General features: G+C 56.7%; 47 protein-coding genes, 1 tRNA gene and 8 pseudogenes (2 of these 56 only partly in view). 29 read left to right on the top strand and 27 right to left on the bottom strand.

What is annotated here, in order from left to right:
* The 3 genes and pseudogenes from FE851_RS14700 to pepN (FE851_RS14690) form a co-directional block, all read left to right on the top strand.
* Positions 1-730 carry the 3' portion of a ParB/RepB/Spo0J family partition protein gene (locus FE851_RS14700; RefSeq protein WP_145203540.1) on the top strand. 194 nt of this gene lie to the left of the window's left edge, so only the last 730 of its 924 coding nucleotides appear in the window; the start codon falls outside the window, past its left edge; the stop codon is at positions 728-730.
* A 118-nt stretch (positions 731-848) separates the two neighbouring features.
* Positions 849-1,604, top strand: a pseudogene (pepN, locus tag FE851_RS14695) (aminopeptidase N); the annotation flags it as partial.
* Positions 1,605-1,638: 34 nt separating this feature from the next.
* On the top strand, positions 1,639-3,600 hold the full coding sequence (pepN, locus tag FE851_RS14690; protein ID WP_409994490.1) for an aminopeptidase N: 1,962 nt from the start codon (positions 1,639-1,641) through the stop codon (positions 3,598-3,600).
* Between the two features lie 13 nt (positions 3,601-3,613).
* Here pepN (FE851_RS14690) and FE851_RS14685 read toward each other — a convergent pair whose 3' ends face one another.
* Positions 3,614-4,129: an outer membrane protein assembly factor BamE gene (locus FE851_RS14685; RefSeq protein WP_026002401.1), complete on the bottom strand. Its 516-nt coding sequence runs from the start codon at positions 4,127-4,129 to the stop codon at positions 3,614-3,616.
* Between the two features lie 165 nt (positions 4,130-4,294).
* Here FE851_RS14685 and FE851_RS14680 point away from each other — a divergent pair, with 165 nt between their 5' ends.
* From FE851_RS14680 to dinB, 3 genes are read left to right on the top strand one after another with little or no spacing between them, the layout of a single operon-like run.
* Positions 4,295-4,822 carry a ubiquinol-cytochrome C chaperone family protein gene (locus FE851_RS14680; protein WP_017183208.1) on the top strand — a complete coding sequence of 176 codons (528 nt, stop codon included), beginning with the start codon at positions 4,295-4,297 and terminating at the stop codon, positions 4,820-4,822.
* Complete coding sequence (locus FE851_RS14675) at positions 4,819-5,349, top strand: DUF177 domain-containing protein (RefSeq protein WP_017183209.1); 531 nt, start codon at positions 4,819-4,821, stop codon at positions 5,347-5,349. The genes FE851_RS14680 and FE851_RS14675 overlap by 4 nt, the downstream gene beginning before the upstream one ends.
* Before the next feature lie 58 nt (positions 5,350-5,407).
* Positions 5,408-6,496, top strand: a complete 1,089-nt coding sequence (dinB, locus tag FE851_RS14670; RefSeq protein ID WP_145203537.1) for a DNA polymerase IV — start codon at positions 5,408-5,410, stop codon at positions 6,494-6,496.
* Between the two features lie 36 nt (positions 6,497-6,532).
* On the opposite strand, the gene FE851_RS14665 is transcribed toward dinB, so the two are convergent.
* Positions 6,533-7,315 (bottom strand): DUF1134 domain-containing protein, encoded by a 783-nt coding sequence (locus FE851_RS14665; protein ID WP_145203534.1) that lies wholly within the window; start codon positions 7,313-7,315, stop codon positions 6,533-6,535.
* A gap of 234 nt (positions 7,316-7,549) precedes the next feature.
* On the opposite strand from FE851_RS14665, the gene FE851_RS14660 reads away from it, so the two are divergent.
* Positions 7,550-7,641, top strand: a tRNA-Ser gene (locus FE851_RS14660).
* A 143-nt stretch (positions 7,642-7,784) separates the two neighbouring features.
* Positions 7,785-8,933, top strand: coding sequence for a tyrosine-type recombinase/integrase (locus tag FE851_RS14655; protein WP_145203531.1), 1,149 nt, complete (start codon positions 7,785-7,787; stop codon positions 8,931-8,933).
* 560 nt (positions 8,934-9,493) lie between these two features.
* On the opposite strand, the pseudogene FE851_RS14650 reads toward FE851_RS14655, so the two are convergent.
* The 5 genes and pseudogenes from FE851_RS14650 to FE851_RS14625 all read right to left on the bottom strand — a co-directional run bounded on the left by FE851_RS14650 (position 9,494) and on the right by FE851_RS14625 (position 15,504).
* Positions 9,494-10,686: pseudogene (locus FE851_RS14650) on the bottom strand (IS256 family transposase).
* A gap of 159 nt (positions 10,687-10,845) precedes the next feature.
* Complete coding sequence (locus FE851_RS14645; RefSeq protein WP_145203528.1) at positions 10,846-11,778, bottom strand: phytanoyl-CoA dioxygenase family protein; 933 nt, start codon at positions 11,776-11,778, stop codon at positions 10,846-10,848.
* Between the two features lie 40 nt (positions 11,779-11,818).
* A complete protein-coding gene (locus tag FE851_RS14640) occupies positions 11,819-12,583 on the bottom strand; it encodes a DUF5672 family protein (RefSeq protein ID WP_145203525.1) in 765 nt (254 codons plus the stop codon).
* On the bottom strand, positions 12,580-14,145 hold the full coding sequence (locus FE851_RS14635; RefSeq protein WP_315850618.1) for a glycosyltransferase family 2 protein: 1,566 nt from the start codon (positions 14,143-14,145) through the stop codon (positions 12,580-12,582). Before FE851_RS14635 ends, FE851_RS14640 begins: the two co-directional genes overlap by 4 nt.
* Positions 14,146-14,906: 761 nt before the next feature.
* Positions 14,907-15,504: pseudogene (locus FE851_RS14625) on the bottom strand (transposase).
* Positions 15,505-15,585: 81 nt separating this feature from the next.
* Between FE851_RS14625 and FE851_RS14620 the strand changes: the two are divergent.
* From FE851_RS14620 to FE851_RS14610, 3 genes are read left to right on the top strand one after another with little or no spacing between them, the layout of a single operon-like run.
* A complete protein-coding gene (locus FE851_RS14620; RefSeq protein ID WP_145203519.1) occupies positions 15,586-17,316 on the top strand; it encodes a hypothetical protein in 1,731 nt (576 codons plus the stop codon).
* Entirely contained in the window at positions 17,313-18,065 is a 753-nt protein-coding gene (locus FE851_RS14615) for a glycosyltransferase family 2 protein (protein ID WP_145203517.1), read from the top strand. The genes FE851_RS14620 and FE851_RS14615 overlap by 4 nt, the downstream gene beginning before the upstream one ends.
* Before the next feature lie 58 nt (positions 18,066-18,123).
* Positions 18,124-19,029 (top strand): class I SAM-dependent methyltransferase, encoded by a 906-nt coding sequence (locus FE851_RS14610; protein ID WP_145203515.1) that lies wholly within the window; start codon positions 18,124-18,126, stop codon positions 19,027-19,029.
* A 223-nt stretch (positions 19,030-19,252) separates the two neighbouring features.
* Here FE851_RS14610 and FE851_RS26510 read toward each other — a convergent pair whose 3' ends face one another.
* The 4 genes from FE851_RS26510 to FE851_RS14585 form a co-directional block, all read right to left on the bottom strand.
* A complete protein-coding gene (locus FE851_RS26510) occupies positions 19,253-20,407 on the bottom strand; it encodes a transposase (RefSeq protein WP_222422946.1) in 1,155 nt (384 codons plus the stop codon).
* A 150-nt stretch (positions 20,408-20,557) separates the two neighbouring features.
* Positions 20,558-21,403 (bottom strand): IS21-like element helper ATPase IstB, encoded by an 846-nt coding sequence (gene istB / locus FE851_RS14595; protein WP_145203513.1) that lies wholly within the window; start codon positions 21,401-21,403, stop codon positions 20,558-20,560.
* A complete protein-coding gene (istA, locus tag FE851_RS14590) occupies positions 21,400-22,902 on the bottom strand; it encodes an IS21 family transposase (protein WP_145203511.1) in 1,503 nt (500 codons plus the stop codon). Before istA ends, istB begins: the two co-directional genes overlap by 4 nt.
* A 165-nt stretch (positions 22,903-23,067) precedes the next feature.
* Positions 23,068-23,226 (bottom strand): hypothetical protein, encoded by a 159-nt coding sequence (locus tag FE851_RS14585; protein WP_222422945.1) that lies wholly within the window; start codon positions 23,224-23,226, stop codon positions 23,068-23,070.
* A gap of 72 nt (positions 23,227-23,298) precedes the next feature.
* On the opposite strand from FE851_RS14585, the pseudogene FE851_RS14580 reads away from it, so the two are divergent.
* Positions 23,299-23,951, top strand: a pseudogene (locus FE851_RS14580) (IS630 family transposase); the annotation flags it as partial.
* Between the two features lie 53 nt (positions 23,952-24,004).
* Positions 24,005-24,610 (top strand): annotated as a pseudogene (locus FE851_RS14575) (IS630 family transposase); the annotation flags it as partial.
* Between the two features lie 46 nt (positions 24,611-24,656).
* On the opposite strand, the gene FE851_RS14570 reads toward FE851_RS14575, so the two are convergent.
* The 3 genes from FE851_RS14570 to FE851_RS14560 form a co-directional block, all read right to left on the bottom strand.
* The gene (locus FE851_RS14570) at positions 24,657-25,124 is read right to left on the bottom strand and encodes a hypothetical protein (RefSeq protein WP_145203506.1); all 468 of its coding nucleotides are present in this window, start codon (positions 25,122-25,124) and stop codon (positions 24,657-24,659) included.
* Positions 25,125-25,256: 132 nt separating this feature from the next.
* Complete coding sequence (locus tag FE851_RS14565; RefSeq protein WP_145203503.1) at positions 25,257-25,946, bottom strand: CmcI family methyltransferase; 690 nt, start codon at positions 25,944-25,946, stop codon at positions 25,257-25,259.
* Positions 25,943-30,844, bottom strand: a complete 4,902-nt coding sequence (locus FE851_RS14560) for a glycosyltransferase (protein ID WP_145203500.1) — start codon at positions 30,842-30,844, stop codon at positions 25,943-25,945. Before FE851_RS14560 ends, FE851_RS14565 begins: the two co-directional genes overlap by 4 nt.
* 172 nt (positions 30,845-31,016) lie before the next feature.
* Here FE851_RS14560 and FE851_RS14555 point away from each other — a divergent pair, with 172 nt between their 5' ends.
* The 5 genes from FE851_RS14555 (at position 31,017) to FE851_RS14530 (ending at position 35,077) form a co-directional block, all read left to right on the top strand.
* The gene (locus FE851_RS14555) at positions 31,017-31,562 is read left to right on the top strand and encodes a transposase (RefSeq protein WP_222422944.1); all 546 of its coding nucleotides are present in this window, start codon (positions 31,017-31,019) and stop codon (positions 31,560-31,562) included.
* A 2-nt stretch (positions 31,563-31,564) separates the two neighbouring features.
* Positions 31,565-31,879 carry a DUF3883 domain-containing protein gene (locus tag FE851_RS14550; protein WP_261370994.1) on the top strand — a complete coding sequence of 105 codons (315 nt, stop codon included), beginning with the start codon at positions 31,565-31,567 and terminating at the stop codon, positions 31,877-31,879.
* Positions 31,880-32,940: 1,061 nt separating this feature from the next.
* Positions 32,941-33,876 carry an ArdC family protein gene (locus FE851_RS14540; RefSeq protein WP_145203494.1) on the top strand — a complete coding sequence of 312 codons (936 nt, stop codon included), beginning with the start codon at positions 32,941-32,943 and terminating at the stop codon, positions 33,874-33,876.
* A gap of 67 nt (positions 33,877-33,943) precedes the next feature.
* Complete coding sequence (locus FE851_RS27310; RefSeq protein ID WP_409994489.1) at positions 33,944-34,066, top strand: hypothetical protein; 123 nt, start codon at positions 33,944-33,946, stop codon at positions 34,064-34,066.
* 72 nt (positions 34,067-34,138) lie between these two features.
* Positions 34,139-35,077, top strand: coding sequence for a HEPN domain-containing protein (locus FE851_RS14530; protein WP_145203487.1), 939 nt, complete (start codon positions 34,139-34,141; stop codon positions 35,075-35,077).
* Here FE851_RS14530 and FE851_RS14525 read toward each other — a convergent pair.
* A complete protein-coding gene (locus FE851_RS14525; protein ID WP_145203484.1) occupies positions 35,055-35,450 on the bottom strand; it encodes a polyketide cyclase in 396 nt (131 codons plus the stop codon). The two genes, FE851_RS14530 and FE851_RS14525, sit on opposite strands and share 23 nt — an antisense overlap.
* Positions 35,451-36,023: 573 nt before the next feature.
* Between FE851_RS14525 and FE851_RS14520 the strand changes: the two genes are divergently transcribed.
* The 3 genes from FE851_RS14520 to FE851_RS14510 are packed head-to-tail and all read left to right on the top strand — an operon-like array spanning position 36,024 to position 38,620.
* Entirely contained in the window at positions 36,024-36,371 is a 348-nt protein-coding gene (locus FE851_RS14520; protein ID WP_145203481.1) for a ribbon-helix-helix protein, CopG family, read from the top strand.
* The gene (locus FE851_RS14515) at positions 36,368-38,335 is read left to right on the top strand and encodes a type IV secretion system DNA-binding domain-containing protein (RefSeq protein WP_145203478.1); all 1,968 of its coding nucleotides are present in this window, start codon (positions 36,368-36,370) and stop codon (positions 38,333-38,335) included. The genes FE851_RS14520 and FE851_RS14515 overlap by 4 nt, the downstream gene beginning before the upstream one ends.
* Positions 38,336-38,371: 36 nt before the next feature.
* Positions 38,372-38,620 carry a helix-turn-helix domain-containing protein gene (locus FE851_RS14510; RefSeq protein ID WP_315850613.1) on the top strand — a complete coding sequence of 83 codons (249 nt, stop codon included), beginning with the start codon at positions 38,372-38,374 and terminating at the stop codon, positions 38,618-38,620.
* Positions 38,621-38,899: 279 nt separating this feature from the next.
* On the opposite strand, the pseudogene FE851_RS27305 reads toward FE851_RS14510, so the two are convergent.
* Positions 38,900-39,651: pseudogene (locus FE851_RS27305) on the bottom strand (IS5 family transposase).
* Between the two features lie 30 nt (positions 39,652-39,681).
* On the opposite strand from FE851_RS27305, the gene FE851_RS14500 reads away from it, so the two are divergent.
* Positions 39,682-40,755: an IS5 family transposase gene (locus FE851_RS14500; RefSeq protein ID WP_107125142.1), complete on the top strand. Its 1,074-nt coding sequence runs from the start codon at positions 39,682-39,684 to the stop codon at positions 40,753-40,755.
* 306 nt (positions 40,756-41,061) lie between these two features.
* Here the strand turns inward: FE851_RS14500 and rfbA are convergent, their stop codons facing one another.
* From rfbA to FE851_RS14470, 5 genes are read right to left on the bottom strand one after another with little or no spacing between them, the layout of a single operon-like run.
* Positions 41,062-41,931: a glucose-1-phosphate thymidylyltransferase RfbA gene (gene rfbA / locus FE851_RS14490; RefSeq protein ID WP_145203475.1), complete on the bottom strand. Its 870-nt coding sequence runs from the start codon at positions 41,929-41,931 to the stop codon at positions 41,062-41,064.
* 22 nt (positions 41,932-41,953) lie between these two features.
* Positions 41,954-42,844, bottom strand: coding sequence for a dTDP-4-dehydrorhamnose reductase (gene rfbD, locus FE851_RS14485; protein WP_145203472.1), 891 nt, complete (start codon positions 42,842-42,844; stop codon positions 41,954-41,956).
* A complete protein-coding gene (rfbB, locus tag FE851_RS14480) occupies positions 42,841-43,896 on the bottom strand; it encodes a dTDP-glucose 4,6-dehydratase (RefSeq protein WP_019054745.1) in 1,056 nt (351 codons plus the stop codon). The genes rfbD and rfbB overlap by 4 nt, the downstream gene beginning before the upstream one ends.
* Before the next feature lie 3 nt (positions 43,897-43,899).
* Entirely contained in the window at positions 43,900-44,466 is a 567-nt protein-coding gene (gene rfbC / locus FE851_RS14475; RefSeq protein ID WP_145203469.1) for a dTDP-4-dehydrorhamnose 3,5-epimerase, read from the bottom strand.
* 32 nt (positions 44,467-44,498) lie between these two features.
* Positions 44,499-45,611: a polysaccharide biosynthesis/export family protein gene (locus FE851_RS14470; protein WP_261370947.1), complete on the bottom strand. Its 1,113-nt coding sequence runs from the start codon at positions 45,609-45,611 to the stop codon at positions 44,499-44,501.
* 207 nt (positions 45,612-45,818) lie between these two features.
* On the opposite strand from FE851_RS14470, the gene FE851_RS14465 reads away from it, so the two are divergent.
* The 5 genes from FE851_RS14465 (at position 45,819) to FE851_RS14445 (ending at position 51,683) form a co-directional block, all read left to right on the top strand.
* On the top strand, positions 45,819-46,982 hold the full coding sequence (locus FE851_RS14465) for a capsule biosynthesis protein (RefSeq protein ID WP_145203466.1): 1,164 nt from the start codon (positions 45,819-45,821) through the stop codon (positions 46,980-46,982).
* A complete protein-coding gene (locus tag FE851_RS14460) occupies positions 46,982-47,779 on the top strand; it encodes an ABC transporter permease (protein ID WP_145204446.1) in 798 nt (265 codons plus the stop codon). Before FE851_RS14465 ends, FE851_RS14460 begins: the two co-directional genes overlap by 1 nt.
* A complete protein-coding gene (locus FE851_RS14455; RefSeq protein WP_145203463.1) occupies positions 47,776-48,423 on the top strand; it encodes an ABC transporter ATP-binding protein in 648 nt (215 codons plus the stop codon). Before FE851_RS14460 ends, FE851_RS14455 begins: the two co-directional genes overlap by 4 nt.
* Before the next feature lie 124 nt (positions 48,424-48,547).
* On the top strand, positions 48,548-50,743 hold the full coding sequence (locus FE851_RS14450; protein WP_145203460.1) for a glycoside hydrolase family 99-like domain-containing protein: 2,196 nt from the start codon (positions 48,548-48,550) through the stop codon (positions 50,741-50,743).
* 4 nt (positions 50,744-50,747) lie between these two features.
* Complete coding sequence (locus FE851_RS14445) at positions 50,748-51,683, top strand: glycosyltransferase family 2 protein (protein WP_145203457.1); 936 nt, start codon at positions 50,748-50,750, stop codon at positions 51,681-51,683.
* Between the two features lie 853 nt (positions 51,684-52,536).
* Here FE851_RS14445 and FE851_RS14440 read toward each other — a convergent pair.
* Complete coding sequence (locus tag FE851_RS14440) at positions 52,537-52,806, bottom strand: transposase (protein WP_222422943.1); 270 nt, start codon at positions 52,804-52,806, stop codon at positions 52,537-52,539.
* A 177-nt stretch (positions 52,807-52,983) separates the two neighbouring features.
* Here FE851_RS14440 and FE851_RS14435 point away from each other — a divergent pair, with 177 nt between their 5' ends.
* The gene (locus FE851_RS14435; protein ID WP_145203454.1) at positions 52,984-53,187 is read left to right on the top strand and encodes a hypothetical protein; all 204 of its coding nucleotides are present in this window, start codon (positions 52,984-52,986) and stop codon (positions 53,185-53,187) included.
* Between the two features lie 329 nt (positions 53,188-53,516).
* On the opposite strand, the gene FE851_RS14425 is transcribed toward FE851_RS14435, so the two are convergent.
* From FE851_RS14425 to FE851_RS26825, 4 genes and pseudogenes are all read right to left on the bottom strand, one after another.
* Complete coding sequence (locus FE851_RS14425; protein WP_145203451.1) at positions 53,517-54,149, bottom strand: transposase; 633 nt, start codon at positions 54,147-54,149, stop codon at positions 53,517-53,519.
* A 173-nt stretch (positions 54,150-54,322) separates the two neighbouring features.
* Positions 54,323-55,396: an IS5 family transposase gene (locus FE851_RS14420; RefSeq protein WP_107125142.1), complete on the bottom strand. Its 1,074-nt coding sequence runs from the start codon at positions 55,394-55,396 to the stop codon at positions 54,323-54,325.
* Positions 55,397-55,415: 19 nt separating this feature from the next.
* Positions 55,416-55,823, bottom strand: coding sequence for a transposase (locus tag FE851_RS14415; protein WP_145203449.1), 408 nt, complete (start codon positions 55,821-55,823; stop codon positions 55,416-55,418).
* A gap of 60 nt (positions 55,824-55,883) precedes the next feature.
* Positions 55,884-56,623 (bottom strand): annotated as a pseudogene (locus FE851_RS26825) (IS3 family transposase); the annotation flags it as partial.
* Between the two features lie 60 nt (positions 56,624-56,683).
* On the opposite strand from FE851_RS26825, the pseudogene FE851_RS14400 reads away from it, so the two are divergent.
* Positions 56,684-57,542: pseudogene (locus tag FE851_RS14400) on the top strand (IS5 family transposase).
* A 74-nt stretch (positions 57,543-57,616) separates the two neighbouring features.
* On the opposite strand, the gene FE851_RS14395 reads toward FE851_RS14400, so the two are convergent.
* A protein-coding gene (locus tag FE851_RS14395) for a phosphomannomutase (RefSeq protein ID WP_145203440.1) crosses the window boundary here: on the bottom strand, positions 57,617-57,671 show its final stretch. Its footprint extends 1,439 nt past the window's final position; the window shows 55 of its 1,494 coding nt (coding positions 1,440-1,494); its start codon lies off the right edge, out of view; its stop codon occupies positions 57,617-57,619.

The raw sequence follows: 57,671 nt of genomic DNA, 5'->3' as shown, positions 1-57,671 counted from the left end.
TTTCGACGAAGGCGCGTTGCAGGAACTGGCCGATAGCATCGGCAAACGCGGCGTGATCCAGCCGATCATCGTCCGGCCCCATGGTGGTGGCTTCCAGATCGTTGCGGGCGAACGCCGCTGGCGCGCGGCCCAGCGCGCCCATCTGCACCGCATCCCCGCGATCGTGCGCGATTTCGATGAGGCCGAAACGCTCGAAATCGCGCTGATCGAGAATATCCAGCGTGAGGATCTCAACCCGATCGAAGAGGCGGAAGCCTATCGCAAGCTGATCGCCGAATTCAGCCATAGCCAGGAAGCGCTTGGCCGCCTGGTCGGCAAATCGCGCAGCCATGTCGCCAATCTCATGCGCCTGCTCGATCTGCCAGCAACGGTGCAGCAGCAGGTGGTCGAACAGAAAATCAGCATGGGCCATGCCCGCGCGCTGATCGGCGCGCCCGATTGCGAGGCGCTGGCGCGGCAGGTCGAACAGAAGGGGCTGTCCGTCCGTGATACCGAACAGCTGGTTCGCCGGGTCAAGAAGGGCGAGGACGCACCCGCCGCACGGCGCGGCGGCGGTTCGGGCGACAAGGATGCGGATATTGCCGCGCTGGAGCAGCATCTGGCCGACATATTGGGGCTGAAGGTCGATATCGATCATGCCAGCGGCGCGGGCGGCACGCTGTCGCTGCGCTATTCGACGCTCGACCAGCTCGATATGCTGTGCCAGCGTCTGTCGGGCGAACGCATTTAAGCGACCATGGGGTAGCGCGCTGCCGACCGTGAATCGCCATATGCGACATGGGCGAAGTTTGAAGAGTTTGAACCAAAGCAGACTGGTCTTTTACCCACCCGCTCCCTAGGTTGCGGGCATGGCCGACATGCAAAGCTCCACCGCCGCTCCCACGATCATCCGCCGCTCGGATTATCGCCCGCCCGACTGGCTGGTCCCCGCCATCGCGCTGGATTTCGATCTCGACCCGGCGCTGACGATCGTTCGCGCAACGCTGTCGGTCACGCGCAATGGCGATCATGACAGGCCGCTGCGCCTCGACGGCGACGGGTTGGTGCCGCTGGAGGTAAAGGTCGATGGTACGGCGCTGGCTGCGGATGACTGGCATATGGAGGCCGGGTCGCTGATCATCGCGTTGTCCGGCGCGGCGCACAGCATCGAAACGCTCGTTGAACTGGCCCCGGAAAGCAACAGCAAGCTGATGGGCCTCTATGCCAGCGGCGGCCTGCTCTGCACCCAGTGCGAGGCGGAAGGGTTCCGGCGCATCACCTTCTTCCCCGATCGGCCCGATGTCCTGTCGCGCTACAGTGTCCGGCTGACCGCCGACAAGGCGCGCTATCCCATCTTGCTGGCCAATGGCGATCCGGTCGACCAGGGCGTGCTGGATGATGATCGCCATTGGGCGCTCTGGAATGATCCCTTTCCCAAGCCCTGTTATCTGTTCGCGCTGGTTGCCGGCGACCTGGCCTGCAACGCCGATCGCTTCGTGACGATGAGCGGACGGGAGGTGCAGTTGGGCATATGGGTGCGCGAAGCCGATCTGCCCCGCACCGCGCACGCCATGCAGGCGCTCAAGAACAGCATGGCGTGGGACGAGCGCGTCTATGGCCGGGAATATGATCTGGACGCTGTCTCTTATACACATCTAGATGTGTATAAGAGACAGGTTGGGCATATGGGTGCGCGAAGCCGATCGGCCCCGCACCGCGCACGCCATGCAGGCGCGCAAGAACAGCATGGCGTGGGACGCGCGCGACTATGGCCGGGTATATGATCTGGACGTGTTCAACGTCGTCGCCGTGGCCGATTTCAATCTTGGCGCGATGGAGAATAAGGGCCTCAACATCTTCAATTCGCGCTACATATTGGCCGATCCCGAAACCGCGACCGACATTGATTATGACGGGGTCGAAGGCGTCGTCGCGCACGAATATTTCCACAACTGGTCGGGCAATCGCGTCACCTGCCGCGATTGGTTCCAGTTGAGCCTGAAGGAAGGATTCACGGTCTTTCGCGACCAGAATTTTTCCGCCGACATGGGTAGTCACGCGGTCAAGCGCATCGAGGATGTCCGCATCTTGCGCGCCGCCCAGTTCCAGGAGGATAGCGGCCCGCTCGCGCATCCGATTCGTCCTGAATCCTATATGGAAATCAGTAACTTCTACACCGCGACCATCTATAATAAGGGGGCGGAGATCATCCGCATGATGGCGCTGATGCTGGGTGCTGAACGCTTCCGCGTCGGCAGCGATCTCTATTTCGACCGGCATGACGGGCAGGCCGCGACCTGCGAGGATTTTGTGGTCGCGATGGAAGAAGGCGGAGGCATAGACCTGACCCAATTCCGCCGCTGGTATGAGCAGGCGGGTACACCGCATGTCCGCGCGCTGCTGCGCCATGACGCGGCGACCGGCACGGTTGACCTTGATCTGCAACAGAGCATATCGCCAACCCCCGGCCAGCCCGACAAGCAGCCCATGGCAATTCCGCTGCGGGTCGCCTTGTTCGATCCCGCTACCGGCACGCATCATGGCGATGAATTGCTGATGCTGACGGAGGCGCAGCAAAATGTTCGTTTCGAAGGTTTCGCCGCCGCGCCGATCCTGTCGATCAACCGCGGCTTTTCCGCCCCGGTGATCGTGGAAACCAACCGCAGCCAGGATGATCTTGCCTTTCTGTCGGCGCGCGATGACGATCCTTTCGCGCGCTATGAAGCGATGCAGCAGCTGATGGTCAACGTTCTGGTCGGCGCGATCGCGGGGCAGCCAGTCGATGACGCCGCCGTCGTCGCAGCGGTGCGCAATGCGATCAACGATCCGCTGCTGGACCCCGCCTTCGTCGCCGAAGCCATCCGTCTGCCCAGCGAAGCCTATCTGGGCGACCAGATGGCGGTGGTCGACCCCGATGCCATCCATGCAGCGCGGGAATCGCTGCAACGGCGGATCGGCGCGGATCTGGCGCCGCTATGGCGCGACATGCACAGCCGCACCAAGGCGAACGGCTTTTCGCTGTCACCGGCGGCCAAAGGCGCGCGCAAGCTGCGCAACGCAGCGCTGCATTATCTGGTGGCGTCGGGCGCGGAGGATGGCCCCGCCATTGCCTTCGCCCAGTTTCACGAGGCGGACAATATGACCGAGCGGCAGGCAGCGCTCGCCACGCTGGCCAATGGAACCAGCATGGAACGCGACGCGGCGATCGACATATTCTACAACCGCTATGGCCATGACGCGCTGACGCTCGACAAATGGTTCCAGACCCAGGCGTTCGCGCTGCATCCCGATACGGTCGATCAGGTCGAGGAACTGGGGCGGCACAAGGCCTTCACTCTGTCCAATCCAAACCGGGTGCGGTCCCTCTATGGCGCATTTTCGGGCAACCAATGGGCGTTCCACCATCGGTCGGGCAAAGGGTATCAACTGGTGGCCGACTGCATCATCGCGCTCGACAAGCGCAATCCGCAGACCGCGGCACGGCTGGTCCCGCCCCTGGGGCGTTGGAAGCGTTTCGACGCTGATCGGGCTGCGCTGATGCGCGCGCAATTGTCACGCATCCTGGCGCAGCCGGGCCTGTCGAAGGATGTCACCGAACAGGCCAGCAAAAGCCTGGAGTGAGGGGCAGGCTGGCTTAGCTGCCGTTCGGGCCGCCGCCCGGACCGCTGCCGCCGGCATTGCCGCCCATGCCGCCAGCGCCGACCGCACCGATATTGCCGAAGATCTCGTCAAACAGGCTGCGATTGCGACCCAGCGTCGGCGTCTTGTCGCCCATGGGCGAAATATGGGCGACCTGTTCCAGCCCCATGCGGTCCACCGCTGCGACATTGCCCGCCGCGTCGAAATGGACGCGCAGCACCGTCTGGGCGACGGGCTTGGGGTTGGAGAAGGCCAGCGCGCGCATGTCGCGCGACACATAATACCAGTCCTGCTCGCCAAATTGCGAGACGAAGCTGGGACGACCCAGCGTGCCTTCCACCGATGCGCGATTGTCGATGCCCGGCTGAACCGAATCGACCAGCAGCTTGTCGACCTGATAGCCCTGATGGGTGCGGATGCGGGTGCAGCCCGATGCTCCCAGCACCAGCGCGCCCAGGCCAAGAGCCAACAGGACACGCCCGCGTGTGGAATGACGGCTGAACTGACGCATGGACTTCTCCTGGCGGAACGCTCCCGCGAACCCAATAAACATGACGCCGCCATTGCATTGGGCAGCGGCTCGATCAATATGGAAATGCGTCGCTCCCGGCAAGGGGCGACACTTGGCAAGACGGTGCTCCGTCGAACGATCCATCTTAAAAAAAGCATAGCCCCCATGTCCACAGCCTCCCCTTCCTTCCTCCAGCGCCTGTTTGGCCGCACCGATCCCAAAGATGGACTGCTGCCGCTCTATAATGTCATCGTCGCGCAGGGGCGGCAGCCGCACTGGTATATCGACGGTGCGGTGCCCGACACGCTGGACGGACGATTCGACATGATCGTCGCGGTCCTGGCGCAGGTGCTGATGCGGCTGGAGCAGCAGGGGGCAACGCAGGAAAGCGTCTGGCTGACCGAATTGTTCGTCGATGACATGGACGGCCAGTTGCGCCAGGAAGGCATAGGCGATGTCGTAGTCGGCAAGCATATCGGCCGGATGGTGAGCGCGCTGGGTGGCCGGATCAGTGCTTATCGTGCCGCGCTGGCCGGGGAAGCCGACATGGCCGACGCGCTGCGCCGCAACCTCTATCGCGGCGCACCGGTGAGCGACGCCGCGCTGGCCCATGTCGAAGGCGCGTTGCGGGAACGCTGGACGCGGCTGGGCTGCCTGACCCGCGATGCGATGCTGGCGGGGGACTTGGGATGAGCGCGCTGCCGACGCCCGAATTTTCGCGCCCCGTCCGGCTGGACCAGATCGGCCATATCAGCGGCAGCACCAGCATCGTCGCCGACGCGGCCGAGCGGGAAGCGCTGATGCGCCGGTTCGGCCTGCTGGCGCTCGATGCGCTGGAGGCGGACTATCGAATCAGTGAGGAGAATGGCAGCATCTTCGCGCGCGGTCGGGTGCGGGCCAGCCTGGCGCAGGCCTGTGTCGCAACTGGCCAGCCGGTGGCAGAAACCATCGACACAGAATTCCTGCTCCGTTTCGTTCCTGACGATGAGGATGTCGTCGAAGGCGCCGAAATGGAGCTGGACGCCGAAGATTGCGACACGATCGGCTATAGCGGCAACAGCATCGACATGGGCGAAGCCGTCGCCGAGACAGTGGCGCTGGCGATGGCGCCCTATCCCCGCGCGCCCGATGCCGACGCCATTTTGCGCGAAGCAGGCGTGTTGCAGGAGGATCAGGCCGGTCCCTTTGCCGCTTTGCTGGCACTCAAGGGCAAGGAATAAGTCGCGGTCGCGGCTACGCTGTTTCCCTTTCGTTCCTGTCATGGCATAAGATCGGGCCATGGACGCCCCGCCGCCATCGCCGCGCAAGATCATCCATATCGACATGGACGCTTTCTATGCGTCGGTGGAACAGCGGGACAATCCCGCGCTGCGCGGCCAGCCGATCGCGGTCGGCGGGGGCGGCCCCCGCGGGGTGGTCGCCACGGCCAGCTATGAGGCGCGGGCGTTCGGGGTGAAGTCCGCCATGCCCGGCGCACGGGCGCGGCGGCTCTGCCCCGACCTCATCTTCGTGCCGCCGCGATTCGACGCCTATCGCGCGGTGTCGGGGCAGATCCGGGCGATCTTCGCGCGCTTTACCGACATGATCCAGCCGCTCTCGCTCGACGAAGCCTATCTGGACGTCACCGTGAACAAGCCGGGCATCGCGTCCGCGACGCAGGTGGCGGCGGAGATTCGCGCGCTGATTCGCGCGGAAACCGGGCTCACCGCCTCGGCCGGCGTGTCCTATAACAAGCTGATTGCCAAGCTGGCGTCGGACCAGAACAAGCCCGACGGAATATGTGTCGTGCGGCCAAGCGAAGGCCCGGCCTTTATCGCCGCCATGCCGGTGCGGCGCATTCATGGCGTGGGGCCAGTGACGGCGGCGCGGATGCACGCGCTGGGGATCGAGACGGGGGCAGACCTGCGCGCGCGCGACCTGCCCTTCCTTCAGGCGCATTTCGGCAACGCCGCCCAATATTATTACCGGGCCGCCCGCGGGCAGGACGACCGGCCAGTGCGCGAACGCGAGCAGCGCAAGTCGGTGAGCGTCGAGGATACATTTTTCGACGACCTGACCGATCGGGATCGGCTGGTGGCGGAGATAGAGCGAATCGCCGCCAGTCTGTGGGGCCGGATCGAAAAGGCGCAGGCCTGGGGCCGGACGGTGACGCTCAAGATCAAATTCGCCGACTTTCGTATCATCACCCGCTCACGCAGCTTTGCTACGCCGGTGCGTTCGCCCGACTTGCTGGCGCAAGCGGCGCGGGACTTGCTGCTGGCCCAGCTACCGCTGCGCATGGGCGCGCGGTTGTTGGGACTGGGGGTGCATAATCTGGAAGTGGAGGAAGAAGCGGGGCAGGGCGATCAACTGGCGCTGGGGTTATAAGCCCCAGCCGTCAGTCCGCCCGCCGATGATCGCCCCTTAAAATGGCAGCCAGGTCCGCTTTTCGCTGAACTTCATGTAACCGGCATTGACGCCCAGCCGATAGCCGACGCCAAGACGGATCGGGATCAGCACGACATTGCCCCAGCGCAGATAGCTGGCGGTGAAGCCGCCGACCAGATAGGCGGTGCCTTCGGCCGCCGGGAAGCGGTGATAGAGATCCTGCGTGTCGTAGAGATTGTAGACCAGCACGAAGGTGTTGGCCGCGTTGCCGCCGACATCGAAGCCGATCGATGGCCCTGTCCAATAGACTTCGCGCTTGCCCTCGACCTTGTGATTGAGCGTGCCGGACCCATAGCGCAGGCCGACAACGAAGGCGCCCGACGCCTCACGCCCGGCGATATAGGCGTTGGGGCGACCCTGATCCTTCAATATTTTTTCGATGAGGCCCGCCAGCCCTTCCGCGCCCTTGCCGAACACGCCTTCCGCCGCGCCGATCAGATCGTCCTGCTGATAGGAATCGCTGGGCGCGATGGCGGCAGGCGGGGATGATTCCGTAACGGGCGCGCCGGTTGCTGTGGTGTCGGACGTGACGGCGCTGTTGGCCGGGCTGTTATTATAGACGCTGGGATCGACGCCGGGTTCTGTAGGGGCGGGGCGCGCGGGTGGCGGCGGCGCGAGATCGGCGTCGATCGCGGTGTTGGGATCGATGGTGCGCACCTGGGCAGACGCCAACGGGCTGAGCGCCAGCCCCGCCAGCGCCACGACCAGCGCGCCTGCGCGTGCCAGGCGGGCGCCTTTCCGTCCCATAATCCCGATCATGCCCGATGCTCCCCGCACATTTCCATTTTAACCATCCCCCAGACTATCGGCTTTCAACCTGAAACGACAATGAACGAACGTCCACCTGAGTCGATTCCGGGCCGGAACGATTTACAAGCATGACATTAGCGCAAAAAATCCCCGAACAGGACCGTTGCCATGCGCCAAAGCCGTCGCTATAGGACACGTCGCCTAGCCGCAGCCCCGCCCCAAGCGGGCGTTCAGGCCATGTTTGGAGACGTGGGTGAGTGGCTGAAACCAACGGTTTGCTAAACCGTCGTAGGGATAACTCCTTACCGAGGGTTCGAATCCCTCCGTCTCCGCCAATAGCTTGTTTTCCTACATCCCTAGCGAACCGAAAAAGCCCTGCGTTTCCGGGCGTTTCGGACTGATTCGCGTCCCACCTCATCCCCTCGCGTCCGTCGGTGACCGATTTGGCGTGTGGTAAAAAGCGTGGGAGAATAACTGCATGGGAAAGTTATCCGTAACAGGTGTAAAGGCAGCAAAGCGACCAGGCCGCTTCGGTGATGGCGATGGCCTGTTTCTCGTGGTCGGCGCGACCGGCTCCAAAAGCTGGGTGTGCCGCGTCCAGAAGCATGGACGCAGGCGCGACATAGGATTGGGTAGCGCGTCGAAGGTAACATTGTCCGTCGCCCGCGATCGAGCCCGCGAGGTGCGGACTTGGGTAGAGCTTGGCCTCGACCCGGTGTTCGAGAAGCGCAAGGCGGGCGGCATCCCCACATTTAGGGAGGCGACGGCCAAGGTCTATGCGGCGAACCGCAAGACCTGGCGCAACGAGAAGCATGAGGGGCAATGGCTGCGAACGCTGGAAGCCTTCGCCTTCCCCATCATTGGCGATATCCGGGTATCCGAGATCACTGGCCCGATGATCCGCAATGTCCTGGCAGAAATCTGGCTGACCAAGCCTGAGACGGCGCGCCGGGTGCGCCAGCGGATAGGCGCTGTCCTAGATTGGGCCTTTGCGTCGGGCTACCGCGAAACCGAAGCGCCGATGCGCTCGATCACCAAGGGGCTTCCGCGCCAGCCCAAGAAGGATGGGCATTTTGCGGCCATGCCCTATGCCGATGTGGCGGCCTTCATGGCCCGGCTGCGCGAACGGGAGTCGTTCAGCCGCCTTGCCTTGCAGTTCGCCATCCTGACTGCTGCACGATCCGGGGAGGTGCGCGGCGCGGCATGGACCGAGATCGACGTCGAGAACGCGCTGTGGACCATTCCTAAGGAGCGCATGAAGGCACAACGCGAGCATGTCGTCCCACTGTCGAAACCGGCAATCCGCATCATCGAGCGTTGCCGTGAGCTTCGGACTCGCGATTGCCCTTTGATCTTCCCCGGCATGAAAGGGGACAAGCCCCTGTCCGATATGACCCTGACGAAGCTCCTGCGCGAAATGAAGCAGCATTATACCGCCCACGGCTTCCGTTCCGCCTTTCGCGATTGGGCCAGCGAAGAGACGGACGTGCAGGGCGAGGTCGCAGAGGCAGCGCTGGCGCATATGGTCAGGGACAAGACCGAAGCTGCCTATCGCCGTGGCAGCCTGCTGGAGAAGCGCCGCAAGCTGATGGACGATTGGTCCATCTACTGCACCACGATCAAGTGAGGGCGCTGCCATGGGCAACACCATCAGGCAGGTAGAAGGCGTCTGCGCCGGCCAATCCTATCCCGCACGATCGGCACATTTCCATGTCTTTTATCCCTTCAGAAAAGAAAAAAGACAGGGGTTGGACTTGGCCTATCGGAAACCGAAAATCGGCTTAACATCCTGAATTTCGGTTACGAATCTGGCCCTTAAGAATGCCAACAGTAGAATCCTTAGGCTTCTTGCTAACCCGGCGCGGAGGGATCGAGGCTGATTCCGGCTTTTTGGATCAGCACCGCCTCCGCGATCCGGGTGACCTTTCTAAGAATCTTCTCTGATGGGCTCCTTTGGGTCAAGCTGCTTCCTCACTTACGTGATTGTTCCCATGAATCACTCGCTTCTCTCCGCGGTGAGCGCAAGGCCGCTGCGTAACGGAGGGCACGGAGAGCAAGGCGTCTCAATGTGTTTCGCGACATTCAGCTGGCTGAGATTCCAGACTCTAAGCTCGACTTTGTAGGTAGAGGGGCGTGTCCCACGGGGTGGTGTAGGAACCGTCGATCCACGGCAGGATCGGGTTCGGGTCAGGCGGCCAGAGCTGGCAGGCTGACGATTGGGTTATGGCTCACCGAGCCGATTGTTTCCAGCGTCATGTAGCGGCGCGATACTGCGCACTCATCATTCTGCTCCAGCATCAGCGCGCCGACGAGGCGTATGACTGCGGGGTCATTCGGGAAGATGCCGATGACATCGGCCCTTCGCTTGATTTCGTTCACCCTTTCCAGCGGGTTGGTAGACGCGATCTGCGCCCAGTGGGCCTTCGGGAACGCCATGTAGGCGAGAACATCCTCGCGCGATGCGTCCATCATGTCGGCCAGCTTCGGGAACTTCTCGCGCAGGGCATCGGCGACCTGCTCCTACTGCTGATGTGCCGCTTCGGTCGTCTCCTGCGCGAAGATCGTCTTGATCATGGCGATCACGGCGGGCCTCTGTTTGGGCGCGGCATGGGTCAGCGCATTGCGCATCCAGTGCACCCGGCAGCGTTGCTGGCTCGCGGCGAACACCTTGCTGGCGGCGGCGCGCAGTCCCTTGTGATCGTCGGCGATGACCAGCTTCACCCCGCGAAGGCCCCGATCCGCCAGCGAGCGCAGGAAAGCTTTCCAGAAGGTCTCCGCCTCCGAAGGGCCAGTGGCGACGCCCAGCACTTCGCGGCGGCCATCGGTGTTGACGCCAACGGCGATTATCGCCGCCGTCGAGACGATCCGCCCGCCCTCGCGGACTTTGAGATAGGTGGCGTCGATCCACAGGTAAGGCCACTCGCCCTCGATCGGCCGCGCCAGAAAGGCATTCACCCGCTCGTCGATCTCGGCAACCAGACGGCTGACCTGGCTCTTCGATACGCCGCTGGCGCCCATCGCCTTGACCAGATCGTCGACTGAACGGGTCGAGACACCGTGCACATAGGCCTCCTGAATCACCGCAGCCAAGGCCTTCTCGGCGGTACGGCGCGGCTCTAGGAAGCTCGGGAAGTAGCTGCCTTTGCGCAGCTTGGGGATCGCCCGATCGATCCGGCCAGCGCGGGTGTCCCAACCATGCTCGCGATAGCCGTTACGGTGGTTAGCCGCGCCGCGCCGCGAGAGCCAGACGGAGCACCAGTCCTGGCCTCGATCTCCAGATCCATCATGCGCTCGGCGGCGAACGCCAGCATATCGCGCACCAAATCGCTGTCAGCCCCTTGCTCAATCAGCTCAACAAGGGCCATTCTGTCGTCGGTCATCGTCTTCTTCTCCAGGTTCGAGTTCGCATCCGAATCCTACCAGAAGATCGACGGTGGCCGCCCTTTTCAGGAAAACCTTGCTACACCACCCCGTGGGACACGACCTCGAAAGTCTAAATCACATCTCAAAAAAATGGGAATCTTAAATCCCTACAGCCGCTAAAATAAATATCTTATTCTATTAATTATACTTTTTTCTTTCTTCTTATGAGTAGAGAGCATCTCTCCCAAATAACTGTTGGCCCGATTATTTCCATCAGTAATCGCTATCACATTCCGCACATCAAGCCTACCTAGCGCTTCGTCTGAAAAAGCAGGGGTGTAATAGATGCAGTCATCGAAATAATAATGTGTCACTTGTGACCACCTGGTCAACGTTGGATTATTCTGGCGGCTACCCCCGTGCAGCAGGTTTGCGCACCAAATCAACGCCTGCCCCTTACGGGGTAAAAACCGCTCTTCCTGCGCCCCATGCATCTCGCGCAGGGCTTGCCAAGCCGGGCCATAGGGATCCTGCGCCGATCCAAGGTTGCTGCCGTAACCACGACGGCCGATCAGCGCGTTTGTCATGATGGGCCAACTATGCGAGCCAGGATAATAAAAGAGCGGACCGGCATCAGGCCCTACATCCTCCATTGCCAGCCAGACGCCGCACATGAAGCGTTCGGGGAGACTGGAAAAATGGACGGTATCTGAATGCGCATCCTGTTGCGTACCAACTGGAAAATTAAGAGTCTGGAAGGGAAAAGCTTTGCGGCCATAAAGTTTGCTGAGGAGATCGATGACAGCTTGGTTGGCGGCAATGGCGCGCACATCCTCATCGAACTGCCAGGCGTCCTGCACGCGCCGTTCCCCGCTAGTTTTGTCGCTCTGCGGATCGGCGAAATCAATGCCGTAGCGCGGCCCAAGGTGCTGTTGAATACGGTCAATGCGGCTGCTGAGGTCGCTATCCGGAAAGTCGAACACGGCATAACCTTTCCGATGCAGGTCGTCGGCGATTCGCTCTTCTTCCGTGCTTAACCCCCATTCTGCTTTCAATGAGGGAAATAGCGGAGATTCAATCAAAGGCAGGCCAGGAAAGATATTGGTCAAGGGAGTCGGTTCCTTGCAAGGCATATCGCAAATAGTGGAATTACCGCCTGGCCTGATCGAGAATCAGACGCAAAGCGCGTATCCAGCCACCTCGTTCTTGCTTTATCTGCTTTAATATAGTGACAAAGTCATGCCGGATCGTTCCCCGATCGTCCAGTTCGCGGTATAGATTCCAGAATGGCGCTACCCCGATCGCGCGGGGCATCAGCCAAGCGCCGTGATAGCCGAAACTAGCGGATACATCCCCTGATCGCTCGGTCGAGAAAATGTCCGCAAGCGCACGTGAAGCAAAACGCATGCCCTTGGCCTCCAGCCAGTTGCGGTTGACGCGTCCGATCGCGATGTCTTCGGGATGATAAGCTTGGAAAGCGGGATCGCGGCACACCTCCATCAAGCGACGGCTGCGTAGGGAAAAGCCGCCATTGCCCACATCATGGCCATCAGAAAATTGGGGCCAACTGGCTCCGATATAGTCTTGCTCGAGAAATTCTGCGCGCCATCGCGCCGCGTTCAGTACATGCCCGTCCCATTGGACGATCAAGCAATGGGACGTCGCAACGTAATCGACCAATCTGGTAAGCAGGAAATCAGAATAGGCTCGCGACGACGTGATGCGGTCGATCGGCGCTACGATGATGCCTGGATGATCCGGCTTGATCGGACTGTCGGTAAGGAGCAAGGCTGCTGCGACATCTATCTGATCCAGGCAGCATTCCATAGCCCGGATTGTTGCAGGCACATTGACCGAACTGACCGCGCATAGCGTGACCTCCGGTAGGAAAAGCCGGGCAGGAGCGGTCGTCACAGCGCGACCGCAAACTGCTCGCTGTCACGGCTGAGTTGCGGGTGATGAAAAGGATCGTAAATCTCGTCAGTCTTCCAAAGACGCTTTAGCGCCGCCAATTCCGCAGCGAAGCGAGCCGCCCCCAAAGCATCGCGATCTAGCCCGCGCGATATCGATTCATGATGGATAAGGGTGGCGCGCGGTTCATAGAGCGATTGCCACCCTCGCTGATTTAATCGCAGGCATAGATCGACATCATTGAAAGCGACCGCAAAATCCCGCTCATTTAGGCCTCGGACGGCCAAGAATTTATCATGTTCTACCATAAGGCAGGCGGCAGTTACGGCACAAGTAAATTGCGGCAGGCTGTGGCGATGGAAATAGCCCTCTTCATCCGGCCGCAGGAAGCGATGGGCATGGCCCGCTGCATTGCCAACGCCAATCACCACGCCCGCATGCTGGATGCGGCCATCCGGGTAAAGCAGGCGCGCGCCGACGGCGCCGACTTCAGGCCGCAATGCTTGGGTCGCAAGGGTTGCAAGCCAGTGTGGCTCTATCATTTCTATGTCATTGTTGAGTAGGCAGAGCAGTCGCCCTCGGGCTTGGTCGACAGCCCGGTTATTGATCGCCGAATAGTTGAATACGCCACCGTGGCGCAGTACTCGATACCGTGTTGGATCGAGCGCAGCCAAATAAGCCAATGTCTCAGGATCGTCGCTGTCATTATCTACCACGATCGCTTCAATATCGGGATAATCGGCCGCCGCCACGCCCGCGAGGCAGGTACGCAGCAGATCCACCCGGTTCCGAGTCGGCACGATGACCGAGATGAGCGGCAGGTCTCGTGCGGGTTCGAGAGGTTGGGCCGGCAAATATTGTGTGGGGCGATGCTGGCGATGATGCAGCACGTCTCGGAGATGAAGCGGTCTACTAGTTTCGACTAGCTTGGCGACCAAGCGCGCCGCCCATTCTGAGGAATCGGCCACGGCCTCCATATCTGATCGGCTCGCGCGAACCATGCAGGCACCTGTAAGGTAATCCTGGTGCCGGAACAATTCGCTGTTCCAGTCAGGTTTGAAATAGGGCTTGCAGCGTTGGCCCCCAACCAACAGATCATCGTCGGCGTAGATGATGCGTAATGTCGGGCTGGCCATTGCGGCGAGATAGGCGGACACCGCGCCGGGCGCGATCCTGTCGCCCGCTTGGAGCGGGAACAGCCATGGTGAAACAGTCCAGTCGATGTTCTCAATGGCTGAGGCGACGTCGGGGGTGTCTACAGCGCCAATCAGCAGTGTAGTCAGGCCTTCCGCCTTCAGGCTTTTTAGTGTGATCGACAGAATTGTCGGATCATGTTTGCCCGTCAAATCAACCAAGGCAACGATCGGATAGACAAGATGGGGCGCAGGATGTATTTGCTCACGTTGCCGATGGCGTGAAAGCCACAGCTTGTAGGCTTTGGGCGATCGGCCAAGTAATAGCGCAAACTGACTACGGGATCGAACACGTTTGCGCTTGATCCACCATTTTGCGGCAATGAAATAGGCCCGTGGGTTTGACTGAAATGCATCGAAATGAACCTGCACGGTCAAACATGCGTCCGCAGCGCGTTTGAAAAGAGCAATTAGTGATTTTAGGGACATGGATTTCTAGCGATTAGTCGTTCTGACCGAGAAGAAAAAGGAATTCTCGCCACTGGCACATTGTTCTGATTTCGTAGCTGCTATCAGCATCGTTAGGGAGGTTGAGTACGCCCTTATCAAAAGCCAGATGGATCGATACGTCATTGAATTAAGGGGAGGCACCGGATCGCAATAGTATGTTTTACTGAGATTGAAAATCCTGTCTCAGATTATGCGTGTCTTGCCGCAAAGCGTCTATCATGAATCGCCAGACATTTGCAGCGTCGCTTTGGTAACCCAGATCACTCTCCTCAGAGCCTACATGACGGATGATTTCGGATCCTGCCTTCTTTATCGATGCATTGGGTTCATGCAGTGCTTCGAGTACGACCTTTACTTGCAGCAGATAAGCCGCACAGCGCGGTGCGCTGACTGATACATCATCCTCGAGTTCGCCCTCAAGGCGGCAAACGCTACGGGCAGCTTTCTCTACGGGATTCATGATGCGAAAGTCGCGCTAAGCCTTTATGTAGTCAAGGTCGAACTGCAAAGTCATCCTTTCGCCATCCAAGATTCCCTTCATGTTTGCGAATGCCTCATTTTCGCCAAGAGGCTGGCCTCGGTCCATGTCTGACATCGATGTTTTCTCCGCAGGCAGGGAAGGCAAGGGGCTGCTCCACAAGCGCAGTTTCTCGTAACACTTAAGTGCCTGACTCAAAAGTTCACTAAACATAGCAATACCTTGCCGTTCTATGTGTGAGCATGCGGATGGAGGCGATCGTTGTCCATGTGATGTACGAGGCAATGGTTGTTTACCAGTCCTTAGCAATACGGCGGCAACTGCCAAGCCATGCGAAAGTTCGCTCGACTACCTAGAAACGCGGGAGGACCTTGAAGCCTTTGGCCTGATCCGACCTTTTGATAATTTCGATCGTCCATTGCCCCGATCTAGCGATGGCATCGCGGAGTTTGGCGCCCGCATAGCCGCCATCGGCACACGTCCTTTGATCTCGCGCAGGTTCATGACCAGCACCGTGTTCATCACTTTGAGCAGGCCAGCGTTGCGCCAGGCGTAGAAATAGCGCTGGACCGTCGAGACCGGCGGGAAGCATGTGGGCAGAAGCCGCCAAGCGCAACCGCCCGCCGTGATGTAGAGCGAGGCGTTCAGGACGTCGCGCATGTCCGTTGTCCGGCCTCGACCTCCCCGATGGCAACAGGAATGAACCGCGCTGTTAACGCCCACTCCCGGTCGGTCATATCGCTGGAATAGCACAGGCCTTTTCGGCTATGCTCCTGCCGGGCAATACCAGGCCATGCCATCATTCACTCCATCTCTCGCAGGACGACGTGAATGACGAAGTTCTGGTATTTCTCAAGAACTTTTGAGTCTGGCTCTGAGAGAATATGATGGGCGTAAGTGGTAAAGGCTATCGACAAGAACTGGCGTCCGTCGGGAAACCGCGCGATGCAATTTTTCAGCATGGTGGTAAAGATTCAATCGTTTCACTAAAAATCGAACAAGAAATTATCGAGCAACAGATCGATGAGATTAAAAATCTTTATCAGGAATCTTATAGCAACGCACTGGAGCAACAGGCTAGAGCTTTTTGGTTTCACCGAATGGCTGTCGAATTGGCGCGGCCTCAACACGGATGGCGGCGCTGGTTGCCTTATTGGATTGTCGGGCGCCGAATCGAAAGACGATTGAAACGTTTGGGCTTGTTCGATGCAGATCGGTACGCCAGTCGTTATCCAGATGTCGTCCAATCGCGCAACGAACCTGTCCATCATTTTTTGCAACATGGGCTGGCGGAACGTCGAGAAGGCGGCCCTGACTTCAAGGCCGCCCATCTTCCTCGGACTGGTTCCAGCGTGTTGCCTCTCCTGTTGTCCAGCGGATTATTTGATCCAGACTGGTATGCGCGAACATATAAACTGCAATGCTCCCCGATGGAACTGTTGCAAAATTACCTCGAAAAATCGACAAAGGATCCTCTTTGTGAGCCGGGGCCTTTGTTTTCTGGCTCTTTTTATCGTGCTGAGAATCCCGATACAGTTTCTATCCATCCGCTGGAGCATTATGTCCTATATGGCATGCGAGAAGGTCGAAGGGCGTTCAAGGCCTCAAGAGCGGACCGCTTCATGGCGGATGAAAACTCTACCCCATTGCCCAGCTTAAGCGATTTTCTTTCCATCGACAAAAAAGTAACGATTCTTTATTGGGCTGACGGTAATTTTTTCTTTAAGGACATAGCACAATACATTGCGGAAGTCGTTCAATCATCGGGCCGTGAAGCAAACCTAAAGACAGACCATACCATGATCGACGTTACAGAGCATGACGTAATCGTGGTCGCCCCACATGAATATTGCGTTCATGGACCGGGCGCGGACTTGCCGGACGATCTGGCGCAGCGCGTGATTTATATCAATACCGAGCAGTGGCATACATCCTGGTTTTCCCTGGCGCTTGACAAAATGCTTAAATCCAAGCGTGCCCTTGATATCAATCCGCTTTCCGCACACGGTCTCGCCCGCATGGGTATAAAGGCAGGATTTGTCCCGCTTTTGCCCCGTCCAGATGGTGTGTTCGATTTCAAACAAGCGAAGCTCTCCCCGCAAGTGACGCACTTGCGTGCAGTCAAGCCGCTCGTATTTCCTCCAAGTTTTGCCGACAGGCCTTACGACATATTGTTTGCTGGGGCCTTGAACGAGCGGCGCGCGCAAGTGCTAGCAACCCTTGCCCCTACGCTTGCAAAATATGATTGCTTTCTGCATGCCCCTCGTTTGCGGGGGGTGCCTGTAACACCCGACAGTCCAAACATGATCAACGGTTCTGACCTCGCACAGTTAGCTAGGAACTCCAAAATACTTTTGAATATACATCAAGGCGAAAGTCATTATTTTGAATGGCATCGAATTGTTGTTTCTGGGATAGCTCAAGGTTGTGTACCATTGTCTGAGCCCTGCAGTGATATCGAGATAGTAAAGCCCGGCGAACATTATATATCGGTTTGCATCGAGGAAATGGCCGATCGCATGGCGTGGCTACTGGATACACCAGCTGGGCAAAGAGAGTTGAACAGGATTCATCAAAATGGCCGTGAATTGATGGTCAGAATGGAAAAGATGTGATTACTCAAGAAAATGATATCATATTCAGTCATGGCACAGGCAAACACCTGGTTTCCATTATCGTACCGCTATTCAACTACGCTGATGTTATTGGCGAGACCTTGAATTCGGTAGCGAGCCAGACAACCAAAGATATCGCTTTGATCGTCATCGATGATTGCAGCACTGACCATTCGGTTAACACTGTCAAGCAATGGATGCAGCATCGGGTGGATATTGGCATGAGCATGTTGCTAGTGCGAAATCGTTCGAATGCGAAACTATCGATTACGCGAAATTCCGGTATCCAACTATCGAAATCCAATTATTGTTTTATGCTGGATGCTGACAATATCCTTTATCCCCGCTGTATCGAAAAACTAAGCAACGCTCTTTCGGCCCGTCCGGACGCCGACGCTGCATACAGCCTGCTGGAAGTGTTCGAAGGCGATCGCGATATTATTGGAGCTGGCGTGTTTATCCGCGAAGCGCTCAGCCATGGCAACTTCATCGATGCCATGGCCATGTTTCGCAGATCCGTTCTGCTAGAACTGGAAGGCTATGAGCATATGCCGTCCGGATGGGAAGATTATGACTTGTGGCTGCGGCTAGTGGAGATGGACAGGATCGCGCTGCATGTCCCTGAGATACTAGCCAGATACAGACAGCACGACAATTCAATGCTCCGTACCGAAACAAATGTCGGTAAAAACATAACCAACCTTCATAACTTTATGAAAAATAGACATCCGTGGCTTGATCTTCATTGATGAAGCGTTTCTAAACGTAATATTGTCCAAATGAAATCACAATTAAGGCGGTCTAATCATGGAATTACTGGAAAAGGCTGCACTTCACTGGGACCAGATGGCGGCACGGCCGGATGATCGACCAATATTGCGGTGGTGGGAAAGTCCAACTCTCCGTAAGCTTGTTGACGAAAACTGGTGGCGCGCGACGGGAGCAGGTAATGCAGGAGAATATATTCGGCGTAAAACGGGACGAGAATCACTCGGGTTAGGAATGTCGATAGGATGCGGTACGGCAGAGGATGAAATACTGCTACTTAAGCAAGGTGTTCTCGATAGACTTATTCTGTGCGATATATCCAATGAGCAACTCGATCGTGCGATGATATTCGCACAAGAGCAAGAAATAGATGCAAATCGGATTATTCGATTAAACTATGTCGATCTCTCCAAAAATTATCATGAACCTCTTGATTTAATATACTGGCGCCACTCCCTTCACCATATGTTTGATACAAGGGCTGCCATTAAGTGGTGTCGTGCAAACCTAGCAGTAAATGGTGCGATTTATTGTAACGATGCGTGCCCTCCTAATTATATGCAATGGAGCGAAACAGTTCTTGATTGGGTTGAACTCTATAGAAAATCTTTGCCAACAGCTTATCTTGTTAGTCCGTTTGATCGTAGCACATTAATGTCCTCCAGGCTCACGCCACCAGGAATTGAGCATTGGAAGGCGATTGACCCTACTGAATGCGCCGACTCAGCAGGTATTATCCCGGCAATTCAGGATCTGGCTCCAAAAGCGCATATCGCATTCTTGGGTGGGTGCATTTATGCGCTTGCCCTTGAAGATATCATCAACAATTTTGATGAAAAGGATGAGCCAATGTTACGAAATGCAATGCGGCTTGATCACTTTATGGCAGAAGCGGGTATGAATTTTTACTTCGCCTGTGTAATAAATCGTGACGACTTTTTATAATAATTGCGCCGCGTTGATGAAAGAGGGATTGAACCAACCCGCTGACGCGGGAGTCCTGTAGGTATTGGCTGAATGGCCTCCTGATGAAACGGTTTGGTTGCTGAGATCAACCCCTGATCGGGGGACGGCGTTCGCCCTCGGTGTTCCGCTGTCTTGGTGCAGGCACCAGCGAGGCATCCACGGTCTGCCCGGACATCGGAATGTAGCCCTTCTTCTGGAGTTGTCAGTCAAAGGCCTTCATCACCCGCTTGAGCGTTCCCGCCTCGGGCAGGCGATTGCGAAAATGCCGGATCGTGTTCTCGTCCGGCGTTCGATCCCAGAGCGACAGCTCCAGAAACCGCAGCCAACTCAGCCGATCGTGGATCATGAACTCCATCCGAGCGTCTGACAGATTATGCTGCGCGTGCAGGATCAGCGCCTTGAACATCATCGCCGGATCGAACGGTGGGCGGCCGCCTTTGCTACCATCGCCATAGCCAAGCCCTTCAACCAGCCACTCACGGAAATACTCGAAACCCACCGTCTCCAAAACCTCGAGCGGATCGCCCTCCTTGCTCAATGCATCAAGGTGATCCCTCAAACTGAACAGGGACTTGGGATCCATAGCTGGACACCCGCAAAAACCGGCTAAATGAAGGGACTGTCTCTTATACACATCTAGATGTGTATAAGAGACAGGCCATGTTTCGTTGGCCTTGGAGCGGTATGCTGTGTCGGTCCAGACCTCGCTGCTGCTATTTTCCGCGATCACATGGCGCAACATGCGCCCATCGGCATGGGCCGCCGAAGTGACCTCACCGGCACGAATGAACCCATAGCGGCGATCTATGCTGATATGGCTGTTATAGCCGAATACCGGCAAGGCGATCATCGGTAGCGGCTTACCATCCTTGTAGCGGACCTGCCCGCCGATCTTGAGTGTCCAGCGCGCATCTGTGTCCTTCTGTGCCGCCTTGGCCGGGTCGTCGGGCCAGATATCCTGTGCCGATTTGCCATCCTTGATGGCCTGCCGCTCATCACCGGTATTGCGCTGCTTGGGCGCGGGCACCAGGCTGGCATCAATGATCTGGCCGGACATGGGGATGTAGCCCCTCTTGTGCAGTTGCCAGTCGAAGGCCTTCATCACCCGGTTGAGCGTTCCGGTTTCCGTCATCCGGTTGCGAAAATGTCGGCTGGTGCTTTCGTCGGGGGTGCGAGCGCCGAGTGCAAAACCCAGAAACCGCCTCCAACTCAGCCGGTCGCGGATCGTATACTCCATCCGCGCACCCGACAGATTGTGCTGGGCCTGTCTCTTATACACATCTAGATGTGTATAAGAGACAGCCATCCGCGCATCCGACAGACTGTGCTGGGCCTGCAAAATCAGGATCTCGAACATGGCGACAGGATCCAACGGCGGACGGCCACCCTTGCCCCCATCGCCATAACTATGGCGCGGCGATCTGGATGAGAAGTTTCCGTCAATCAGGATGAGAACTGATCGTCGCGGTTTTCAAGTGGTGCCTGCTTTGATTGACGCTGGCAAGCGCTACTCGCAGGTTTGATTGTCGCTGCGCGACATTTCCTCGTTGGACTTGATTGTCGCGAAGGTCGGTGGCCGACCAGCGCGTGATTGTCGCTGGATCGCCGAGCGGCGGCGGTAGCTCTCGACATTCATCTCGAAGATTGTCGCATGGTGAACGAGGCGATCCACCGCGGCGAGTGTCATGGCGGGATCGGGGAAGACCCGGTTCCATTCACCAAAAGGCTGATTGGCGGTGATGAGCGTAGAACGCCGTTCGTACCGTGCGCTGATCAACTCAAACAGGACGGACGTTTCGGCCTGATCCTTGGTTACATATGCGAGGTCATCGAGGATCAGCAGATGATATTTGTCGAGTTTGGCTATCGCGGCTTCGAGCGCCAGTTCACGGCGGGCAACCTGAAGTTTCTGGACCAGATCGGAGGTGCGGGCAAACAGGACGCGCCAGCCAGTTTCGATCAACGCAAGGCCGATTGCGGCGGCCAGATGGGTTTTACCCCCACCTGGTGGACCAAAGAAGATGAGGTTAGCGCCTTTTTCGAGCCAGCCATCACCAGAACACAGCGCCGTCACCCGGGCGCGGGAGATCATTGGCACTGCATCGAAGGCGAAGCTGTCGAGAGTCTTGCCGGGTGGCAGGCGGGCTTCGCCCAGATGCCTTTCGATCCGGCGTCGGTCCCGTTCTGCGATCTCATGCTCAGCGAGCGCCGCAAGCAAACGGGCACCAGGCCAGCCTTCCTTGTCGGCCCGCGTGGTAAAGTCGGGCCAGATCAGTTTGATTGCCGGCAGGCGCAGGTCGTTGAGGATGAGGCTCAGGCGCTGGGCGTCGATAGCGGGAGCGTTCCGGCTCATGCGGCTTCTCCCGACAGGAGAACATCATAGGTGACGAGGGGGACCAGTTCTACCACCACATCGGGAAGCGCCGCCGGATCGGGAGCAAAGCGTATCCGCAAGGCATCCATGTCGGGCAGCCGGTCGGCAGCCACGTTGGCTGCCAACAGTTCCGCGAGTTCGGCTTCACAGGCTCTTTCGTGCGCCATTGCCAACAGTTCTACCATCTGCCGACAAGCGACCCGTTCAGGCAATGCGGCAATGAGCCGGTCGAAGGTCTGACGATAAGGCTCCCGTGGGAACAACTGGTCACGATAGACCAACTTCAGGAGCGCCATGGGTTTGCGCCGCAGGCTATGGATGACGTGCCGATAATCGACCACATGGCCGTGGGAGCCGTTATTGAACGACCGCCCCCGCGGCAATGTCATGAGGTGAGTGCCGCCGATGAACAGATCGAGGCGATCATCGTAAAGCCGAACGCGCAGCCGATGCCCGATCAGCCGTGAGGGCACGGTGTAGAACACCTTGCGAAGCGTGAAGCTGCTGGTCGAGGTGACCGTGACGATCGTCTCCTCATAATCGCTGGTGCGCGCGCCAGGCAGGGGCTGCAATACCGCACGCTCGGTGTCTATGCGTGGGCCGTTGCGCCGGTTCTTGCGGCTGACGACTTCGTCGATAAAGTGCCGGTAACTCGCCAGATCATCGAAGTCTCGCGAACCACGCATCAGCAGCGCGTCCTTTATGGCTGCCTTCAAATGCCCGTGCGGGCTCTCGATCCCGCCATTCTCATGGGCAACGCCGCGGTTGTTGCGCGTCGGCGTCATGCCATAATGTTCGCACAGCGCGTCATATCGCAGCGTCAGATCTTGCCGGGCATCAGCGTCCAAGTTGCGGAACGCGGCCGACAGGCTATCGCTGCGATGCTCAACCGGGGCACCGCCGACGGCCCACAGGGCGTTTTGCAACCCTTCTGCAAGCGCGACATAGCTCTCGCCGCCCAGAATGACATGGACGTGTTCGAAGCCCGACCATATCAGCCGAAAATGGTAGAGGCGATGATCGAGCGGCACGCCGACGATCGTTACGTGCTCATCGTTCATCTCGGTGAAGTCCGACAGGCCAAGCCGTCCCGGCTCATGCACCTGCCGGAAGATCACTTCCTGCTCGGGACCATGGATCGCCCGCCATGTTCGGATCCTTCGCTCCAATGTGCGCCGGATGCGCCCATCAAGCTCAGGGTGACGGCGACATATCTCCTCGAAAATTGCCACTGACCGCAAACCAGGCGCAGCCTGGAGCATGGGGACCACATCCTCGTCGAAGATCCCAGCTAACGGGTCAGGGCGTCGCCGCTCTCGTTTGACCTGCCTCTGTGAGGGAAGCCGAGGATCTCCCTCGATGCGATATGCGGTCGCCGTGCTGATACTGGCCTTGGCGGCGGCAATCGGAACGGCATGGGTATGTCGGAGCTTCATGTAGAGCCTCATCTGATGATCGTTGACGTGGCGGCCCGGCATGAACGACATCCCCTCTCGCGAAGTTATGCCTTTGAATACCGGACCGGCCGCAACCATCAGAAACGCCCCGGAAAGGGCGACATCGCCACCTGCTGACCCGGCTCCGGGCTACGCCCTACGCCGCATCAGCAGGTGGCGATTCTCATCTTGATTGATGCTGCTCTCTCATCCTGATTGTCGCGCGGCACCATAACCCAGCCCCTTGACCAGCCAGTCCCGAAAATACTCAAAATCTACCGTCCGTTCCAGCATCTCAAGCGGATCACCGTGACGGCTCAGCATCTCAAGGTGGTCGTTCAGACTGAAAAGGGACTTCGGATCCATCACAGATCGCCTCCAATGGCTACCCGCTCAATGAATCATCAATGCACCAAATCCGCCAGAGTTTTTGCGGGTGTCCAGCTGGGCTATGTCAAACTGACGGCACGCCCACGTCACCATGCCCAGAACGAATATGCGATGGAGGATTTCAAAAAGGGGGCTTTGCAGCCGAACTGGCAAAGGTCAAAGCTGCCCTCCCGCACGGCACGCCGCTAGAAGTCTGGTTCCAGGACGAAGCGCGGATCGGCCAGAAAAACAAGATCACTCGCCGCTGGGCCAGACGGGGCACCCGGCCGTCGGCGCCCAAGGACCAGAGGACGAAATCGGCCTACATCTTCGGCGCCATCTGCCCAGAGCTTGGCAAGGGGGCAGGTCTGATCCTCCCGTTCTGCAACACCCAGACCATGTCGCTGCATCTGGCGGAGATATCGCTCGCTATCGAACCCGGTGCCCACGGCGTTCTGTTGATGGATCAAGCCGGGTGGCACATGACCGGAAAGCTCGAAGTGCCAGAGAATATCAGCATCATTCCGCTGCCGCCCAAATGCCCCGAACTCAACCCGGTCGAAAATATCTGGCAGTTCATGCGCGACAACTGGCTGTCCAACCGGATCTTCACGTCCCACGACAACATCATCGACCTTTGCTGCGAAGCATGGAACAGGCTGATCGATCAGCCCTGGCGCATCATGACGATCGGACGCCGAAAATGGGCGCGTGGGTCGTGATCAATGCAGGTTGGTATTACATCGCTTTTTTGTTCGCCGTGGACTGACGCGCAAAAAAGACAGGCCATGCGATAGAGCAAGATCGACCAGACGTCCTGAAGCAGCGTCAGGACTGGTTCGAGGGGCAACTCGATCTCGAACCGGAGCGCCTGGTATTCATCGACGAAACCTGGACCGCGACCAATATGACCCGCAGCCACGGTCGTTGCCCGAAAGGCGAGCGGTTGCGGATGGGCTTTCCGCACGGCCACCGCAAGACGACCACCCTGGTCGCCGGCCTGCGCATGACCGGCATGGTCGCGCCCATGGTGCTTGATGGACCGATTAACGGCGACTGGTTCGAAGCCTACGTCGCTCAGGTCCTCGTCCCGGAACTGCAGCCCGGCGACGTCGTCATCATGGACAACCTGTCGAGCCACAAGCGCGCATCGGTGCAGGTGCTCATCGAGGCCGCAGGCGCAACCCTGCGCTTTCTCCCGCCCTACAGCCCCGACTTCAACCCGATCGAGAAGGCGTTCTCCCGCCTCAAGGCCATGCTCCGTAAAGCGGGCGAGCGAACGGTCAGCGGCCTGTGGAGCTTGATCGGCAAACTCGTCGATATCTTCCAGCCTCAGGAATGCGCCAGCTACTTCAGATCATGCGGCTACGAACCAGATTGATCGAAAACTGCTCTAAAAGACAAAATTTAGATATGCGACGATGAAATTACTTCTTTTTGACAGTAGACCGTGATTTCATATTTTTCCTCTTTGATTTAACGGTGCTCATGGATTCGACGGAAGAATTCGATAAATTTGAGTTATCTTGTATAACCACAACTTCCAGCCAAGGCCATTCTTCATGCGTTGTCTTAAGGCCGATAGTCATAGTGCTCCCATCTTCTGATATTGGGCAAATTAGATCAAAGCCGAACTTAGTATTGCGCAAATTCGTATTGAACGAGACACCAACATCCGGCCGGTCAACATTTAGCTCAGATTCAATTATCTGATCGTCGTACCGAACGATGATATCAACGCCTACGCCAATATTAGGGACAACCCACCCTCGCAGCTTTAACTTTGCTTCTTCAAATGATGCCTTAGCAGATGGCGTCTCTAATTTGGCAGCAACAAAAAAATCATGGGAACCATTACCTATATATCGCAAATCGACAACTTGAAATCTCGACATGAAAACACCTCGTATCAATGTGTTAGAATACGATAAACAAAGGGTGTTGTGATTTACTAAATAATATTAGAAAATATCTAAAATTAATATAATAAATTCTTCTTCGTCATAAACGCCAATTTCTCCTCACACCTATACGACCCGTTTAAGAAATCCGCCTGGAGACGCCGTAATAAGGAATCGCTCGCGTTGTTCATCGCGGACGTAACGAGTATCGACCTCAAGAAATTCTTCTACTGCTTCCCAAGGTCCTGGACCGAATTCAGGGCGAACAGGATGTCCGTTTATGTTGGTGTCTTCAACGATGAGGTACTGACCGATAGAAACAAGATCGGCGTACATCGATAATTCAACCGCGACATGGGTTGCTGAATGATCCGAATCCAGAATGGCCATGACGGATTTACCACTCGCTGCATAGGACCGCGCGATTTCAAAGACTTTCGGGTCAATCGAAGATCCCAATATATAGCTTACGCGCGGATGTTCCGGGCGTTTCACCGAATCCTCAACGTCCACCGTCACAACTTGGCCATTACCGATCAGATCGCAGATGCTTGCCAAAAATAACGCGCTTCCACCCCAACGAGTGCCCGTCTCAATAATTACGTCCGGTCGTAATTGGCTAATAATTTCCTGATAGATAATTAAGTCGTTAGGAGTTTTTACGGTTTGATGGCCTAGCCATGATACGTCATAGGTACCGCCACCTTTTCGCCAGCGATCATAATAAAGACATTGAAAGTCCCTGATCTGCGCCGCTTCTTCCTCGTTCAGATCAGGGAGACTGCGTTCGAAATACCAGTCAGAAGATGTTGTCATAGCACAATTGAACCTGGTGACGCGGCGGCTGCCTGCATGAGGATCCTCTGGTATGATGACACCATTTCATCATAGTCTGTGAGCGTTTTAAACACTTCTGCCGACTCTTCTGCCATCGTTTGACGAAGCTTCGGATCAAGCATCTGGGAAAGCCTTTCGACTAGCTCGCTGACATTGCCGGGCCAATAAAATAGGGCATTGATATTCTCCATTACTTGCTCCGGAATGCCTGAAATGGGCGTCGTTATAATTGGTAGCCCTACCGCTTCGGCTTCTAAAATAACGCGCGGGTAACTTTCGACACGGGACCCACAAAAGAAAACATCGGCAACAGAGTAGTACATTCCGACATTGCTCGTTTCCGCCACTATGGAAATTCGTTCTTGTATACCCACGGGCAAGGTAGCAACAAAGGCCTTGAATGCTTCACAATAGGCACCTCGGCGTTCTCCTACAAACAATAGGCGCGTTCTCTTTTGCTGGTCGTCCGGTAGGTTCAGAAAAGCCAATAGGAGGTCGTGTTGACCCTTCCGAGCGCACATCGTCCCAATGCAAACAACAACGCAATCGCCGTCATCTACTCCCAAATCCCTCCGTAATGATACCCGATTATTCATCGTGACCTTTTGACGAAATCTCTCTGCATCGAGACCATTACGGATCAAAGTGAAATTATCTTTAATATTGATATCGGACCACCTCAATTGACTAGCTGCAGAAACAAACACCACTCGATATGGCAAAGAAAAAGCAGATAAAGCAATATTCTCTATTTCAGATGTTTTGTTCTGGTAATAAGAATTCCAACTATTCCCTTCGCGGATGATCCAAATAGATGGAATTCGCGCACCGGCTGCAGCGTGTATAGCCATATGCATTTCTGCAGTGTTCGCTATGATTACGTCATAATTGCCACTCCGAAATTCTGTAGTTAAGTTGGAGATCGCTATCGTGTAATCTGTAGCTGACTTCGCCCGGCACGCAGCGGCCAAAGGAGCGGAGATCAATAGGTCGATATTTTCGGCAGCATAGCGTTGTCCGAGTTCACCTGATTGCGGCGATGCAACAGTGATATCTTTTAAGCCCATACTCCGCAGACCTGCTGCTAGTTCAAACAGGCTTTGTGGCGCGCCCTCAAGGTTAAGATTATGGGATACCAGCAGCACTTTAAGCGCATCCCCGTAATCTGGTAACGCTGGCACGCTCGGTTGGACCTGGACGCTCGCGTGCCATCGCGACCAGTTTGGATTGAAATAAGGGTCTTCATAGTCTTGATATTTTGCTCGGAATGCCGCAATCTCGCGAGGTTTGTCTTGCTTAGGCCGGGATGATCCTTCGTGATGATATAAGGCCGTTTCTCCGCAATAAACTATACGAAAGCCGGATTCGCGCACGCGCAAGCAGTAGTCGACGTCGTTGTACGCCACACCGAACTGTTTCTCGTCGAAGCCACCTAGAGATTTGAAAAGTTGGGTGGGAGTGAGCAGGCAAGCTGCGGTCACTGCCGCAACATTTCTTGTTACCTTGGCATAGGAAAGATAGCCGGCCTCCGCGTCAGGTAGCCCTCTGAACATTGTGTAACCAACTGCGAGAGTCGGTGAAATTCCGCCATGTTGGATACGCCCTGACCCAAGAAGAAGGCGCGCTCCCACTGCCCCAACTCCAGTTAATCTGCCCCAGCCAACCATTTGGCTTAACCAATGGGGATCTATTATCTCAGTGTCGTCATTTAGGAAAAGCAAGTAATCGGAATTCACCGTCTCGACTGCCTTATTGTTGAGCGCTGAGTAATTAAAGCCGTCTGGTCCGCTAGCAATTTTTACCACTTTGTAGGGCAAGGAATTAAAAAAACTTAATACCCTTTGATCATCGCTTTCATTATCTATGATCAAAACATCGTAATTTTTGTACGTTGTTTGAGGCAATGAACGAATGAGGCGCGATATTTTAAGGAAGTTATTCTTTGTTGGGATAATAATTGTAACCGATGGGCCAGTATCGGGCATGACTGGACAAAAAATTCCGGCATTCTGTTTGATAGCCCAATCAGGCCTTACAACCTCAACATCTAGTCCACGGCGGCTGAATGCCTCTTTTACAGCGTTCTTACCGGCTTCAAGACTGTACGGTTTCTGATCTCCACCGCTTGCCGTAGAGCCGGCTAGCGCACGACGGTGGTACAGGATACGAGGAATATGGACTACATGATCCGACACTTCTGCGACGCGAAGAAACATGTCATGGTCCTGTGACCCTTCCATTCCAATGCGAGTGCCGCCGATCTGATCGTATGTTTCTCTTTTGATTATTCGGAAATGAGAAATATAAGAATAGGAAAGCAATAGCTCGGGTGACCATCCTACCTTGAATCTCAAGCTTTCAAGCACAGAACCTTGTTCATTGAACCGCGCATCGTCGCTGTATATGAGATCAGGACTGCCATTTTCGCGAATTGTTTTATCGACAACTGCTAGTGCATCTTCCACAAGCATGTCATCATTATCTAGGAATGCGATATATTCGCCGTTTGATAAATCTACCGCCTCGTTCGTAGTTGCGGAAATATGTTTATTTTCTCTCCGGTTCCTCACAATGACTCTAGGGTCAATCTTCGCATAACTTTCGAGTTCGGACGCGATTGCCGAGTTGGTGCTTCCGTCGTTCACAAGGACTATTTCGAAGTCACGAAACGTCTGATCAAGGGCGCTGAAAAAACACTGGCGCAGAATGTCGACTGGAGGATCGAAAACAGGAATGACAATGGAAAATCTAGGCCGTCCGGAGGCTAAGGAAACCGGGCTTCGTTGTTCGAATATGCGTCGGACAAGGGACGGTCTGTTGAGTTCGCTCCAGGATTGTGCTGAGGAAATTCTAGGAGGTATCTTGTAGCCACTGTCACGCTTCGACACCGTCATGTCGGTAAACAACAGGGGGGATAATTCGTGGGGCGTATTTGAGTATTCCTCGACCACACGATTGAGGAAGTTCTTGTCGAGTGGCAACTGTCCCTTCTCGGCCACATAGCGGGCCTCCAGCAGCGGAGAGGTCTTCCTTCCTTCCCTATGACCATGACTTAGATAGTGTGCGTAGGCGTCCACACCCCGCACCCTAACATCCGCGTTCATATCGAGATACGTCGCAGCGTTGAAGAAACGGTGTGTTGAATAGTTCTTTGCCTTGCCAAATTCAATGTAGTGCTTCAGCGGATCGGATATCTGCTCATTCTCTTGGTCAGTAAGATTTTGGCGGTACCAATCAGGGTCAAAAACAGAGTTTGGCCAATTGCCCTCGGCAGCCCCTGACCGCAAATAGTGTAGCGCCGGACTTAGGTTCTCAGCAATGTTATATCGCTCTCTGTACCACGCTACGTCGAAAATGGGATGCGGTGAGAAGTCGGGGTTCTCCTGAAGAAAGGCGACGGGGTCCCGATCGTATCTTATTATCTGAGTTTGCGAAAGTTGGTCTCGGAAGAAGCTATCACTCAGAAAAAGGTAGTCCCAATTAGGATCTGAAGTTGGAGCTGCGGATGCGCTGAAAAACTCTGGACGCACAAAATTTGAAGAAGGAGAAGTGAACCCTGCTTCGCCGCAACAGAAGAGCTCGATGTCTAGCCACAAAATATCTCGGGATTCACAGCATAAAGTCAGATTAAATCGCTCACGCAATCCATCGAAATCGCTCAAATCGAGTCTGACAATTCGGTAAGAAAAAAAATCGTGTACCGTAATTTCCCGCTGCGCAACTTTAAGGTTATCAGCGCCGCCATCTTGCTCGATACATATTGATACCTTTGTCCTCCTATTTGACCGGAGCGATACTGCTACATCGACCAATTTGGGCAAAGGTTGTTGGATATCAAAAAACTGACTTACCGCTATCTGGGATTTCCCAAGCTTTTTTAATCGGAAAAAATTACAATTTTCCTCTAAGCTTGCCAAGGTTGGTTTGCCAACGATCTTCCATGGATTTAGAGTATTTCGCTCGCTTGCAGCTAGATAGGGATTTGCCGTCAAAATTTTAGGATCGTCGTAGTGTTTATAAACTTCAACTACGGGAACTGACGAAGATTGACCATCAAGTACAAATACGAGATCGCCGCTTTCCAATGATGTCGGCTCGTCTAGCCAAACTTTAGCAACTCCCATACTCGAGAAATCATCGCAGCTTAAATTTATTTTTCCGGCAAAAACCCCGTTAATTAGAATGCTGCCGGATTGCCAACTTGTCGTTAGCTCCGAACTTATTCTAACCAGTAGCTCATACTCGCTGACCCGTTCAAAGGAGGCTGAAACGCCAGCATTTATGAGGCTTGCGACGGAAGCAATTTTTGTACCAAATGGGAGCAGAACGAGATCGCCCTTTAAATCGTCAATTTCGATACATAAGTCAGCGGCGTCGACGTCGAAATCTGCCAGTATGCCTTCAGCCGAAATTTCCCAATCCGATACGGCAACAGAGGGCCACTCGCCTTGGGGCTTCTCAGGACGACAAAGCGCGATGCTCGTCTGAACACCGGTATCCACCTCAGCTAAAAGTCGTCCAGAAATCCTACCATTTCGAAGATGAATTTCGCTGACGAGGGGTTGATCAAAGCGAAAAACTTTAACTTGCTTGAAAATTCCGTTGTGGGATGGTGCTTCGAACGTCAATTCGCGTTCTAAGCCATCATACATATCAATTGGGATTTTCCATGCGAAACCGCTATTCATAGCTCCCAAGCCTGCTTCCATGACGTCCGGGCGGGGAATAGACGGCTGCACGACGGCGATCACATCCCCATTATGGAGGATCGATATATCGACCGGTACGCCGTCGTCGCAGGTTGCGACCCAGCCACTTATCATTCCAAATGCGACACCGTCGACGTTACCAAGATTAGAACTTTGCGCTTGATCCACGATATCCCCACTCAATTACCTCAGAAAGCACTTGCGTAAAGGTGGATCACCCTTATCGCAACACTCTGAATGCAGCGTAGATATAGATCACCGCACGGGGTATCTACCGCGACCCGGTCAGCTCCAGTCACGGCCATTCGTCAAAGCCAGCGGACTGCGCTGGCTCAGCTTCATGGTGGTCACCCCGGTGTCATGGACCCGCTCGATTAAGGCGCTACCAGTCTTAACGTTGCTCGCTCCTTCGGAGCGATCGAACCGTCAACGCGGCTGTCGTCACAAATTGCTGACGGACTGTGCCCGGCAGGGCGCGCTGCAACTGTCTCGCTGGCTGCCAGGTCGGCGAAACATTTTCATTGGCGACAGCAGCTTTGCTGTCCACGAATTGGCACATGCGATCACCCGCCGGGCCACACTCATCAGCCGACTGCGGCTCGACGCCAACTTGTTTGCTCAGCCTGCGGGGCGAACGGCACGCACGATGGGGCGACCGGCGCAGAAAGGACGAGCATTATCAAAACTCAAGACCCTGCTCAACAACCCGGCGACACGCTGGACTAGTATTCTCATCTCTGCCTGGTATGCCGTCGACGACATCGTAGCTCTGCATATCGTCGATCAGCCGAAGCTTGTTGTCAGCGACAGAACAGCACTCAGCCGCCTGAGAGGTTGGTGCGTAAATTTGATCCGACGGCGCGGAATGCGCGAAATCGATCCTTGAGTGTGCGAGACGAGGAGCAGGCCTTTCATACCGAGCGACTGCGGCTTTCGACTGTCGGGCGGACATATCTTGCGAGCAAGGTGCGCTCAGTCGCGCAAGAGGATGGCGATGGCGCGGGTTATGATATTCGCTCCTATGGCCTGAATGGCGGCGATCGGCCACTGGAGGTCAAGACCACGCTTGGACATGCGCGGACGCCTTTTTATCTGTTGAGCAATGAGCTGGCCGTCTCTCAGGAGCGGCCGAATGCCTTCCGGTTGCAGCGCGTCTATGATTTGCGGGGTCGGCCAAGGCTTTCGAGTTCGAGCCGCCATTGACCGATCATGTCGGCTTTTTGCCTACGGCCTATCGGTGAGCTTCTAGGTGAAGACGCTGCCTGACGCGATCGCCGGTTCGCGGCTGGCTCGGCGACGGATCTTCTGGCTCCTCTATTGGTGGATCGCCATCTTTCGGGCTTGGCCGCCCGTATCATAGAAGGTAGATCTGCTCCTTAAGCATGGATGCCAGTTTGGGCAGGCCCTTGCGCTGAAGCTCGAAGATGAATTCGCCCCGCTGAAAAAGGCGGATTTCGATAGTCTCGCCGCATGACACGCAGAGTGGACAGGGCTTCGCCCGGACAAAGCTCGAAAGTGCTGCTCAGGAATCGCATCGAGCAATGCGGGCGCGACCGCCAAAGTACAGCGCCAAATAGTGCGGGACTGTCTTGCCAGGGCCAATGGTCGGGAAACACGGGATGGCTGGGTGCTGCGCTGGATGGCTTTTCCGCCTTCGGCGTATACCGAACGGGGCGGGGTAGGCAGCGCCGAGCGGTGGGAATCGGTGGCTCCGATGATTAAGGACACAACAGCGCAAGGCGAGGCGCCGGAGGAAGACACGACGGCGGCAGCGGCGGACTTCGATGAAGAGCCGGTTCAGCACGCGGCGTAGATCGACAGAAGCGGGCGGCGAACAAACGTCGCCTGCTTCTTCCCAATTGCGGGATCGGCATTTCGCGCCGGTCGGCTTCGCCGCCCGGCGTGGATGGTCTGCGGACGAGGAAATTTCCTGAGCGGAATTGGCGCAGGTAGGGAAAGCGCGGGCCTGTCTATCCCTGCGATGTGGAGCGCTGCGAGAGGCAGCGCGAAGGGTCTGACAAAGGGCACCGCGCGAATGCGGCGCGATGGCGTTTCGATATTGCCTGATCGGCCTGTCGGCGCGGCGGGGGTGGGCGTCGCTGCCCTCTAGTCCCACTGCGGCGAGCCGCAAGCCCTGCTGGGCTCCTCCTCTTCGTTGCGGCCCTGACGGGTGCGGCCCGCCTCATTCAGTGGGCCTGCCGGTCCGCTCCTGCCGCCCCCCCCCGCCACTCCGGCGGCCGGTGCGATGCGGGAAGGAGGAAGATATGGCTTATCGGGACAGCACAGATCGGGATCGGCCGCAGCGTCATGGATCGAGCCTCTATGCGGAAGTGACTGACCGCATCATCGCGCAACTGGAGGAGGGCACCCTGCCATGGGTGCGGCCATGGGATAGTGGCACGGCAGCACTGGGATTGCCGCGCAATGCCGGAACCGGGCGGCGCTATTCGGGGATCAATGTGCTGATCCTCTGGCACCGCCTGTTCGAACAGGGCTTTGGTTCGCAGCGCTGGCTGACTTACCGGCAGGCGCAGGCGCTGGGCGGCAATGTCCGCAAGGGGGAGCAGGGCACGACCGTCTGCTATGCCGACCGGTTCACGCCCAAGGATCGGAATGATGCCCCGAGCGGGCCGGATGGCGAACCACGCAAGATCGCTTTCCTCAAGCGCTTTACCGTCTTCAATCTCGACCAGTGCGAGGGGCTGGACGAGGCGGAGGCCGACCCGGCCACGACATGGAACAAGGCGCTTATCGTCCCCCGCGCACAGGCGCTGATCACGGCAACCGGCGCGGATTTTCGCGTCGGTGGAGCCGAAGCCTATTATGCCCCGCAAGACGACTATATCCGCGTGCCCCGGCCCGAACATTATTATGAGCCGATCAACTGGTATCGCACCGCGCTGCACGAACTGGGGCATTGGACGGGGCATATCTCGCGGCTGGATCGGCTTCCCGATAGCGGCTTTGGCAGTCCCGCCTATGCGCGGGAGGAGCTCGTCGCCGAGATGTCGAGCGCCTTCCTTTGCGCCGAACTCAGGATTGTCCCGACCGTGCGCCATGCCGACTATCTGGGCGCATGGCTGGCCGTGCTGCGCAAGGACAGCAGGGCGATCTTCCGCGCCGCCAGTCAGGCCAGCAAGGCCGCCGACTATCTCCTTGCCTTCGCCGGTGATGAGGGAGGCGACCATGTCCGATCCTGATCCCGCCAGGAGCGCTCGCGCGAGGGCCGCGCTGGACCGGATGCCCGCCCGAACCCGGAGGGTCTTTGTGGCTAACCGCGTGGAAGGGTTGAGCTATGCCGAGATCGCAAAGCGGGAAGGCATGTTCCTCTGGCAGGTGAAGCGCCACATGCTCCGGGCCATCCGCATCATTACCCGCGACACGCCCTGAATGACTAAACTTGCCTTGCCGGCTCGCGGGGGCTTGGCAAGGCGATGATTTGCCGCGATTCTGCGCGGCACCATGCGAAGCCTCGACGATCCGGATGTAAATTTGCCCGGCGCAAAGCGCCGGGAGCTGGAGCATGTCGTCGAGATCATTCGGGATGGGTTTGCCCGCGCCATCCGTCACCGCACCCAGCCCCGTTTTCGCAACGGCCATATCCTCAAGATCATCCTGTTCGGCAGCTATGCGCGCGGCGATTGGGTCGAGGATCCGGTCGGCCGCTATTTCTCCGACTATGACATTCTCGTGGTGGTCGACCATGAAGACCTCACCGACATTCCGGAATTCTGGTCGAAGACTGAGGACCGGCTGCTGGAGGAGCTGACCGAGGGGAAGGTGCTGCGCACTCAGGTCAGCCTCATCTATCACAGCCTTGACGATGTGAACGAGAAGCTGCGGCTCGGGCGCTACTTCTTCATGGATATCCTCAGGGACGGCATCGTCCTGCATGAGGAGGCCGGTCATCCGTTTGCCGAACCGAAACAGCTATCGTCAGCGGAGGCGCTGCGGGAGACGCGGGACTATTTCGAGGAATGGTTCGAGAGTGCGGGAGGGTTTATTCGCAACGCGGGGTACGCGGTCAAAGACGACGACCGTAAGTTAGCCGCGTTTCTCTTCCACCAAGCTACCGAGCGGTTCTATCACTGCATCTTTCTGGTGCGGACCCTCTATTCCCCCAAGACCCACAATCTGAACCGTTTGCGGGCGTTGACGGAGCAGCTGGAACCGCGGCTCCGGTCGGTCTGGCCGACCGAGAGCAAGTCCGAGAAGCGGGCCTATAATCTGTTGCGGGAGGCCTACATCAAGGCGCGCTACTCCCGCGAATATGTCATCGGCGCGGACGAGCTGGACTGGCTGGCCGAACGGGTAGCGATGTTGCAGGCGTTGGTAAGCGAGCTGTGTACTGCCCGGATTGCGGAACTGGAATCTGCGCTCAGCCCATCGCATAAGTCTTGAGCGCTCGCAGATCGCGGGTGATCCATTTGGCATCGCGGGCGAAATCCTCGTCGGTCATGCCGGGCTGACGAAACAGCGTCAGCATAACCTCCGCGCCCTCGCCATTGGCTATTACCCGCAACGGAATATGGACCTCCTTTCCGTCCCCTGTCTCCACGAAATGGTCCACCACTCCATGGTCGTTATGGGGCGTGAAACGGATCGTCACAGTGCCGTCGGGACCATCGGCAAGCCATCCGGTCCTGCCCCGGCGAAGATCGGATTCGGTGAGGCCGCACGCCCATTTTGGGAATATCTCCGGTTGCCAAATCGCCTCGTACCGGTCCCGCCAGTTGCGATCGATCGATATGCTGTAGGTGCGCGCGGGAAGCATGATGCCATCTCCTTTATCGGACGGGCGCTGTAGCGCCTCGGTCGACCTCTGTCATTGCGGCAGGCTGACCCACAGCAGCAGATGCCGATCGATTCGCCGGGTAGAACCGATGGCGATTCGATGATGCGAAAGTGCCGCCCAGCGACATTTTCGAGCGGGCGCATTCGCAAGCTCATGCGAAGCAACGACGCACGCCCGAAGGCGTAATTTGTAATGCACCGTACGCACGGGTGCTGCGAGGAATTTGCACTAATTTTCAATAGTTTAAGCCGAAATACACGTAAGTACCCGATCACTAAATCTGCCTACATGTATTCGATACCGTCCAGCAGATAGCCTGCAAACATCCGCAGAATATAGGGTTTTTGAGATGAATACATGTAATCGACATAACGAATACATGTATTTTCCGCAGCTCGAAATAGATGGGGGATCGGCGTGTGTTGCAAGAGTAACATCGAAAGATAAAATACGCGGAGACGCTCCGTTTTTGCGATCTCCGTCTATACATGCCGGTCCACCTGATGATATATCGATCCATGGCGGGCAGACCTTCCATCTAAGGATCGTCAAATGCCCATTATTACCATACGCCTCGATGAGGAATTGCACCGTCGCGTCAAAATTCGCGCAGCCGGTGCCCACCTGTCCATCTCCGAATTCCTTCGACCTGCGATCGAGGATCTTGCGTTTCCCGGTGGCCGATATGCGTATACCGGGCAGGATGAAATTCTCGGTGTCGCGATCCAGACCTATGCCCTGCTGGCCGAAATGGCGGCCGAGCAATCTCCCGCCATTCTGGAACGGGCCGTTGCTGCTTCGCGGTCCATGCTTCGCGACAGGGGACTGATCGATCCCCTTTCCGAGACGCTTTCGGGAATGCGCCCGGCCCTCGTCGATAGTGAAGCGGGGGCACAATGAGCATCTTCCGCAACGACACTCTGGGGTCCTGGACCCGAGGTGGCCAGGCCACCGTTCACAATGTCCGCATGACCACGCAGGTCTTCAAACAGACCGTGCTTACCGGTCTGGTGCTGTGGATCATCCTGACGGTGTGGTTCACCTATGAAACGCTCCACGCCTCCACGCGGGCGGTGCTGGGCAAGATGCTGGAGGCATGGATCCAGCTCTATGTGGTGGGCAGTCCGTCCAGCCCCATATTGTTCACCGCGCCTGGCGGTCCGCGCTACTGGACCAGGGCCGATGCGTTGCTTGCCTCCGGGATCGCCAACACCACCATCGATGAACTCACATATGGTCTGAAACTGGTTGGCGGTTGCACGGCGGTCTTCGTCCTCGCGATGCTATTCCTGGCCTGGTATTATTTCACCGTCTCGGGGCGAGGGCTCGGCTCCAACCAGTTCCTGCGCGGGGCGAGCTTCGCGACCGTCAGGCAGTTGCGGCGGCGCCTGAGGAAATTACCCAAGGGAAGTCTGAAGGTGGGCGGTATCCAGATTCCCGCTGCCTATGAACCTGAGCATATCCTGCTAAGCGGCGCCCCCGGAACAGGCAAGACCAACGTCCTTCATGTCATGCTTGAAGGCATCCGGAAGGATGGCAGGCGGGCGATCGTCTACGACACCGCCGGCAGTTTCGTCGAGCGCTTCTATCGACCGAACAAGGATATCATCCTCAACCCATTCGACATCCGATCGGCGCAATGGTCCCCCTGGCTCGATACCCCGCAAGACTATCATTATGACCAGATCGCGGAATCGGTTGTCCCCGATAGCGGCAAGGATCCTTTTTGGGCAAAATCGGCGCGGGGGACCTTGGTCGCGGTCATGCGTACCCTTGTTCATCAGGATCGGTTGCGCATTTCTGCTCTGCTCGACATCATCACACGGTCGGGCCTCAAGATCCTTGCCCAGTTCGTTGAGAACACCGATGGCGCGGCCTTCGTCTCTCCCGAGGGAGAGCGCACATCGGCGGGCATCCAGGCCGAACTGGCCTCCGTCCTCCGCGGGTTCCGCTACCTGGACGACACCGTCGCGGGTCTCTCGATCCGGGATTGGGTGACCAACGAGGATGATGATGGGTGGCTCTTCATCACGGTGAAGGCCGACCAGCTTCCGACCCTCCGCCCGCTCATCACCATGTGGCTGGATATCGCCATCAACGCGATCATGAGCATGGCGCCGGACCAGCAGCGACGGCTTTATTGCGTCATCGACGAACTGCCCTCCTTGCAGCGCCTGCCGTCCCTGTCCGACTTTCTCGCGCGGGCGCGAAAATATGGCGGCTGCGGCATCTTGGGGTTCCAGTCCTATCCGCAGCTTGAAGCAACCTATGGTCGGCAGGAGGCGGCGGCGCTGACCGGCTATTGTTCGACCTGGATCGCGCTGCGGGCCAACGACACTCCCACCGCCCGCCACATATCGGACAATCTGGGACAGGTAGAGCAGGTCGAAGCAAATGAGGGCATGTCCTATGGCGTCAACGACATGCGCGACGGGGTGAACCTTTCGCGGGTGCAGGTGACGCGGCCGCTGGTGCTGCCGACCGAGATCGTGAACCTGCCCAACCTGACCGGCTATCTGCGCTTCGGGCGTGACCTGCCGGTGATCCGGTTCACCGACCGCTATCACCCGGGCAAGGTCAGGGAACCGGCCTATATCGATCGCACAGAACCACCCATCAGGCTTGATCCGGCCCCCTATCCCGCGATCGATGATCGGCCCGCCAAGAAGCCGAAGGGGTTCAAGCGATCCGTAAAGCTTGCCGAAGCGACGGCAGTGGAGGTCGCAGGGGTCGCATCAGAAGAGTCCGAGGCGCCATTACCCTCCGCCCGCAAGGGCCTGATCGGACCGCGTAGCGGTGCGGGCGGATCGATCCGTCAGCAGAGCCGACCCAACGGCCCGTTCCGGCCTGCCAACCCCGCGTGACTTTCGCCATTTTCCCTCTTTGAAAGGAATTCGTTCATGCCACGCATTACGCGCAACAGGCCCATGCCATCGGAAAGCGAACCGGCGCAATCGGACCCGCAAAGCTGCATCCCAGCCCCCCTGAGTGTGCGCATCCCGGTGGCCGTAAAGATGACCGGTATCGGTCGGTCCAAGCTTTACGAACTCATTCAGGAAGGCGCCATCGACATCGTGAAGATCGGGTCGTCGACGCTCATTCCGGTAGCCAGTCTTGAAAAGCTGCTTGAGCGAAATCGGCGATGTTGAGTCTCAACCAGGATCGGCGAGGCTTGGGACGCCGATCTGGGGACAAACCTGCCGTTCCAGAGCGATAGTTCGAATAGCGGCTATCGTAAGGCGCGGACATTCACTGGTTGCCTGACCGGCGTCGCAGATCGAAAGAAAATGGACCGTTGGCTGTCTGACCGCTTCGACCTAAAGCCCCTTAAGGCAGACTTTAGCTCGACCCGGCAATTCACTAGTCGATCAGAAGGGGGCTTTAGGAAGGGCCTCACTTTCCGAAACGCTTTTAGGCGTTGTGGGGATTCACCGTGAGTTGATGACTGCGGCAGCGAGATAGATTATCGCCCCGGAGCTCTGATCGGTTTCCATGCGCGCATTGCGATGCGATTGAACTCTTTGAGTTTGCAGGAGACGTTTTCGCCGAGATGTCGCCATTTGTACATCTCTTCGTCGAGGGTGAGCGAGCTGAGGCCTTTTCGCCGTTGCGAGATGAGGACCTTGGCCCCGCGCTGGTCGAGTTCCTCGACGATCCAGTTGGCGTCAAAGGCCTTGTCTCCGAGCAGGGCATCGAAGTCGATGCCATCTAATAGCGGTGCGACGCCAATGGTGTCGTAGCGTTTCTCGGCAGCAGGACGAAGCGCACAGGATTGCCGGAGGCATCGGTCAGCACCAGAATCTTGGTCGTAATGCCGCCTTTTGAGCGGTCAATGGCCTGGCTCTGAGTCTCCCTTTTGCGCCTTGGGCGTGCCAGTGAACCTTAACGATGGTGGCATCGACCATGGCGTATTCCATGTCCGGTTGCTCTGACTAGGCATCGAAAATCCGATTGAAAACATCGGCTTCGCGTCAATCCCTGAACCGGCGATAGGCCGTACTCCAGTTACCGAACATCGCAGGTAGATCGCGTCACGGACTGCCGGTCCGGACAATACACAGCACTGCCTCCATGAACAGCCGGCTGTCCCTCCGCTACGTCCGGGGTCCGTCGGCTTGCCCAGGCAATGCAGCTGGACACCCGCAAAAACTCTGGCGGATTTGGTGCATTGATGATTCATTGAGCGGGTAGCCATTGGAGGCGATCTGTGATGGATCCGAAGTCCCTTTTCAGTCTGAACGACCACCTTGAGATGCTGAGCCGTCACGGTGATCCGCTTGAGATGCTGGAACGGACGGTAGATTTTGAGTATTTTCGGGACTGGCTGGTCGAGGGGCTGGGTTATGGCGATGGGGGCAAGGGTGGCCGTCCGCCGTTTGATCCTGTCGCCATGTTCAAGATCCTGATTTTGCAGGCCCAGCACAATCTGTCGGATGCGCGGATGGAGTATATGATCCGCGACCGGCTGAGTTGGATGCGGTTTCTGGGTTTTGCACTCGGCGATCGCACCCCCGACGAAAGCACCATCCGACATTTTCGCAACCGGATGACGGAAACCGGAACGCTCAAACGGGTGATGAAGGCCTTCGACTGGCAACTGCACAAGAAGGGCTACATCCCCATGTCCGGCCAGATCATTGATGCCAGCCTGGTGCCCGCGCCCAAGCAGCGCAATACCGATGATGAGCGGCAGGCCATCAAGGATGGCAAATCGGCACAGGATATCTGGCCCGACGACCCGGCCAAGGCGGCACAGAAGGACACAGATGCGCGCTGGACACTCAAGATCGGCGGGAAGGTCCGCTACAAGGATGGTAAGCCGCTACCGATGATCGCCTTGCCGGTATTCGGCTATAAAAGCCATATCAGCATAGATCGCCGCTATGGGTTCATTCGTGCCGGTGAGGTCACTTCGGCGGCCCATGCCGATGGGCGCATGTTGCGCCATGTGATCGCGGAAAATAGCAGCAGCGAGGTCTGGGCCGACACAGCATACCGCTCCAAGGCCAACGAAACATGGCTGGCTGATCGCATGCTGACCAGTCGCATCCACCGTCGCAAGCCAAAGGGAAAGCCGATGCCCAAGGCCACCGCTCGCGCCAATGCGGCAAAGTCTGCGATCCGGGCCAGGGTCGAGCATGTGTTTGCGCATCAGAAAAACCGGTTCGGGCTGTTCATCCGTACCATCGGCATCAAGCGCGCTGAGGCGAAACTCACTTTGGCCAATCTCGCCTACAACTTCGACCGCCTGATCTTCCACGAACGACGTGCCGTCACAGCATGAGTCTGCCCTGAAACCCGTAGACGCCCGTAAAATGGCCCATCCGATGACCAAAAGGGCCAAGTAAAGCACGCTGCACCTTGGTCATTGCGCCATCAGCGCAACCCTCCCTTCATTTAGCCGGTTTTTGCGGGTGTCCAGCTGCGCTTTCGAACCAGACTTCGCCAATCTGGCGACCGACACCCGCAGCCGCGAAGATCGGCGGGAGGTCGGTTCGGCCTATGGTTTTTTCGACATAATGGGGAAAGAGCTTCTGCATTAGCATATCGTCACTATTGATCGCTATGGGGCAGGGGGCAAGTCGTCAGGTCAGCTTTCCGTCAGGACGCCGCGCAGATAGCGGCCATAGTCGGACTTGCCGAGCTTGCCGATCGCCTGTTCAAGGCCGTTGGCGTCGATGAAGCCCTGGCGGTAGGCGATTTCCTCGGGCGCGGCGATCTTGAAGCCCTGACGCTTCTCGAGGACGCGGACGAACTCGGCCGCATCAAGCAGGCTGTCGGGCGTGCCGGTGTCGAGCCAGGCATAGCCGCGGCCCATGATTTCGACATGCAGGTCGCCGCGTTCGAGATAGACGCGGTTGACGTCGGTGATCTCCAGCTCGCCGCGCGCCGAAGGCTTCATGTTGGCGGCGATATCGACGACTTGCTCGTCATAGAAATAAAGGCCCGTGACCGCCCAGTTGGATTTGGGGCTTTCCGGCTTTTCCTCGATGGTTTCGGCCTTCATGTTCGCGTCAAAGCTCACCACGCCATAGCGTTCGGGATCGTTGACATGATAGGCGAAGACGCTGGCGCCTTCCTTGCGCGACGAAGCGCTGGCGAGGATTTCGGGCAGGCCGTGGCCATGATAGATATTGTCGCCCAAAATCAGCGCCGACTGCTGGCCTGCGACGAAATCGGCGCCGATGATATAGGCCTGGGCCAGACCGTCAGGGCTGGGCTGTACGGCATATTCCAGGGTCATGCCCCAGGCCGACCCGTCGCCCAGCAGCGACTGGAAGGCGGGCAGGTCGCGCGGTGTCGAGATGATCAGCACTTCGCGGATACCCGCCAGCATCAGCGTGCTGAGCGGATAATAGATCATCGGCTTGTCATAGACCGGCATGAGTTGCTTCGACGTCGACAGCGTCATGGGATAGAGGCGCGTGCCGCTGCCTCCTGCAAGAATGATACCCTTCATAGCTCTAAATTCCCCAGATAATTCAGTTGGTCGCCGGTTGCAGCCGGTCCATCACTTCGTCGAGCGAGACGCGCCAGTCGGGTAGCGTCACGCCATGCACTTTCGCGATCCGGGCGCAGTCGAGCCGCGAATTGGCGGGCCGGGTGGCGGGCGTCGGATAGTCGGCCGTGCCGATATGCCGCACCGATGCCGACGGACCACCGCGTGCCGCCGATGCCGCGAAGATCGCTTCGGCAAAATCGGCCCAGCTGCCTTCACCCTGCGCCGTCATGTGAAAGACGCCGCGTTGCTCGGGATAGCTATCGGCTACCATATTGGTAGCCACCTGAATGATGCCATCCGCGATCGCCAGCGCACTGGTCGGATTGCCGACCTGATCGCCCACGCCGCCGAGATCATCGCGGTCACCCGCAAGCCGCAGCATCGTCTTGACGAAATTGCCGCCGAACGGGCTGTAGACCCAGGCGACACGCAGCACCGCGCTGTTTTCCGGGTAGGCCGAAAGCACCGCCTGCTCGCCCGCCAGCTTCGACGCGCCATAGACGCCGGTGGGACCAGTGGGGTCGCTTTCGACATAGGGGCGGTCCAGCGTCCCGTCGAACACATAGTCGGTCGAGATATGGATGAGCGGAACACCCAGCGCCTTGGCCGCCTGCGCCACCGCGCCCGCGCCCGCGCCGTTGACGGCGTGGGCCAGATCGCTCTCGCTCTCCGCCTTGTCGACCGCGGTATAGGCGGCGGCCGAGACGATCGCGTCGGGCTTCGCCGCTTCCAGTGCACGGGCGATCGAGGCGGGATCGGCGAGGTCGAGGTCGGGGCGGCCGATGGCAATCACCTCATGCCCCTGCGCCGCGCCGCGTTCAATCAGGCTGGTGACGACCTGGCCTGCCGTCCCGGTGACGGCGATCCTCACGCCTTCGCTTTCTCAAGACCCAGGCGCTGGCCGTCATAGGCGTCGCGCAGCGGGCGCCACCACCATTCATTGTCGAGATACCAGCGCACCGTCTTTTCGATGCCGCTGTCGAAATTCTCCTGCGCGCGCCAGCCCAATTCATTCTCCAGCTTGGTCGCGTCAATCGCGTAGCGAGCGTCATGGCCGGGGCGATCGGTCACATATTCAATGAGATCGACACGGGGCTTATCCGTGGGGCGCAGTTCGTCGAGCACCGCGCAGATGCGCTTGACCACATCGATATTCTTGCGCTCGTTGCGGCCGCCGACATTATAGGTTTCGCCCGGCTCGCCCTTTTCGACGATGATGTCGAGCGCGCGGGCATGATCGTCGACATAGAGCCAGTCGCGGATATTCTCGCCCTTGCCATAGACCGGCAGCTTGCGCCCTTCGAGCGCGTTGAGGATGGTGAGCGGAATGAGCTTTTCGGGAAAGTGGTACGGCCCGTAATTGTTCGAGCAGTTCGACACCACGATCGGCATCCCATAGGTGCGGTGCCACGCCTTGGCGAGATGATCGGACGCAGCCTTCGACGCCGAATAGGGCGAGGAGGGATCGTAGGGCGTCGTTTCCTCGAACAGCCCTTCGTCGCCCAGCGAGCCATAGACTTCGTCGGTCGACACATGGAGGAAGCGGAAGGCGTCTTTCGCGGCGCCTTCGAGGCCGTTCCAGTAGGCGCGGGCGGCTTCCAGCAGGGTGAAGCTGCCTACGACATTGGTCTGGATGAAATCGGCCGCACCGGTGATCGAACGATCGACATGGCTTTCGGCGGCGAGATGCATGATGCGGTCGGGCTGGAACCCGGTGATCGCTGCGTCCATTGCCGCGCGATCGCAGATATTGGCATGCAGGAACTGGTGGCTGTTCTTGCCTTCCACTTCCTTGAGCGACGCTTCGCATCCCGCATAGGTCAGCGCGTCGATGGTGAGGACGTCATAGCCCTTTTGCAGCACCAGATAACGGACGAGGGCAGAGCCGATAAAGCCGGCGCCGCCGGTGACGATGACACGCATGGATTAGTTGCTCCAGCTGAAATAGGCAGGAAGGTCGGCGAGCAGGGGCTGCTTGCGGTCCTTCGCGGACAAGGTTTCGGCGTCGGCGATGTCGGGCCAGACGATGCCGACCGCCGGGTCGTCCCAGGCGAGGCCCTTGTCGCATTCGACGCTGTAATAGCCGCCCGTCACCTTGTAGCAGATGACGGTATCCGGCTTGAGCGAGCAGAAGCCGTGGGCGAAGCCCGGCGGCACCCAGAGCTGCTTGCCATTGTCAGGGGTGAGCGTTTCGCCGACCCATTGGCCATAGGTGGGCGATCCGGCGCGAATATCGACGGCGACGTCGAACAAAGCGCCTGCGGTGCAGCGGACAAGCTTGCCCTGAGCATGAGGGTCGCTCTGGAAATGCAGGCCGCGAATGGTGCCGACCTTCGCGCTGCGGGATTCATTGTCCTGCACGAAGCTGTAATTGCCGATATGCTTAGCGAACAGATCGGCGCGAAAGGTTTCCGCGAAATAGCCGCGCTCGTCACCGATATGGCGGGGGATCAAAAGCGTGACGCCCGCAATGTCGAAGGTCTGAACTTCCATATATTCTCCCGAAAAGCGCGACCTAGCGTCGATCAGTTATTACTGTTCTGGATCACCGACACCGCGCTTGTGACAGTCAGGATCGGCGAAAAGAGCTGGCTAATGAGTTGAACTAGCTTGCTGGGCTGATTGGCCGCCGCGTTGCCGAAATAGAGGACATCTTTGTCCTGCATTACGAATTTCTGCGCCAGGAAATAGGAGCCGGTCTGCATCATGTTGAGATGATACACCTGGGGGGTTTCTTGGCCCTTGGCATTCTTTACGTAGCGAAACAAGAAGATGGCCGCAGGATCTCCCAGATTGGGATTGGTACCGCCAGCTGTGGCAACCGCTTCGGCAAGCGAGACCGAAGACCGCCTGAATGGGACCTGTTCGACCCGCCCCGACGCGCCCAGGATCGAATAGGTCCGCGGATCATCTACCAGCATGAGCCGGTCACCAGGATGAATTCGTATGTCGAGCGCTGGATCTTCAATAATATCGTTTATTCTAACGTCGGCACTCGAAGCGCCGCGCATGATGCGCGCCATCAAGTCCTTGGAACTGCCTCGATAGCCGCCCGCTAAGGCGATGACGTCGGAAAGGCTTTCCTTGTTCGTCTGAAGTACCAGCCGTCCCGGCCTTGACACTTCACCGCCGATGATGATCGAATTGGTGATGGTCTGGCTTAAAGTTACGATGACTTGGGGATTTTGCGACAAACGCGTTAGGGATTTTCTGATAACTGTTTCGACCCCGCTGGTAGTCAAACCGGCAACATGCAGGGATCCGACATAAGGGATGGTTATGTCGCCCATATCATCCACACGGGTAGGCGGAAGCTTCTGGACCTGAACACCGGGCGTGCTCATTTGGCTTGCTTGTGAAGCAATGCCGCTGCTGGCAAACAAAGTGACACCAGCTTCGTAAATGCTAATGTCGAGAATGTCGCTAGGACCTACCATATCGGTAGGGGTGTCTGCATGCCTAGACAGTAGGTCTGTAGGGGATACATTTGTCGAAGGGGTCGGCAAATCCGTCATGGCATGGATTTGCACCAGCTGAATCGATGCCGATCCGTCCTTCGGTGCAGCAGCAGACTGCTCTATTTGCTTGCCGGTAGGGCCGCTTGACGGCAGAGTCGCGCATCCCGCAAGCCCAGCCATGAACGCCAAACATATACTATTTTTAAGTTGCATCAAACTATGGTCTCGAAAGGCTGAGGCGATTGGCACCCCGCCTTAGCACCAGGACGAAAGATTGGACAATAGTCCTCTCGCACTTGCCACATAAAGAATATGTGAGCCTTGCGCCTTGCGCCGGGTTCGCCTACCCCAAGACCGCTCAGTTTCGTTAAGGTGCTGCATATATTTATGAACGTCAATACTTCGTTCCCCGTTGAAGCCGAAGCACCGGCCTCTCGATCCGCCGTTGTTCAGTGGCTAGGAAAACGGCGCTGGTTCCTGCTGATGGTAGCATTGCCCACGTTCCTGGCGGCAATATATTACGGGTTCATCGCCTCTGATATATATGTGTCGGAATCTCGCTTCGTTATCAAAAGCCCTGATCAGAAGCGCTCCCAGGTGTCGACGCTGGCCAACTTAGTGCAGACCACAGGTCTGTCTGGAGGGCAGGAGCAGGCCAATGAAGTTTTGACCTATGTCCGGTCCCGTGATGCCTTAAAGGCTTTGCAAAGCGATGTCGCTGTGCGTGACAAATTCGCAAATGCGCAAGCCGATATCCTGTCACGCTTCCCTCAGCCATTTTCCGACAACAGCTTTGAAAGCCTCTTCAAATATTATGGCAAGATGGTCGATGCGCGTATGGACATGGAAACCAACACAGCAATCATTAAGGTCAAAGCATTTAGCTCTCAAGACGCCTACATCATAAATCGGGAGTTGCTCAATCTTAGCGAAAAGCTCGTCAACAGATTAAACGGGCGCGCGCAGGGTAAGGCTATTTTGGAAGCGCAGAAGCAAACCGAACTGGCAACGCAGCGCGTTCGCAACGCCCGGGTAGCGCTGTCGAATTATCGGAACACCCAGGCACTGATCGATCCCACCAAACAAGCCGTCGGCGTATTGGAAATTTCCAATACCTTGATCGCTGAACGCGCTGTTCTACAAGCGCAGTTGGATTTGATGCAGCGCCTGACCCCAGGCAATCCTTCCATTCCCGCGCTGCGTAGCCGCGTAAGCGCCGTTTCAGCGCAAATTGCTTCGCAAGATAGCCGGGTTGTGGGGACCGGCAACGGAATTGCTTCCAAAATGGGCGGGTATGAAAACCTTCTAGTGGAGCAGGAATTCGCGACACAGAACCTGAACGTAGCCAATACGGCTTTGGTTCAAGCGCGCGCCGATGCGCAGCGTCAACAATTCTATCTCGAGCGCGTCGTGGATCCGAACACGCCTGACACACCCTTGCTGCCAAAGCGCGCCATCAACATATTGGTGGTGTTCGCCGCCGCGCTATGTCTCTATTTCATTGCCTGGATGTTCACGGTTGGCATTCTCGAACATGCTCCGGAAGAATGATGATCTCAAATAGCTTTAGCAGACTGCGGAAAAGCTGGGGTTTGCAAACCCGGGTGATTCATGCGCTGATGATACGAGAACTCATCACCCGTTTCGGGCGCGAGAATATCGGCTTTCTATGGATCATGGCGGAGCCGCTCCTGTTTGCGGGGCTCGTGGGTCTGGTCTGGCATTTCGCCAAAGGTCCCACCGATCACGGGATGAATATCATCGCTTTCGTTGCGACCGGCTACATTCCCATCACTTTGTTTCGTCACTGTCTTGGTCGTAGCGTGGCGGCCTTCACTGCTAATCAAAGCCTTCTTTATCATAGGCAGATCAAGGTCGTTGATTTCATTCTGGCCAGATTCATTATCGAATTTCTGGGCGGTATGATGGCCTATCTTTTCATGGCGGTGGTGCTGATAGCCTTCGATCAATTCCCAATCCCATCAGATATCGGCCTGTTGATCGCGGGTTGGTTGCTCTACACAATGTTTTGCTTTGCCCTTTGTCTGCTCATGGCGCCCTTATCAGAAATGTCGGAAGCGATGGAAAAATTCATTCCGGTAGCGACGTATGTCATGATCCCGTTTTCGGGCTTGTTTTTTATGGTGTCCTGGCTCACGCCAAGTGCTCGGGAATTTATGCTGTTCTCGCCATTTGTGAACGGTATGGAGATGATGCGTAAGGGCATATGGGGCGAACAGGTGACAGCCTATTATGACGTCTGGAACCCCATCATCTGTTCAGTGCTTTGCGGCATGGTCGGGCTTATTCTTTGCCGCCGTGTGCGCAGAAAGCTGAACGTCGAATGATTGTTTGCCGGGATATCTGGAAGTCCTATTCCCATGGCGGCCGAAAAAAGCAGGTGCTGAATGGGATTGACCTCGTTATCCGTCAAGGTGATCGCGTCGGCTTGCTGGGTCGTAACGGAGCGGGTAAGAGCACATTGATCAAGTTGATCGGTGGCGTGGAAATGCCGACCGCGGGGAAAATTACCCGATCGATGACGGTTTCATGGCCGCTGGGCTTCGCTGGTGGTTTTCAGGGTAGCCTGACCGGATATGACAATGCCCGTTTCATAGCGCGTATATATGGGCGCAGCTACGCGGATATACGCAAATTCGTAGAGGATTTCACCGAATTGGGCAGGCAGTTAAACATGCCTGTGAAGACCTATTCGTCCGGCATGCGTGCGCGTCTGGCGTTTGCGTTATCTCTTGCTATTGAGTTTGATTGCTATCTCATAGATGAAATCATTCTAGTCGGTGATCAAAGTTTCCAGCGGAAATGCCAAGCGGAAATGTTCGAAAAACGGCAGGATCGGGCCATGTTGGTGGCATCGCATAGTCCAGAGTTTATCAAAAGCTTTTGTAATAAAGCTGTCATCATTCACGATGGACAAGCAATTTTGTTTGATGACGTTCATGATGCGGTAGCGAGGTATGACTCTCTGTAGCGTTTGGAATGTAGATGTTATGGTCTCGGCGAATTCCTACTGCTGTCGGGTAAGTTTAATTACTTACTGCGGTCATCATTTATATTATATTTAATGAATTTTATAGCATAGACTAGGAGGCAGAATGAAACCCGAAGTTGGCCCGTCGAGCGAGGGCAGTTCGAACGAGGGCAGTCTTGAAAAAATTGGTGATAATTCTGCGTCAAGTTTACAAGGGTGGGTCGACGTAATCGAAGGTTTCTCGATCAGTGGATGGGTGCTTGATCTTGATAATCCACTCCGTGCTGTAGAACTGGAGCTAACCCTATTTGGTGAGGTGATTTCACAAATAACGCCGACCCAAGAGCGGCCCGATGTGGATCAGATGCTGGGATTTCCGACTCGATCCGGGTATCGGCTATCCTTGGAAGACGCATCTTCGGATAACGCCGCCGGATTATTGACTCACATCAAAGAGTTGTCCCCAAAGCAACTGCTGTTCGCTGACGTTGTGAAAGTGCGAGTAAAGGGAACCGATTTTACGCTTCCGCTCGTCGCCAAACTGAAATCTACCGAACTTGATGTAGAAAGTCTCGGTCATGCCTATGACCGCATCGTCGGCGAAGCCGTCCGCAATAATTACATCACATTGCGGGACGAACTGTTGAATTACGGTAAAATTCCAACGTCGTCGGTAGATGATGTCCGTGTAGTTGCTTATTATCTCCCTCAGTTTCACCCATTTGCGGAAAATAACGAATGGTGGGGCGAAGGGTTTACAGAATGGACAAATGTCGTAACGGCTAAACCGTTGTTTGAAGGTCACTACCAACCCCATTATCCGGCAGATCTGGGATATTATGATCTAAGGCTGGAAAGCGTTCAGGAACAACAGATCGACTTGGCAAAAAGCTATGGTTTGACAGGTTTCTGTTATTATTATTATTGGTTTTCCGGCAAGACGTTGATGACTTTGCCGATCGACCGACATCTGGAACGCAACTATGACATGGATTTCTGTCTCTGCTGGGCGAATGAAAACTGGTCACGCCGCTGGGATGGCTCGGAAAATGATGTCCTAATCGGGCAGAGCCACAAGCAGGAGGATGACGTCAATTTCATCAAGTCCTGCCTTAAATATTTCAAGTCCGATCGTTACATTAAAATCAACGGAGCGCCGCTACTTCAGATCTATCGCGTTTCGCTGCTGAGTGATCCCGCCGAAACGATTAAACGATGGCGCGAGATCGTAAAGGCGGAAGGCTTCCCAGACCTCCATGTGTCGATGGTGGAAAGCTTCGGCCTCGATCAGCCTTACCATTATGGCTGCGACAGCAGCAGTCAGTTCCCGCCGCACGGTCTGATTGGCGGCAACCATGTCGCCGAGGTCGAGAATATCAATCCGGAATTTACCGGGAACGTCTATAGTTATGACGAGATCGTAAGAGCAGAAATTGCTCGGCCGGCAGCGACGCATCGCCGGTTCCGTTGCGCCATGCCTAGTTGGGACAATACCAGTCGAAAGGGAGTCAACGCAAACGTGTTCCACGGATCATCGCCACGTGTTTTTGAAACTTGGCTGGCGCACATCATTGACCATAGTCGGCGCCACCTAGCGGAAGGTGAGCGTATCATCTTCATCAACGCTTGGAATGAATGGGCTGAAGGTGCCCATCTCGAGCCGGACCGTAAAAGCGGCCATGCCAACTTGCAGGCCGTGCGCAACGCATTATCATCTCCAAGCCGGGCGATGGCTCAGATCGCGACCGCCCCTGACCTCGACGCCAATGCTAAAGCATATGCCGAACGGCTGATCAGCGCCAATAAACTGCTCAATAAAGGCCTTCGAGAGGCATATGGACGCTATGGATGGCAGATCAATTGGACGTCGCATTTTGTTCGATGCGACCCCACTTGGCTGAAAGTACAGCGGCCCAAGATGGAAAATCGCGCATTTGTCGATAGAATCAATGGACGGTCGCCAAACGGCGTTTCGTTATTGGTCGTCGGGCGTCATCAGGGCTTGGTCGTTCAAGGCTGGGTCAACATGCCGCATATGCGGTTGTGGCAATCTGTACCATTCTTTCTCAGCCTTCGTCCCGAACAAGAAGTCGGTGGAGTTGAAATGCGTCTGATTGCCACTATCCATGATCGCAACATTCGTGATGACTTGACTCCGGAAGTGTCCGGTCATTCGAATTATTGGTGCGGCTTCAACATAACCAGCGATATCACCGAAGTGCCTCCAGGCCGCTATGCTTTGGAATTGCTAGTTGCCGACACTAACTCGTTGGATACCGCTGTAGCCGCCAAGACCGATATCACTCTCATGATCGGATGAGAAGATGAACAATGATCCGCTTGTTAGCGTCATAGTACCAAGCTATTGTCATGCCCCATTTATACTGGAGTGCTTGCAGTCGATTTATGATCAGAGCTATAGGAATATAGAACTGATCGTTATTGATGATTTATCAAACGACAATACGATGAATATCGTGTCGTCAATTTTAAAAACCGGATTTTCAAAGCGGTTTAACAACGTTATTTTAAGGCAAAATACGCAAAACAAAGGTGCGCATGCGTCAATCAATCACGGCATAACCCTATCAAGCGGGATGTATATAGCCGTAATAAATTCTGACGATTTATATGCCGCCACGCGCATTGAGCGCTTGATGTCGGCGATGACCGATGCGGGATCTGAAATTGCTTTCTCGCTCGTGAACGTGTTTTCCAATGAGGAAGAAGATGCCGATAGCGGTGGTGATGAATATCCCCATAATTTTCTTCTTTTCCCGTTACGGCAGAGGATGGAGATAGCAAGAGACCCCACAGTATCTTTTTCTCTACTACGATCGAACGTTGCTACGTCAACTGGAAACCTTCTGTTTTCTCGTGCTCTATACGACAAAGTCGGGCCATTTCTGCCTCTCAAATATTGTCATGATTGGGATTTCATTTTACAATCCTGTTTCTATACGGAACCTGAAGTGGTTTTGGAGCCGCTTTATCATTATCGCTTACATGGAAGTAATTCCTTTGCGTCATTAGCACATGTAGCAGGTCTGGAGTCCGAGGTGGTGTTCCGCCGCTTCATGCGACGCGGAATCAGAGGGGAATCTGCCAATCGACTGTTCCCCAGTGCAAAAAATTGGCCAGGTTACTTCGAGTTGTTCCTGCAACAGATTGATAAAACGCGGTTTTTTGAGCGGGAAGCGGGTATGGGCGAGTCTAGCTGGCGCACTTACGAGAAAACCCGTCTCAGCCAGTTTATTTGAAAAATGCTCAAGACCGGCCTGCGACATGATGCCGGCCAGTCTTGAGCATCTAACCGATTCTATGTTAGAGACCTGTGCGCGGGTGGACATAGAGCTGGACACCCGCAAAAACTCCTGTCTCTTATACACATCTAGATGTGTATAAGAGACAGGACCAAAAGGGCCAAGTAAAGCACGCGGCACCTTGGTCATTGCGCCAGCAGCGCAACCCTCCCTTCATTTAGAGATGTGTATAAGAGACAGGACCAAAAGGGCCAAGTAAAGCACGCGGCACCTTGGTCATTGCGCCAGCAGCGCAACCCTCCCTTCATTTAGAGATGTGTATAAGAGACAGGACCAAAAGGGCCAAGTAAAGCACGCGGCACCTTGGTCATTGCGCCAGCAGCGCAACCCTCCCTTCATTTAGAGATGTGTATAAGAGACAGGACCAAAAGGGCCAAGTAAAGCACGCGGCACCTTGGTCATTGCGCCAGCAGCGCAACCCTCCCTTCATTTAGAGATGTGTATAAGAGACAGGACCAAAAGGGCCAAGTAAAGCACGCGGCACCTTGGTCATTGCGCCAGCAGCGCAACCCTCCCTTCATTTAGAGATGTGTATAAGAGACAGGACCAAAAGGGCCAAGTAAAGCACGCGGCACCTTGGTCATTGCGCCAGCAGCGCAACCCTCCCTTCATTTAGAGATGTGTATAAGAGACAGGACCAAAAGGGCCAAGTAAAGCACGCGGCACCTTGGTCATTGCGCCAGCAGCGCAACCCTCCCTTCATTTAGAGATGTGTATAAGAGACAGGACCAAAAGGGCCAAGTAAAGCACGCGGCACCTTGGTCATTGCGCCAGCAGCGCAACCCTCCCTTCATTTAGAGATGTGTATAAGAGACAGCATATACTCCATCCGCGCATCCGACAGATTGAGCTGGGCCTGCAAAATCAGGCTCTTGAGCATGGCGACAGGATCAAACGGCGGACGGCCACCCTTGCCCCCATCGCCATAACCCAGCCCCTCGACCAGCCAGTCCCGAACATACTCAAAATCTACCGTCCGTTCCAGCATCTCAAGCGGATCACCGTGACGGCGCAGCATCTCAAGGTGGTCGTTCAGACGGAAAAGGGACTTCGGATCCATCAGAGATCGCCTCCAATGGCTACCCGCTCAATGAATCATCAATGCACCAAATCCGCCAGAGTTTTTGCGGGTGTCCAGCTATGAAATCGCGCAGATATTCAATGGGAGGTCTCGAAGAACCTCTGGTCTGCAGCGCGCTGGCGTGATTCACTGAGCGACGATCGGAGGCGGTGATCGATGGCGCGGCAAGCAGGTTTCTGGGACTACGAGGAACATCTGGCGTGGTTGACCATGGGCGGCGATCCGCTGGTGACATTGGCCGATGTGGTTGATTTTGACCCGTTCCCCTACCGTCTGTCTACGGGTCCCGAAGATTCCGCAAAAGTGGGCTCTCCCGCAATTTTGGTGCAGGCGTCGGGAACGAACCATGGATCTGGTTGATTCATCGAGGCTCCATAGAGGGAGCCAGTATTGCCGTGCCCAAGCGTATTATGCCGCTTATTCCACGCCAGCTGATCGTGGAGGAGGTCTTTATCGAAACCGAGCGCATCGTGATCAATTGGATGCCTCGAAGAACCGGGTGATTTTGGCGTGATTGGGCTTTGGCGTTGATGGCAGGCGTGGCGGTGTCGTCTGGGATCGTGATTTCCGGTTGATTTTGGAAGGACTGCGGCCTCTTCAGCGCGGTATTCGACATCATGCGGGCGCACTTCTCCCTTCGTGCCATACGAGGCGTTTGAAGTTGTAGGCCAGGTTTGCCATGCCGATCTTCATCCTGGCGCGCTCGATGCCGATCGTGCGCACAAACGGGCCATCTGTGATTTCTGCGTGGCGAAGACATGCTCGACCGCCGAGCGCACTTTCGAGCGGGCGGCATTAGCGCGCTGGCGGCGCTGGTCCATCGGCTTGCCCTTGGCCTTGCGGAAATGGATCATCGATCTGAGCCTGGCGCGGCGGATCGCGGTCTCGTTCTTCGCCGAACGGTACGCCGGGTCGGCCCAGACCGATCGGGCGATGCTTTCGGTGTCAAGCACATCCTCGAACGCGCCGCTGTCATGCCGTGCCGCATGGGTCACCACCCACTTGCGGATAAACCCGAAAGTGCGGTCGATCCCGGCGTTGTTCTTGTAGCCGAACATCGGCACCATGATCTGCGCCGGAACCGCCGCGCGCGCCTCGCCGGTTTCGCTGCGCTTGAGGCTGCCGCGCTTCATCGTCCAGCGCGCGTCGATGTCTTTCTGGCTCGCCTTGGCCGATTCGTCCGGCCAAATCTCTTCCGCCGCCTTGCCTTCCTTGATCAGGACCTTCTCCTCGTCGGTCAGGTGCTGGCGCAGTGCGGCTATCACCGTCGCATCGATTATCTGACCGCCCTGCGCCAGATAGCCGCTGGCCTTCAGTCGCACATCGAACAGCGCGAACAGCCTCTCGATCGCCCGAGCTGGACACCCGCAAAAACCGGCTAAATGAAGGGAGGGTTGCGCTGATGGCGCAATGACCAAGGTGCAGCGTGCTTTACTTGGCCCTTTTGGTCATCGGATGGGCCATTTTACGGGCGTCTACGGGTTTCAGGGCAGACTCATGCTGTGACGGCACGTCGTTCGTGGAAGATCAGGCGGTCGAAGTTGTAGGCGAGATTGGCCAAAGTGAGTTTCGCCTCAGCGCGCTTGATGCCGATGGTACGGATGAACAGCCCGAACCGGTTTTTCTGATGCGCAAACACATGCTCGACCCTGGCCCGGATCGCAGACTTTGCCGCATTGGCGCGAGCGGTGGCCTTGGGCATCGGCTTTCCCTTTGGCTTGCGACGGTGGATGCGACTGGTCAGCATGCGATCAGCCAGCCATGTTTCGTTGGCCTTGGAGCGGTATGCTGTGTCGGCCCAGACCTCGCTGCTGCTATTTTCCGCGATCACATGGCGCAACATGCGCCCATCGGCATGGGCCGCCGAAGTGACCTCACCGGCACGAATGAACCCATAGCGGCGATCTATGCTGATATGGCTTTTATAGCCGAATACCGGCAAGGCGATCATCGGTAGCGGCTTACCATCCTTGTAGCGGACCTTCCCGCCGATCTTGAGTGTCCAGCGCGCATCTGTGTCCTTCTGTGCCGCCTTGGCCGGGTCGTCGGGCCAGATATCCTGTGCCGATTTGCCATCCTTGATGGCCTGCCGCTCATCATCGGTATTGCGCTGCTTGGGCGCGGGCACCAGGCTGGCATCAATGATCTGGCCGGACATGGGGATGTAGCCCTTCTTGTGCAGTTGCCAGTCGAAGGCCTTCATCACCCGTTTGAGCGTTCCGGTTTCCGTCATCCGGTTGCGAAAATGTCGGATGGTGCTTTCGTCGGGGGTGCGATCGCCGAGTGCAAAACCCAGAAACCGCATCCAACTCAGCCGGTCGCGGATCATATACTCCATCCGCGCATCCGACAGATTGTGCTGGGCCTGCAAAATCAGGATCTTGAACATGGCGACAGGATCAAACGGCGGACGGCCACCCTTGCCCCCATCGCCATAACCCAGCCCCTCGACCAGCCAGTCCCGAAAATACTCAAAATCTACCGTCCGTTCCAGCATCTCAAGCGGATCACCGTGACGGCTCAGCATCTCAAGGTGGTCGTTCAGACTGAAAAGGGACTTCGGATCCATCACAGATCGCCTCCAATGGCTACCCGCTCAATGAATCATCAATGCACCAAATCCGCCAGAGTTTTTGCGGGTGTCCAGCTTGCACCAGGTGCTCGCGGACCAGCCAGATCGTCTTGGCATCAGGGCTCGGTGCATTGGGCGTCAGGCCCAAAAACCGCAGGAACGACAGCCGGTCCCGGATCTGGAACTCTCCCTGATCGTCGGACAGATTATACAGCGCCTGAAGGACCAGCACCTTGAACATCATAACGGGATCATAGGGCGGTCTGCCGCCCTTCGCCCCATCCGAGCGCTTCAGCGCCTTCTCCAGCCGGTAGCGGAACGGCTCGAAATCGACCACCCCAGTCAGCGTTACCAGGGGATCCCCGCCCTTCGTCAGCCGTGCGAGATGTTCCTCGTAGTCCCAGAACCCTGCTTGCCGCGCCATCACCGCCTCCGCTCTTTGCCAAGCTCAGAGAATCACGCCAACGCGCTACAGACCAGTGGTTTTTCGCGGCGTCCAATCGACGATGGTCACGAGATAGACGAACCTCTTCGCCATAGGGATGTAGCTGATGTCGGTCGCCTAGACCTGCTTAGGGCGCACGATCGGCAGCTTGCGCGGCAAATCCGGGTAAATCTTTGTCCCGGTGCCGGCTTCGACGTGTTCGGGCGGCGGTAGATCGCCTCTATCGCCATCTTCTTCATCAGCGTGGCGACATGCTGGCGACCGATCGCAATGCCCCCCTGCCGGAGAAGATCGCGCAGCATCCGGCTGCCGGCGAATGGGAACTCCATATGCAGCTCGTTGATCGGCCGCATGATGGCCAGATCAGTAGCCGACACCGGCTTGGGCAGGTAATAAATGCTGCGGCGGCTGATCCCCAGCTCCCGGGCCTGCCGTTCTAACGGCAAAGCGTGCGAACGGTCGATCATCGCTTTGCGCTCGGCAACAGTCCCGCCTGCCCGAGCGCCCCGGACAAAAAATCGTTCACCAGCGTCAGTTCGCCAATCTTGGCGTGGAGCGTCTTCACGTCAATCGTCGGCTCTGTCTCCTCGCTCCGCGTCTCACCGCCAAATACACCGGCAGCCCCTTCCAGAAGCTGACCACGCCACTGCGTGATCTGATTAGGGTGAACGTCCAACTGCTATGCCAGTTCAGACAGCGTCTTTTCGCCCTTAACGGCGGCCAATGCCACTTTTGCCTTTGAGTGCCGGGCCATGATTCCGGCGAAGTTGTTTGCTCATCTCTACTCCTGTCACGCGGCCATCCTGGCCGCCGTCAGGCAAAAAAATCCACTTATCCGGATGTGCAGTTTTGCCAGGCCACCTCTTGATCTTGCCTGGCGGGAGCATAGTCGGGAAGGTTTGCGATATCCATCGGATATGACGGACACGGAGTGGGCGCCGGCAGCGCCATTTGTTCCACCAGTGAGGCGAGGTGACCAACGCCCGACTACCGACATGCGCGAAGTTCTGAATGCGAATGCAATGCTTTACATCGCGGCAAGCGGGTGTGCGTGGCGGCTTCTGCCGAAGTGCTTTCTTCCGGTATCAACGGTGCAGCGCTATTTCTATGCCTGGCGTGATGCCGGTCAGTTTGACGCGATCAACACGGTGCTGGTCATGAACATGCGGGAGATTGAAGGGCGTGACGCTTCATCCAGCGCCGGAGTGATTGTCAACCAATCGGTCGGTCAAGGCCACCGAAGGTGGCGGAATTCCGCGCTATGACGCGGGCAAAAAGGTGGCAGGCCGGAAGCGACATATCCCAACCGACACCTGTGGCTTCCTCATCGTCATTCTCGTACACGCCGCCGATATTCAGGATCGAGATGGGGCTGTCGATGTGTTGGCAGCCATTCGCAAGCGGTTTCCCTGGCTGCGACACGTCTTTGCGGACGGCGGCTACACTGGCGACAAGCTGCGATCCGCCTTGGTTGGCATGGGCAAATGGACGATCGAAATCATCAAGCGATCGGACAAGGCGAAAGGCTTCCACCTTCTGCCCCGCAGATGGGTGGACAAACGGACTTCTGCCTGGCTCGGGCGCTGTCGTCGGCTCTCGAAAGACTGGGAGCGATCCATCGCCTCGTCAACAGCTTGGACCCCCATCGCCTCAATCCGCATGCTCACACGCAGAACCGCAAGCTACTGTCAGGATTGAGAAACTTCCGAATCCGGCTCTAACTTGCTTTCTCACTTCCAGCGCTCAGATCAGACATCGCCACGACTCCGTAATCAGGCCGGAATACGATAACCCCGTACCACCGCCAGCGCCTGTTCGTTGAGCGTC

The sequence above is a fragment of the Sphingobium sp. B2 genome (assembly GCF_007693735.1).
Lineage (GTDB): Bacteria > Pseudomonadota > Alphaproteobacteria > Sphingomonadales > Sphingomonadaceae > Sphingobium > Sphingobium xenophagum.
The sequence above is the reverse complement of the archived record's forward strand: the minus strand, read 5'-3'. Positions and strand labels throughout refer to the sequence as shown.

Coding starts and splice junctions, on each gene's coding strand:
- FE851_RS14620 (WP_145203519.1), top strand. CDS start 15,586: ATGATGGGCGTAAGTGGTAAAGGCTATCGACAAGAACTGGCGTCCGTC.
- FE851_RS14570 (WP_145203506.1), bottom strand. CDS start 25,124: ATGTCGAGATTTCAAGTTGTCGATTTGCGATATATAGGTAATGGTTCC.
- FE851_RS14555 (WP_222422944.1), top strand. CDS start 31,017: ATGGTGGTCACCCCGGTGTCATGGACCCGCTCGATTAAGGCGCTACCA.
- FE851_RS14685 (WP_026002401.1), bottom strand. CDS start 4,129: ATGCGTCAGTTCAGCCGTCATTCCACACGCGGGCGTGTCCTGTTGGCT.
- FE851_RS14465 (WP_145203466.1), top strand. CDS start 45,819: ATGAACGTCAATACTTCGTTCCCCGTTGAAGCCGAAGCACCGGCCTCT.
- FE851_RS14515 (WP_145203478.1), top strand. CDS start 36,368: ATGAGCATCTTCCGCAACGACACTCTGGGGTCCTGGACCCGAGGTGGC.
- FE851_RS14540 (WP_145203494.1), top strand. CDS start 32,941: ATGGCTTATCGGGACAGCACAGATCGGGATCGGCCGCAGCGTCATGGA.
- FE851_RS14470 (WP_261370947.1), bottom strand. CDS start 45,611: ATGGCTGGGCTTGCGGGATGCGCGACTCTGCCGTCAAGCGGCCCTACC.
- FE851_RS14585 (WP_222422945.1), bottom strand. CDS start 23,226: ATGGATCCGAAGTCCCTTTTCAGTCTGAACGACCACCTTGAGATGCTG.
- FE851_RS14530 (WP_145203487.1), top strand. CDS start 34,139: ATGCGAAGCCTCGACGATCCGGATGTAAATTTGCCCGGCGCAAAGCGC.
- FE851_RS14500 (WP_107125142.1), top strand. CDS start 39,682: ATGGATCCGAAGTCCCTTTTCAGTCTGAACGACCACCTTGAGATGCTG.
- rfbB (WP_019054745.1), bottom strand. CDS start 43,896: ATGCGTGTCATCGTCACCGGCGGCGCCGGCTTTATCGGCTCTGCCCTC.
- FE851_RS14455 (WP_145203463.1), top strand. CDS start 47,776: ATGATTGTTTGCCGGGATATCTGGAAGTCCTATTCCCATGGCGGCCGA.
- FE851_RS14565 (WP_145203503.1), bottom strand. CDS start 25,946: ATGACAACATCTTCTGACTGGTATTTCGAACGCAGTCTCCCTGATCTG.
- rfbA (WP_145203475.1), bottom strand. CDS start 41,931: ATGAAGGGTATCATTCTTGCAGGAGGCAGCGGCACGCGCCTCTATCCC.
- FE851_RS26510 (WP_222422946.1), bottom strand. CDS start 20,407: ATGTTCGAGATCCTGATTTTGCAGGCCCAGCACAGTCTGTCGGATGCG.
- FE851_RS14440 (WP_222422943.1), bottom strand. CDS start 52,806: ATGGATCCGAAGTCCCTTTTCCGTCTGAACGACCACCTTGAGATGCTG.
- FE851_RS14680 (WP_017183208.1), top strand. CDS start 4,295: ATGTCCACAGCCTCCCCTTCCTTCCTCCAGCGCCTGTTTGGCCGCACC.
- FE851_RS14420 (WP_107125142.1), bottom strand. CDS start 55,396: ATGGATCCGAAGTCCCTTTTCAGTCTGAACGACCACCTTGAGATGCTG.
- istA (WP_145203511.1), bottom strand. CDS start 22,902: ATGCCGGGCCGCCACGTCAACGATCATCAGATGAGGCTCTACATGAAG.
- FE851_RS14510 (WP_315850613.1), top strand. CDS start 38,372: ATGCCACGCATTACGCGCAACAGGCCCATGCCATCGGAAAGCGAACCG.
- FE851_RS14445 (WP_145203457.1), top strand. CDS start 50,748: ATGAACAATGATCCGCTTGTTAGCGTCATAGTACCAAGCTATTGTCAT.
- FE851_RS14655 (WP_145203531.1), top strand. CDS start 7,785: ATGGGAAAGTTATCCGTAACAGGTGTAAAGGCAGCAAAGCGACCAGGC.
- FE851_RS14415 (WP_145203449.1), bottom strand. CDS start 55,823: ATGGCGCGGCAAGCAGGGTTCTGGGACTACGAGGAACATCTCGCACGG.
- FE851_RS14525 (WP_145203484.1), bottom strand. CDS start 35,450: ATGCTTCCCGCGCGCACCTACAGCATATCGATCGATCGCAACTGGCGG.
- FE851_RS14610 (WP_145203515.1), top strand. CDS start 18,124: ATGGAATTACTGGAAAAGGCTGCACTTCACTGGGACCAGATGGCGGCA.
- rfbC (WP_145203469.1), bottom strand. CDS start 44,466: ATGGAAGTTCAGACCTTCGACATTGCGGGCGTCACGCTTTTGATCCCC.
- pepN (WP_409994490.1), top strand. CDS start 1,639: ATGTGTATAAGAGACAGGTTGGGCATATGGGTGCGCGAAGCCGATCGG.
- istB (WP_145203513.1), bottom strand. CDS start 21,403: ATGAGCCGGAACGCTCCCGCTATCGACGCCCAGCGCCTGAGCCTCATC.
- FE851_RS14435 (WP_145203454.1), top strand. CDS start 52,984: ATGGCGCGGCAAGCAGGTTTCTGGGACTACGAGGAACATCTGGCGTGG.
- FE851_RS14675 (WP_017183209.1), top strand. CDS start 4,819: ATGAGCGCGCTGCCGACGCCCGAATTTTCGCGCCCCGTCCGGCTGGAC.
- dinB (WP_145203537.1), top strand. CDS start 5,408: ATGGACGCCCCGCCGCCATCGCCGCGCAAGATCATCCATATCGACATG.
- FE851_RS14520 (WP_145203481.1), top strand. CDS start 36,024: ATGCCCATTATTACCATACGCCTCGATGAGGAATTGCACCGTCGCGTC.
- FE851_RS14460 (WP_145204446.1), top strand. CDS start 46,982: ATGATCTCAAATAGCTTTAGCAGACTGCGGAAAAGCTGGGGTTTGCAA.
- FE851_RS14450 (WP_145203460.1), top strand. CDS start 48,548: ATGAAACCCGAAGTTGGCCCGTCGAGCGAGGGCAGTTCGAACGAGGGC.
- FE851_RS14665 (WP_145203534.1), bottom strand. CDS start 7,315: ATGATCGGGATTATGGGACGGAAAGGCGCCCGCCTGGCACGCGCAGGC.